At 63.3% G+C, this 55,927-nt stretch carries 53 protein-coding genes and 1 riboswitch (2 of these 54 running past the window's edge); of the genes, 19 read left to right on the top strand and 34 right to left on the bottom strand.

Annotation, left to right across the window (positions count from 1 at the left end; translation table 11 throughout):
- A protein-coding gene (locus AAG793_RS02385; RefSeq protein ID WP_341903525.1) for an alpha/beta hydrolase crosses the window boundary here: on the bottom strand, positions 1-810 show its 5' portion. 108 nt of this gene lie to the left of the window's left edge; the window shows 810 of its 918 coding nt (coding positions 1-810); its start codon is at positions 808-810; its stop codon lies beyond the left edge, outside the window.
- 127 nt (positions 811-937) lie between these two features.
- Between AAG793_RS02385 and AAG793_RS02380 the strand changes: the two genes are divergently transcribed.
- Positions 938-1,720 carry a 3-hydroxybutyrate dehydrogenase gene (locus AAG793_RS02380; protein WP_341903521.1) on the top strand — a complete coding sequence of 261 codons (783 nt, stop codon included), beginning with the start codon at positions 938-940 and terminating at the stop codon, positions 1,718-1,720.
- Between the two features lie 15 nt (positions 1,721-1,735).
- Here the strand turns inward: AAG793_RS02380 and AAG793_RS02375 are convergent, their stop codons facing one another.
- The 3 genes from AAG793_RS02375 to AAG793_RS02365 form a co-directional block, all read right to left on the bottom strand.
- Complete coding sequence (locus AAG793_RS02375; RefSeq protein WP_341903519.1) at positions 1,736-2,839, bottom strand: NAD(P)/FAD-dependent oxidoreductase; 1,104 nt, start codon at positions 2,837-2,839, stop codon at positions 1,736-1,738.
- Positions 2,839-3,885, bottom strand: a complete 1,047-nt coding sequence (locus AAG793_RS02370; protein WP_341903516.1) for a histone deacetylase family protein — start codon at positions 3,883-3,885, stop codon at positions 2,839-2,841. The genes AAG793_RS02375 and AAG793_RS02370 overlap by 1 nt, the downstream gene beginning before the upstream one ends.
- Before the next feature lie 83 nt (positions 3,886-3,968).
- The gene (locus tag AAG793_RS02365; protein ID WP_341903513.1) at positions 3,969-4,817 is read right to left on the bottom strand and encodes an N-formylglutamate amidohydrolase; all 849 of its coding nucleotides are present in this window, start codon (positions 4,815-4,817) and stop codon (positions 3,969-3,971) included.
- A gap of 258 nt (positions 4,818-5,075) precedes the next feature.
- Here AAG793_RS02365 and AAG793_RS02360 point away from each other — a divergent pair, with 258 nt between their 5' ends.
- Positions 5,076-5,702: an outer membrane beta-barrel protein gene (locus AAG793_RS02360; protein WP_341903510.1), complete on the top strand. Its 627-nt coding sequence runs from the start codon at positions 5,076-5,078 to the stop codon at positions 5,700-5,702.
- 184 nt (positions 5,703-5,886) lie between these two features.
- Complete coding sequence (locus AAG793_RS02355; protein ID WP_341903507.1) at positions 5,887-6,327, top strand: multidrug/biocide efflux PACE transporter; 441 nt, start codon at positions 5,887-5,889, stop codon at positions 6,325-6,327.
- Between the two features lie 42 nt (positions 6,328-6,369).
- Here the strand turns inward: AAG793_RS02355 and AAG793_RS02350 are convergent, their stop codons facing one another.
- The gene (locus tag AAG793_RS02350) at positions 6,370-7,083 is read right to left on the bottom strand and encodes an SIMPL domain-containing protein (protein WP_341903504.1); all 714 of its coding nucleotides are present in this window, start codon (positions 7,081-7,083) and stop codon (positions 6,370-6,372) included.
- Positions 7,084-7,481: 398 nt separating this feature from the next.
- Between AAG793_RS02350 and ompR the strand changes: the two genes are divergently transcribed.
- Both ompR and AAG793_RS02340 read left to right on the top strand, forming a co-directional pair.
- Positions 7,482-8,219 (top strand): two-component system response regulator OmpR, encoded by a 738-nt coding sequence (gene ompR, locus AAG793_RS02345; protein ID WP_341903501.1) that lies wholly within the window; start codon positions 7,482-7,484, stop codon positions 8,217-8,219.
- A gap of 133 nt (positions 8,220-8,352) precedes the next feature.
- Positions 8,353-9,729 (top strand): ATP-binding protein, encoded by a 1,377-nt coding sequence (locus tag AAG793_RS02340; RefSeq protein WP_341903498.1) that lies wholly within the window; start codon positions 8,353-8,355, stop codon positions 9,727-9,729.
- 44 nt (positions 9,730-9,773) lie between these two features.
- On the opposite strand, the gene ispF is transcribed toward AAG793_RS02340, so the two are convergent.
- On the bottom strand, positions 9,774-10,274 hold the full coding sequence (ispF, locus tag AAG793_RS02335; protein WP_341903496.1) for a 2-C-methyl-D-erythritol 2,4-cyclodiphosphate synthase: 501 nt from the start codon (positions 10,272-10,274) through the stop codon (positions 9,774-9,776).
- Positions 10,274-11,029 carry a 2-C-methyl-D-erythritol 4-phosphate cytidylyltransferase gene (gene ispD / locus AAG793_RS02330; protein ID WP_341903492.1) on the bottom strand — a complete coding sequence of 252 codons (756 nt, stop codon included), beginning with the start codon at positions 11,027-11,029 and terminating at the stop codon, positions 10,274-10,276. Before ispD ends, ispF begins: the two co-directional genes overlap by 1 nt.
- 146 nt (positions 11,030-11,175) lie before the next feature.
- Here ispD and mfd point away from each other — a divergent pair, with 146 nt between their 5' ends.
- Genes mfd through AAG793_RS02315 form a run of 3 tightly spaced genes read left to right on the top strand, consistent with a single transcriptional unit; the run spans position 11,176 to position 17,263 of the window.
- Entirely contained in the window at positions 11,176-14,664 is a 3,489-nt protein-coding gene (mfd, locus tag AAG793_RS02325; RefSeq protein WP_341903488.1) for a transcription-repair coupling factor, read from the top strand.
- Positions 14,661-15,377 (top strand): phosphoserine phosphatase SerB, encoded by a 717-nt coding sequence (serB, locus tag AAG793_RS02320; RefSeq protein ID WP_341903486.1) that lies wholly within the window; start codon positions 14,661-14,663, stop codon positions 15,375-15,377. The genes mfd and serB overlap by 4 nt, the downstream gene beginning before the upstream one ends.
- A gap of 29 nt (positions 15,378-15,406) precedes the next feature.
- The gene (locus AAG793_RS02315) at positions 15,407-17,263 is read left to right on the top strand and encodes an ABC transporter ATP-binding protein (RefSeq protein WP_341903484.1); all 1,857 of its coding nucleotides are present in this window, start codon (positions 15,407-15,409) and stop codon (positions 17,261-17,263) included.
- Between the two features lie 6 nt (positions 17,264-17,269).
- On the opposite strand, the gene AAG793_RS02310 is transcribed toward AAG793_RS02315, so the two are convergent.
- Genes AAG793_RS02310 through AAG793_RS02300 form a run of 3 tightly spaced genes read right to left on the bottom strand, consistent with a single transcriptional unit; the run spans position 17,270 to position 21,159 of the window.
- A complete protein-coding gene (locus AAG793_RS02310; RefSeq protein WP_341903481.1) occupies positions 17,270-20,041 on the bottom strand; it encodes a 7TM diverse intracellular signaling domain-containing protein in 2,772 nt (923 codons plus the stop codon).
- Positions 20,041-20,328 (bottom strand): HNH endonuclease signature motif containing protein, encoded by a 288-nt coding sequence (locus AAG793_RS02305; RefSeq protein ID WP_341903478.1) that lies wholly within the window; start codon positions 20,326-20,328, stop codon positions 20,041-20,043. Before AAG793_RS02305 ends, AAG793_RS02310 begins: the two co-directional genes overlap by 1 nt.
- 30 nt (positions 20,329-20,358) lie before the next feature.
- Positions 20,359-21,159, bottom strand: coding sequence for a DUF2726 domain-containing protein (locus AAG793_RS02300; RefSeq protein WP_341903475.1), 801 nt, complete (start codon positions 21,157-21,159; stop codon positions 20,359-20,361).
- Between the two features lie 315 nt (positions 21,160-21,474).
- On the opposite strand from AAG793_RS02300, the gene AAG793_RS02295 reads away from it, so the two are divergent.
- From AAG793_RS02295 to AAG793_RS02275, 5 genes are all read left to right on the top strand, one after another.
- Positions 21,475-22,368, top strand: a complete 894-nt coding sequence (locus AAG793_RS02295; RefSeq protein ID WP_341903470.1) for a dienelactone hydrolase family protein — start codon at positions 21,475-21,477, stop codon at positions 22,366-22,368.
- Between the two features lie 189 nt (positions 22,369-22,557).
- On the top strand, positions 22,558-23,325 hold the full coding sequence (locus AAG793_RS02290) for an amino acid ABC transporter permease (RefSeq protein ID WP_341903466.1): 768 nt from the start codon (positions 22,558-22,560) through the stop codon (positions 23,323-23,325).
- Positions 23,312-24,034 carry an amino acid ABC transporter ATP-binding protein gene (locus AAG793_RS02285; protein WP_341905369.1) on the top strand — a complete coding sequence of 241 codons (723 nt, stop codon included), beginning with the start codon at positions 23,312-23,314 and terminating at the stop codon, positions 24,032-24,034. Before AAG793_RS02290 ends, AAG793_RS02285 begins: the two co-directional genes overlap by 14 nt.
- A gap of 216 nt (positions 24,035-24,250) precedes the next feature.
- A complete protein-coding gene (locus AAG793_RS02280; RefSeq protein ID WP_341903462.1) occupies positions 24,251-24,466 on the top strand; it encodes a pentapeptide MXKDX repeat protein in 216 nt (71 codons plus the stop codon).
- Positions 24,467-24,633: 167 nt separating this feature from the next.
- Positions 24,634-25,107, top strand: coding sequence for a hypothetical protein (locus AAG793_RS02275; protein WP_341903459.1), 474 nt, complete (start codon positions 24,634-24,636; stop codon positions 25,105-25,107).
- Between the two features lie 22 nt (positions 25,108-25,129).
- On the opposite strand, the gene AAG793_RS02270 is transcribed toward AAG793_RS02275, so the two are convergent.
- From AAG793_RS02270 to AAG793_RS02200, 15 genes are read right to left on the bottom strand one after another with little or no spacing between them, the layout of a single operon-like run.
- Positions 25,130-26,584, bottom strand: coding sequence for a cobyric acid synthase (locus tag AAG793_RS02270; RefSeq protein ID WP_341903456.1), 1,455 nt, complete (start codon positions 26,582-26,584; stop codon positions 25,130-25,132).
- Positions 26,581-27,579, bottom strand: a complete 999-nt coding sequence (locus tag AAG793_RS02265; protein WP_341903453.1) for an aminotransferase class I/II-fold pyridoxal phosphate-dependent enzyme — start codon at positions 27,577-27,579, stop codon at positions 26,581-26,583. Before AAG793_RS02265 ends, AAG793_RS02270 begins: the two co-directional genes overlap by 4 nt.
- Positions 27,576-28,634, bottom strand: a complete 1,059-nt coding sequence (cbiB, locus tag AAG793_RS02260) for an adenosylcobinamide-phosphate synthase CbiB (RefSeq protein WP_341903451.1) — start codon at positions 28,632-28,634, stop codon at positions 27,576-27,578. Before cbiB ends, AAG793_RS02265 begins: the two co-directional genes overlap by 4 nt.
- A gap of 7 nt (positions 28,635-28,641) precedes the next feature.
- Positions 28,642-32,853 carry a cobaltochelatase subunit CobN gene (cobN, locus tag AAG793_RS02255; protein ID WP_341903448.1) on the bottom strand — a complete coding sequence of 1,404 codons (4,212 nt, stop codon included), beginning with the start codon at positions 32,851-32,853 and terminating at the stop codon, positions 28,642-28,644.
- On the bottom strand, positions 32,850-33,206 hold the full coding sequence (locus AAG793_RS02250) for a DUF2149 domain-containing protein (protein ID WP_341903445.1): 357 nt from the start codon (positions 33,204-33,206) through the stop codon (positions 32,850-32,852). The genes cobN and AAG793_RS02250 overlap by 4 nt, the downstream gene beginning before the upstream one ends.
- A complete protein-coding gene (locus AAG793_RS02245) occupies positions 33,203-33,667 on the bottom strand; it encodes a MotA/TolQ/ExbB proton channel family protein (protein WP_341903441.1) in 465 nt (154 codons plus the stop codon). Before AAG793_RS02245 ends, AAG793_RS02250 begins: the two co-directional genes overlap by 4 nt.
- A 20-nt stretch (positions 33,668-33,687) precedes the next feature.
- Complete coding sequence (gene bluB / locus AAG793_RS02240; protein ID WP_341903438.1) at positions 33,688-34,398, bottom strand: 5,6-dimethylbenzimidazole synthase; 711 nt, start codon at positions 34,396-34,398, stop codon at positions 33,688-33,690.
- Between the two features lie 8 nt (positions 34,399-34,406).
- Positions 34,407-34,988, bottom strand: a complete 582-nt coding sequence (gene cobO, locus AAG793_RS02235; RefSeq protein WP_341903435.1) for a cob(I)yrinic acid a,c-diamide adenosyltransferase — start codon at positions 34,986-34,988, stop codon at positions 34,407-34,409.
- Between the two features lie 41 nt (positions 34,989-35,029).
- Positions 35,030-35,821 carry an ABC transporter ATP-binding protein gene (locus AAG793_RS02230; RefSeq protein ID WP_341903432.1) on the bottom strand — a complete coding sequence of 264 codons (792 nt, stop codon included), beginning with the start codon at positions 35,819-35,821 and terminating at the stop codon, positions 35,030-35,032.
- The gene (locus AAG793_RS02225; RefSeq protein ID WP_341903429.1) at positions 35,818-36,864 is read right to left on the bottom strand and encodes an iron ABC transporter permease; all 1,047 of its coding nucleotides are present in this window, start codon (positions 36,862-36,864) and stop codon (positions 35,818-35,820) included. The genes AAG793_RS02230 and AAG793_RS02225 overlap by 4 nt, the downstream gene beginning before the upstream one ends.
- Positions 36,865-36,869: 5 nt before the next feature.
- On the bottom strand, positions 36,870-37,757 hold the full coding sequence (locus tag AAG793_RS02220; RefSeq protein ID WP_341905366.1) for a helical backbone metal receptor: 888 nt from the start codon (positions 37,755-37,757) through the stop codon (positions 36,870-36,872).
- A gap of 14 nt (positions 37,758-37,771) precedes the next feature.
- On the bottom strand, positions 37,772-38,353 hold the full coding sequence (gene cobU, locus AAG793_RS02215; RefSeq protein WP_341903425.1) for a bifunctional adenosylcobinamide kinase/adenosylcobinamide-phosphate guanylyltransferase: 582 nt from the start codon (positions 38,351-38,353) through the stop codon (positions 37,772-37,774).
- Positions 38,346-39,206: an ABC transporter substrate-binding protein gene (locus AAG793_RS02210; protein ID WP_341903422.1), complete on the bottom strand. Its 861-nt coding sequence runs from the start codon at positions 39,204-39,206 to the stop codon at positions 38,346-38,348. Before AAG793_RS02210 ends, cobU begins: the two co-directional genes overlap by 8 nt.
- Positions 39,203-40,552, bottom strand: coding sequence for a cobyrinate a,c-diamide synthase (locus AAG793_RS02205; protein WP_341903418.1), 1,350 nt, complete (start codon positions 40,550-40,552; stop codon positions 39,203-39,205). The genes AAG793_RS02210 and AAG793_RS02205 overlap by 4 nt, the downstream gene beginning before the upstream one ends.
- Positions 40,553-40,578: 26 nt before the next feature.
- Positions 40,579-42,483, bottom strand: a complete 1,905-nt coding sequence (locus tag AAG793_RS02200; protein WP_341903415.1) for a TonB-dependent receptor — start codon at positions 42,481-42,483, stop codon at positions 40,579-40,581.
- 79 nt (positions 42,484-42,562) lie between these two features.
- Positions 42,563-42,853, bottom strand: a riboswitch (cobalamin riboswitch).
- 35 nt (positions 42,854-42,888) lie between these two features.
- Between AAG793_RS02200 and AAG793_RS02195 the strand changes: the two genes are divergently transcribed.
- Both AAG793_RS02195 and AAG793_RS02190 read left to right on the top strand, forming a co-directional pair.
- Complete coding sequence (locus AAG793_RS02195; RefSeq protein WP_341903411.1) at positions 42,889-43,125, top strand: DUF904 domain-containing protein; 237 nt, start codon at positions 42,889-42,891, stop codon at positions 43,123-43,125.
- Positions 43,125-43,472 (top strand): cell division protein ZapA, encoded by a 348-nt coding sequence (locus AAG793_RS02190; protein ID WP_341903409.1) that lies wholly within the window; start codon positions 43,125-43,127, stop codon positions 43,470-43,472. Before AAG793_RS02195 ends, AAG793_RS02190 begins: the two co-directional genes overlap by 1 nt.
- Before the next feature lie 258 nt (positions 43,473-43,730).
- Here the strand turns inward: AAG793_RS02190 and AAG793_RS02185 are convergent, their stop codons facing one another.
- The 3 genes from AAG793_RS02185 to AAG793_RS02175 form a co-directional block, all read right to left on the bottom strand.
- Complete coding sequence (locus AAG793_RS02185) at positions 43,731-45,263, bottom strand: acyl--CoA ligase (RefSeq protein WP_341903407.1); 1,533 nt, start codon at positions 45,261-45,263, stop codon at positions 43,731-43,733.
- Positions 45,264-45,340: 77 nt separating this feature from the next.
- Positions 45,341-46,342 (bottom strand): 2-dehydropantoate 2-reductase, encoded by a 1,002-nt coding sequence (locus AAG793_RS02180; protein ID WP_341903404.1) that lies wholly within the window; start codon positions 46,340-46,342, stop codon positions 45,341-45,343.
- A 25-nt stretch (positions 46,343-46,367) separates the two neighbouring features.
- Positions 46,368-47,192, bottom strand: a complete 825-nt coding sequence (locus tag AAG793_RS02175; protein WP_341903400.1) for a fumarylacetoacetate hydrolase family protein — start codon at positions 47,190-47,192, stop codon at positions 46,368-46,370.
- Between the two features lie 400 nt (positions 47,193-47,592).
- Here AAG793_RS02175 and AAG793_RS02170 point away from each other — a divergent pair, with 400 nt between their 5' ends.
- On the top strand, positions 47,593-48,408 hold the full coding sequence (locus tag AAG793_RS02170) for a sulfite exporter TauE/SafE family protein (protein ID WP_341903398.1): 816 nt from the start codon (positions 47,593-47,595) through the stop codon (positions 48,406-48,408).
- A 96-nt stretch (positions 48,409-48,504) separates the two neighbouring features.
- Here AAG793_RS02170 and rraA read toward each other — a convergent pair whose 3' ends face one another.
- Together rraA and AAG793_RS02160 are read right to left on the bottom strand one after the other, a co-directional pair.
- A complete protein-coding gene (rraA, locus tag AAG793_RS02165) occupies positions 48,505-49,002 on the bottom strand; it encodes a ribonuclease E activity regulator RraA (protein ID WP_341903397.1) in 498 nt (165 codons plus the stop codon).
- Entirely contained in the window at positions 48,999-49,490 is a 492-nt protein-coding gene (locus AAG793_RS02160) for an Lrp/AsnC family transcriptional regulator (protein ID WP_341903394.1), read from the bottom strand. Before AAG793_RS02160 ends, rraA begins: the two co-directional genes overlap by 4 nt.
- Positions 49,491-49,582: 92 nt before the next feature.
- Between AAG793_RS02160 and yedA the strand changes: the two genes are divergently transcribed.
- The 3 genes from yedA (at position 49,583) to AAG793_RS02145 (ending at position 51,439) form a co-directional block, all read left to right on the top strand.
- Positions 49,583-50,515 carry a drug/metabolite exporter YedA gene (gene yedA, locus AAG793_RS02155; protein WP_341903391.1) on the top strand — a complete coding sequence of 311 codons (933 nt, stop codon included), beginning with the start codon at positions 49,583-49,585 and terminating at the stop codon, positions 50,513-50,515.
- 108 nt (positions 50,516-50,623) lie between these two features.
- Positions 50,624-51,076 carry an SWIB/MDM2 domain-containing protein gene (locus tag AAG793_RS02150; RefSeq protein ID WP_341903388.1) on the top strand — a complete coding sequence of 151 codons (453 nt, stop codon included), beginning with the start codon at positions 50,624-50,626 and terminating at the stop codon, positions 51,074-51,076.
- A 225-nt stretch (positions 51,077-51,301) separates the two neighbouring features.
- Positions 51,302-51,439 carry a hypothetical protein gene (locus AAG793_RS02145; protein ID WP_341903386.1) on the top strand — a complete coding sequence of 46 codons (138 nt, stop codon included), beginning with the start codon at positions 51,302-51,304 and terminating at the stop codon, positions 51,437-51,439.
- Between the two features lie 185 nt (positions 51,440-51,624).
- On the opposite strand, the gene AAG793_RS02140 is transcribed toward AAG793_RS02145, so the two are convergent.
- The 4 genes from AAG793_RS02140 to AAG793_RS02125 form a co-directional block, all read right to left on the bottom strand.
- Complete coding sequence (locus AAG793_RS02140; RefSeq protein WP_341903382.1) at positions 51,625-52,179, bottom strand: hypothetical protein; 555 nt, start codon at positions 52,177-52,179, stop codon at positions 51,625-51,627.
- A gap of 617 nt (positions 52,180-52,796) precedes the next feature.
- Positions 52,797-54,494 carry a thiamine pyrophosphate-binding protein gene (locus AAG793_RS02135; RefSeq protein ID WP_341903379.1) on the bottom strand — a complete coding sequence of 566 codons (1,698 nt, stop codon included), beginning with the start codon at positions 54,492-54,494 and terminating at the stop codon, positions 52,797-52,799.
- A gap of 135 nt (positions 54,495-54,629) precedes the next feature.
- Positions 54,630-54,938, bottom strand: a complete 309-nt coding sequence (locus AAG793_RS02130; protein ID WP_341903376.1) for a hypothetical protein — start codon at positions 54,936-54,938, stop codon at positions 54,630-54,632.
- 106 nt (positions 54,939-55,044) lie between these two features.
- On the bottom strand, positions 55,045-55,927 hold the 3' portion of the coding sequence (locus AAG793_RS02125) for an MFS transporter (RefSeq protein WP_341903372.1). 362 nt of this gene lie beyond the right edge of the window; 883 of the gene's 1,245 nt are visible here — the last part of the coding sequence; its start codon lies beyond the right edge, outside the window — the gene reads right to left on this strand; the stop codon is at positions 55,045-55,047.

The following is a 55,927-nucleotide window of genomic DNA, read 5'->3' as shown; positions in this document are numbered from 1 at the left end:
GGTCATGGCCTGGGCCGTCTCATGGCTGAGCAGGTCAGAGAGCTGTCCGCGCACCAGCAGGGTCTGTGCCGTGACGTTGTCATAGAGCTGCCAGAGGCTGGCTTCCCCTTTGGCGGCCGAGGCCTCATTGGCCTGCGCAAACGGCACGGCAATGGCAGGGTCGTAATGCAGGCGCCACTGGCCCGGCGCCCCCTCGACCGACCTAACCATCGGTTGCGACAGCGCCAACCATTGCTCAGGCGTATGGGGGCCGAACCCGGTCGAGATGGCCCACATCGCGTCAGCTGCCTGCTGCACCGACCCAAAGTGCCCGGCCTTGCCCAGGTAGGTGCCAATGCGCACCAGCGCCTGCCACTGGATCACTGGACCCACGTCGTTGAGCACCAGGCGTCGCACAGGCACGGGCAGCGGCAAACCGGGGTGTCCGCAAACGGCCAGACCAATCAAACCACCCATGCTGGTACCGACCCAATCCAGTTCGCCGATGGGCGCAGCCTGGTTCAGCTGGGCGAGCAAGGCCACCATGTCGCCGGCGTAGGTCGGTATCTGGTAGCCCATCGGGTCCTTGAGCCAGTCGCTCTCGCCGCGTCCCACCACATCGGGGCAGACCACGCGAATGCCGCCGGGGCGTGATGCCGCCTGGTCGCACAAAGCCCGGGCGAGTACGTCGAAGTCGCGGCCCTGTCGCGACAGACCGTGCACACACACCACCACATGCACAGACTGCGGGTTGCCCCATTGCCAATAGGCCATGCAGTGGCCGCCGTTCGCATCAGGGCAGCTTACGTAGTTCAGCGTAGGTTCGGTCATCGTCAGGTGGGCCGCCGGTGCGGGCGGGATAATGAAAAAAGAAAATATCAGGGTATGGGTGGCGCGGCTTTGTCAGCCTCGCCGCCGGTGCCCGGTTCGTCCATCGTAAATCATACGGAGACTCATCATGCTCAAAGGCAAAACAGCACTCGTCACAGGTTCCACCAGCGGTATCGGCCTGGGCATTGCCAAGGCGCTCGCGGCGCAGGGCGCAAACATTGTGCTCAACGGTTTTGGCGACGTGGAAGGCCCCAAGGCCGAAATCACGGCGATGGGCGTGAAGGTGGCCTACCACGGCGCTGACATGAGCAAGCCCGGTGAGATTGAGGACATGATGAAATTCGCCGCCGCCCAGTTCGGGCGCGTGGACATTCTGGTCAACAACGCCGGCATCCAGCACGTGGCCCGTATTGAGAATTTTCCGGTCGAAAAGTGGGACGCGGTGATTGCCATCAACCTGAGCAGCGCCTTCCACGCCACGCGCCTCGCATTGCCGGCCATGCTTGCGGCGGACGGCGGCAAGGGCTGGGGCCGCATCATCAACATTGCCTCGGCCCATGGCCTGGTCGGTTCGCCGGAAAAGTCAGCTTATGTGGCGGCCAAACACGGCATCGTGGGCCTGACCAAGGTCACTGCACTGGAAAACGCCACCACCGGCGTCACCTGCAATGCGATTTGCCCCGGCTGGGTGCTGACACCACTGGTGCAAAAGCAGGTGGATGCACGTGCTGCGGCAGGCGGTATTTCCAACGAAGCGGCCAAGCAGCAACTGCTGGGAGAGAAAGAGCCCTCGATGCAGTTCACCACGCCGGAAGAGCTGGGCGCACTGGCCGTTTTCTTCTGCTCGGAGGCCGGCAACAACGTGCGCGGCGTGGCGTGGAACATGGACGGCGGCTGGGTCGCCCAGTAAGTCCCCGCCCAACTTTCAAGTTGACGCCAGCATCCGGCTGACGTACTGCCCGATGGCCAGTGAACTGGTGAGGCCGGGCGACTCCACGCCAAACAGGTTGACAAGGCCAGGCACGCCATGCATCGCAGGGCCCTGGATCAGAAAGTCGCAGGCCGGCTCGCCGGGCGCCTGCAGCTTGGGCCGGATGCCTGCGTATCCTGGCAGCAGTGCGCCGTCGGGCAAACCGGGCCAGTACTTGCGCACCTCGGCATAAAACGCGTCGCCGCGCGCGGGGTTCACCACCAGATCGTCCGGTGACGCCACCCATTCCACATCCGGGCCAAACTTGGCCTGACCACCCAGATCAATCGTCAGGTGAACGCCCAGCCCTGCAGCCTCGGGCACTGGATAGATCAGCCGGCTGAAAGGCGAGCGGCCCGCCAGTGCGAAGTAGTTCCCTTTGGCAAAGTAGCTGGGCGGCACATGCGCCGCGTCCAGCCCGACAAAGCGTTGCGCCAATGCCTGCGCCCTCAGCCCTGCCGCGTTGACAACGGTGCGGGCGGCGAGTTCGGTGCCGTCTTCGGCGATCAGCGTGATGGTGTCCGCGCCGCACACGGCTTGCCGCAAAGGCGAGTTCAGCACCACCATGCCGCCTGCATTTTCCAGATCGCCCTGAAGCGCCAGCATCAGCGCATGGCTGTCCACAATGCCGGTGCTTGGGGAATGAACCGCGGCCACACAAGCAAGGTTCGGCTCCATCGCCCGCGCCTGCTCCGCTGAGAGCAGCACCAGATCAGGCACGCCATTGGCTGCGGCCTTGACCACGATGCCCTGCAACTGCGCCACCTGCGCTTCGCTGGTGGCCACAATCAGTTTGCCGCAGCGCCGGTAGCCCACGCCGCGTGCTTCGCAGTAGTCGTAGAGCAGGGCCTTGCCTTCGACGCATAACGTGGCCTTCAGCGAACCCTGCGGGTAGTAGATGCCGGCGTGGATGACTTCGCTGTTGCGCGAACTGGTACCGGTACCAATCGCGTCTGCCGCCTCCAGCACCATCACCTCGCGGCCCTGCAGCGCCAGCGCCCGTGCCACCGCGAGCCCCACCACACCCGCACCCACCACCACGCAATCGATCTGGTCCATCAGCAGCCCTCGAAGCCTTCAATCACATTCACGGCGTTGGTGCCCAGCTCGGCAGCGGCATAACCCCCCTCGAGCACGAACACCGTCGGCAAACCCAGTTGACCGATACGCTCACCCAGACGACTGAAGTCACTGGCCAGCAGGGCAAATTTCGAGATCGGGTCTTCGGCAAAGGTATCCAGCCCCAGCGACACCACCAGGGCATCGCCGCCGTAGCCCGCGATGCGTTGGCAAGCCACTTCCAGCGCCTCAAACCACTGGGCAGCCGTGCAGCCCGCCGCCAGCGGCAGGTTCAGGTTGAAGCCTGCCCCCTCCCCTTCACCGGTCTCGTCGGCGTGGCCGAGATAGAACGGGTACTCGGTCAGCGGGTCGCCGTGAAGGCTCACAAACAGCACATCGGCGCGGTCGTAAAAAATGCTCTGCGTGCCGTTGCCGTGGTGGTAGTCCACGTCCAGCACCGCCACCCGCTTCGCGCCGGCGTTACGCAAGGTTTGGGCCGCCACTGCGGCGTTGTTCAGAAAGCAGTAGCCGCCCATGAAGTCGGCCCCCGCATGGTGCCCCGGCGGGCGGGTGCAACTGAAGACGCCTCGCACGCCAGCGGTGCCGGCAGACAACACCGCTGCAGCACTTGCCGCCGCATCCGCACCGGCCTTGGCCACAGCCCAGCTGCCAGCAGACATCGGCGTGCCGTTATCCATCGAATACAGGCCGAGCTGCGCGATGAAGTTGACTGGCTCCACATCGCTGCGCAGCGTGCGCACCGGCCAGACCGAGGGGAAAGGCTGGCGCGACTCATTGCCGGCCTCCAGCGCCAACCAGCGGGGCCAGGCATGCTCCAGAAAGTGCAGGTAACGGGCTGAATGAATCTGCCCCAGCAAGGCGCGACTGTCGACATCCGGTGCACGCAAGGCATGGCCACGGGCCAACAGGCTGGCCTTCACGTGTTCGGCGCGGGCCGGTGTTTCGAAACAAGGCACACGCTCGCCGCGGTAGAACTCGTGTTGCGGTGCGTGTGCCGGATGTTGGTCGTTGAAGAAAGTGATCATGGGCAGCCAGACAGGACAGGGTTACAGAATTATCTCCATGCGCCGGCACCCGCAAGGAGCGCCGCGCGTGCCCGGGCGCAGGCTTACAACTGACGTGGATCGGTCGCCAGCAACAGCTCCACCAGCGACCGAAGCGCGGCTTTGAGCGCGGGCGCCTCAGGCGTCATCTCCAGCGTACGCTCGTTCATGTAAAGCTTGCGGTTGATCTCCAGCTGGATGCTGTGCCGATGGCGGGTTGGGTCACCGTAGCGGCGTACCAGTTCTACCCCTTTGTAGGGATGGTTGTATGACACGCTGTAACCCTGTGCCGTCAGATGCGCACACACCAGCTGCGACAGCGCCGGGCTGGCCGTGGTGCCCTCTCGGTCGCCGACAACAAAATCGGCGTGCGCCTCCCCCGGGAATTCGGTGGCGTGGCTGGACGCCACGGCAGGCATCGAATGGCAATTGATGTGGATGTTGTAGCCGCGCAGCGCATGCGCCGCCTCAATGGCCTGCGACACCGCAAGATGGTAGGGCTGCCAGCACCGCGCAATGCGTGCCTCGACCTCTGTCACGCTGAGCTGGCGCGTGTAGATGGGAATGCCGTCGTCGGTGGTGCGCCAGATCAGCCCCTTGCCCAGACGCACCTTGGAGAGCACCTTTGGGTCGGTTTCCACAGGCCCTGTCCAGGGCCCGTCGAGCAGGGACACATCGACCTCGGTGACGTTCCGGTTGGCATCCAGATAGCTGCGCGGAAACAGCGCCTCCACCCAGTGCACGCCAAGGGCTGGTGCAAAGTCATACAACTTCTCGACATGGGTGTCTTCTGCGGTGCGGAGCGCCGCGAGATCGCAGGCATAGGCAAAGTCTGCCGGATAGACCGTGCCGCTGTGCGGCGAATCGAGTACCACCGCAGTGGAGCCAGGCAAATGACGTAAAGGCAGATTCATGGGGTGATTGTCGCCCGCGAAGTCGCCCTCGAAAAGTGGCACACCGCACGGCACTCAGGCACGCAATCTACTCCCTTCGCGCAGGCATCGCCCCAGAGTAAGGTCTCATTCTTTAGCAAAGCTTTACAGGCTTAAGGGATGTCCTACAAAAATGCGTCGGCGGTGACTACAGCGAGTGGACGGAGTGCCACCTACAGTCCATTCATCTGTAAACACGTGCAGCGCCCGCCGTACGCACGATCCAATGAAAGACTCCACATGACACAGCCATCCCGCAAGTTTTCAAAGCGCCTGATCGGCATGACTGCCGCAGCAGCACTGATGGCTTTGGGCGCAGCCACTGCCGTACAGGCACAGACGACCACCCGCCTCGGCTCTGACTACAGCCTCTATGGACCAGGCTCCAGCTATGTCGGCCTCAATGCCGGCCAGTCCAACTTCTCGGTAGGCGGCGGCACAGGCGTGTTCTCGTCGGAGAAAAAAGACCGTGCCATCGGCGTGACCGCCGGCAGCTATTTCAACAACAACTTTGGCGCCGAGCTGGGCTACACCGATTTCGGCAGCATCTCGCGCGGCGGTGGCAACACCAAGGCACAGGGCATCAACTTCAGCCTGATCGGTCGCCTGCCAGTGGCGACTTCATTCAATCTGCTGGGCAAGGTCGGCGCCACCTATGGCCGTACCAGCGTGTCGTCGGCACCAGGTTCCGGCATCACGGCGGGCAATGAAAGCGGCTTCGGGCTGTCTTACGGCATCGGCGCTGAATACCTGTTCACGCCTGCCTTGTCGGCCGTGCTCCAGTACGACAACCACGACCTGAAGTTCGCAGGCGGTGGCCGTGACCGCGTCAGCGCCACCACACTGGGTCTGCGCTACCGCTTCTGATCGGGCTGACGCCTGACCTTCCGGGCGCGGGCAAAGCGCACGGGAGTCCAGGTGATTGACCGGGCTGGGCCCGCCATGAATCAACGCATGGCGGGCCCAGCGCGTTTCTGGGGGCCTGAACGGCTGAAGGTACGATAAGGGTGACGTCGCCTGACGTTGCAATGCCCCGATGCCTTGATTCGCCATGACTGCCGCCACAACCGCTCCCAAGACCACCTCCGAACGCTTCCTGCACGCGCTGGCCTTTGAAGTGCTGGCGATTGCAATTTGCGCGCCACTCGGCGCCTTGCTGATCGACCGCCCCGTCGTGGACATGGGCCTGCTCACGCTGGCGATCTCGCTGATCGCCATGGGCTGGAACATGGTGTTCAACATTCTTTTCGACCGTGCCGAACGGGCCTGGCACTTCAGGCGAAACTTCGGCGCGCGCGTTGCTCATGCCGGGCTGTTCGAGCTGGGCCTGGTGCTGCTGACGGTGCCGCTGATTGCCTGGTGGCTGGACATGGGCCTGTGGCAAGCCCTGCTGCTGGACCTGGGGCTGGTGCTGTTCTTCGTGCCCTACACCATGGCTTTCAACTGGGTGTACGACTGGCTGCGGCCCCGGTTTTTGCAACTACGGGCCTGAGCCGCTCTGGAGCTGCTCAGCACTCAAGAAGCCCGCCCACGGCTACTTCATCTGGACCGATCCGGACACGGTGACCAACACCGTGCTTTTGCCCGCTTCGACCGGCGGCGCCATGTCCGACATTTCTGACTTGGCCTGCATCGCCATCACCCGCAGCCGTGGCGTGTAGCCCTGGTCATTGGCAGCCACCGACACCTCGCGCAGCGTGTAGCCGCCAAAGCCGAAGCCGCGGGCAATCTCGGTGGCTTTGAGCTTGAAGCGTTCGATGGCCTGTGCTTGCGCATCGGCCTCGACCCGGGCGCGCTGCTCTCGGCTGAGAGCGAAACCCACATTGGCAATCGAGAGCGTCTGGATTTTTCCTGCCGTGCCGGTGATGCGCGGAAAGTCCTTGCCCTCCAGCACCAGTTCGGCACTACCCTGCCAGCCATTGATCTTGCCGTCCTTGCCATAGCGCGGGTACAGGCTGAAATTGCCGGTGCGCACATCCATCTGGCCCGGCGATGCGGCCTGTCTGGCCAGTTGCAATGCGGCGTCCAGCGCCTGCTTGAGCTGCAGTTGCACAGCAGCAGCATCCGCTCCGTCGCGGGTGGTGCTCATCGACAAAGTGAGCAGGTCCTGCTGGACTTCGACCGAGCCCGTCGCCGACAGCTGGGCCACATTACGCAGCGGCTCTGCACTCGCGGTCTGCGCGCGAGCCGACATGGAAAAGGCCGCCAGGCACACAGCCCCTGCAGCCATCATTTGTTGAACAGTCATGGAATGCAACCCTTGAAAAAATATGGAAACGGCCATTGTCCGCATGCCGGTCATGGCCTGAAGAGATCACAGTGCACCAGCCGTCAAAGACCGATGCCATCCGCCATCCGTAGTCCGATGAGCTCGCCCTGAAGCAGGGGGCGCAACTCTGCATCACACTCCGCCCGTCTCATCAATAGCGCTAACGCCAAACGGCTGCCGATGCGACGCACTGACGCGCGCACAAAAACACACTTTGATCGCCATTTTTTCACGGCATTGCAAAGCTCTCATGTGCGCTTTCGCACAGGACAGCGCATCGCGGCAAGTTATGTAACAGTATGTCAAAGTGACTGAAAAATGAGACATTTCGCGTTTTCCGCCCTCAAAATGGCTCTGTTACAAATTACCAGATCACCATGACCCAAGCCCAACCCAACGCCCGTGCCGACAAAATCCTGATCCTCGACGACGACGCGCGCATCCGCGACTTGCTGCGCCGCTATCTGTCTCAGGAAGGTTTTGAAGTCATCCTTGCCGAAGACAGCAAGGCGCTGAACCGCATCATGCTGCGCGATGCCGTGGACCTGATCGTGCTGGACCTGATGATGCCCGGTGAAGACGGCCTGTCCATCTGCCGGCGTCTGCGTGCTGCGAACGACCGCACCCCCATCATCATGCTCACCGCCAAGGGCGAAGATGTGGACCGCATCGTGGGTCTGGAAGTCGGCGCTGACGACTACCTCGCCAAGCCCTTCAATCCCCGAGAGTTGCTGGCCCGCATCCATGCGGTGCTGCGTCGCCGCCCCGCAGCCGAGGTGCCGGGTGCACCATCGAGCGATCAGGAAGTGATTACCTTCGGGCCTTTCTCGTTCGACATGGGCCTGCGTACCCTTCACAAGAACGGCGAAGAGCTGCCATTGACCACCGGTGAATTCGCCATGCTCAAGACCCTGGTTCGCCATCCGCGCCAGCCGCTGTCGCGCGAGAAGCTGGCGCAGCTGGCGCGCGGACGCGAGTTCGAGCCTTTTGACCGCAGCCTCGACGTGCAGGTCTCACGCCTGCGCAAGCTGATCGAGGTGGACGCGGCCGTGCCGCGCTACATCCAGACGGTGTGGGGCATTGGCTATGTGTTTGTGCCGGACGGCACCAACTGACACCGGACGCGTTTGACATCCTGCCAACAGCCGTCCTGCGCTGGCAGTTTCAACGGATGTCATCAGGCCGCACACGCGGCCTTCTTCTTCGATTGCATCTTCGAGTGCATCTTCGGGTACAAACCTAGGTTCCATGGACGCCACCGGCCCAGCCAATCTTGAAACCGCTCCCGCCCCGCTGGAGATGCGCCCGCGGCGCGGCATCAGCCTGTTCTGGCGGACGTTTTTCTTCCTCTCCCTGCTGTTGTTTGGCTCCATCGTCGCCTGGCTGCAGACCTTCCGTGCGCTGGAATCCGAGCCACGCGCCATCCAGAACGCCCAGCAACTGGCGTCGCTCGTCAACCTGAGTCGTGCGGCGCTGCGCTACTCCGACTCGATTGCACGGGTGTCGCTGATCAAGACGCTTGCTGAGGAAGAACGGGTGCGCATCACGCCGCGCGAACCCAAAGACCAGTTCGACCCCAACATCAACGATGCGTTTGATGAACGCACAGCCGAAGAACTCAAGATACGCCTTGGACCGGGCACGGTGGTGGCCAGTGCGGTCAACGGGCAAAAAGGCCTGTGGGTCGGCTTTTCCATCGAAGGCGACTCCTACTGGCTGTTGACCGATCCTTCAAAAATTGGCCCTGCCAGAGGCAGCACCTGGATCATCTGGCTGATCATTGCCGCCGCACTTTCTCTGGCAGGCGCGGCCTTCATTGCGCGGCTGATCAACCGGCCGCTCAAGCAACTGTCGTTTGCGGCGAGCCGCATGCGCGATGGTGATTTCGATGCCAGCCTGCTGGACGAACGGGTTGCCACCAGCGAGATTCGCGAGGTCAACATCGGCTTCAACCGGATGGCCGAGCAGCTGTCGAAAATCGAGCAGGACCGCGTCATCATGCTGGCCGGCATCTCGCACGACCTGCGCACACCGCTGGCACGACTGCGTCTCGAAACCGAAATGAGCGTGGCCGATGCCGACGCACGCGAGCACATGGCGGCCGACATTTCACAGCTCGACGCCATCATCGACAAGTTCCTCGACTACGCCCGTCCCGAGCCCCCTCTGCTGGAGCGCGTGTCACTCAACGCCGTTGTGGAAGCCGCGGTGTATGCGGTGGCCGACTACGAAGACATGCGGGTCAATGTGAGTATTCCGCCCGACATGGGTGTGCTGGCAGACGAGGTGGAGCTGTCCCGGGTGATCTCCAACCTGTTGGAAAACGCCCGTCGCTACGGCAAAACACCCGAGACCGGCATTGCGCTGGTGGACATCGCTGCCAAGGGACGCGATCAGTGGGTGTTGATCAAGGTACGCGACCACGGCATGGGCGTGGCGCCCGAAACGCTGGCCAAGCTGACGCGCCCTTTCTTCCGGGGCGATGCCGCGCGTACCGCCGCCACGGGTGCCGGCCTGGGCTTGGCGATTGTGGAGAAAACCATCCAGCGCATGGGTGGCGTGTTCGGTTTGGCGAACACCGGATCGGGCGGGTTGGCAGCGCATATCAAGCTGCGCCGCAGCTGAGGCAGCCCGGCCTCTCGACGGCCCTGCGGGTGCTCGCTGTCAGCTCAGTACAACAACACCACCGCCCGGGCCTCCATGCTGAGCCCCTCGCCGACAGGACCCATCTTCTCGGCAGTTTTGGCCTTCACGTTCACCCGATTCACTTCCAGCCCCAGCGCTTGCGCAATCCGCGTGCACATCGCCGGAATGTGCGGCGCCAGCTTGGGGGCCTGGGCGATCACGGTGCTGTCGATGTTGCCGATGCGCAGCCCCTGAGCCGCCACTAGGCGCGCAGCTTCCTGCAGCAACACCACCGAATCTGCGCCCTTGAAGCGCGGGTCGGTGTCGGGGAAATGGGTGCCGATATCGCCCAGCCCCGCCCCGCCGAGCAAGGCATCGGTGATGGCGTGCAGCAGCAGGTCAGCGTCGGAATGGCCCAGCAAGCCGGTGGTGTGCGGAATCTCCACGCCACCGATGATGAGCTTGCGCCCGGGCACCAAGGCATGGGTATCCCAGCCTTCGCCAATGCGCCAGGTGGGGGGTGAAAAATTCGTTTCTGCGGTCATCAGGACACTTTCTTGGCAGCCTTGGTAGCCAGCGCGCTCAGGTAGGCACGGTGCAGGAGGATGGCTTCGGCCAGCGCGAAGTCTTCCGGGTAGGTGAGCTTGAAGTTCTGCGCATTGCCGGGTACCAGCCGGGGCGCCAGACCCATGGCCTCCATCGCGCTCGACTCGTCGGTCACAGCGACACCGCCCTGCTCCACGGCCTGAACCAGCAGGCCGATACGGAACATCTGCGGCGTCTGGGCCAGCCACTTGTCGCTGCGGTCAATCGTCTGGCGCACACGGCCTGCGGTTTCGCTTTTCAGTGTGTCGGGCAGCTTGTGCGCCAGCAGGCCGCCCACCTCGTCGTCAGAACAGGCGTCCATCAGCTGGTCGATCTGCTCCGGGGTAATCAGGCAGCGCGCGGCGTCGTGCACCAGCACCCAGTCACCGGGCTGCGCACCATCGCTGAGCAGCTGGCGCAGCCCGCCCAGCACACTGGCCGCACGGGTGGCGCCGCCGCAATCGGCCACCTCAAAACCTGCCGATGGCTGGTCTTTGAAAAACACATCGCCGGGTGCCACCACCACCAGGGTGCGGGCCAGCCGACGTACGCCGGCAAAGGCTGCCAGCGTGTGCAGCACCACGGCACGCCCTGCCACCGGCTGGTATTGCTTGGGAACCGGCGAACCGGCACGGCTGCCTTGTCCGGCACACGGAATCAGCGCAAAAAAGCGGGGAGGCCCTGAATTGCGGGAATTTGCGCTGCTTGTCGTCATGAGTTCATCATAGATTCTAAAATCGGTGCTTAGGCATTGCAGACACCCCATTCCAGCCGGTTTGGGGTGTCTGTCTTTTGCCGTTTCGTTTCTGTAATCGTTTTTGTCATTCTTTTTTCATCGTTTTCGCTCCCTCGCCCCTGTTCATGCCACTTCCCCTCCTCACCACCGGCAAACGCTACACGGTGCCGCAACCTGCGGGTTCTGCAGACGCCCTGCTGCTGGCCCAGCTGGGACAGCGCGAGAAGGCAGCAGGCAAGCTCACGGCCATCGTCACCTCCGATGCGACGACGGCCCAGCGGCTGATGGACGAACTGGCCTTCTTTGCGCCCGATCTGCGCTGCGCGCTGTTCCCCGACTGGGAAACATTGCCCTACGACACCTTCTCGCCGCACCAGGACCTGATCAGCGAGCGGCTGGCCACGCTGTGGCGCATCCAGCAGCGCGACAAGGACACCGGCGCGGATCTGGTCATCGTGCCGGCCACCACCGCGCTGTACCGGCTGGCGCCGCCGGCCTTCCTGGCGGGTTACACCTTCCAGTTCAAGGTCAAGCAGAAGCTCGACGAGGCGCGGCTGAAGGCGCAGTTGACACTGGCAGGCTACAGCCACGTCACGCAAGTGGTGAGTCCCGGCGAGTACGCAGTGCGTGGCGGGCTGATTGACCTGTTCCCGATGGGCTCGCTGGTGCCCTACCGTGTGGACCTGTTTGACGACGAGATCGACAGCATCCGCACCTTCGACCCGGACAGCCAGCGCAGCCTCTACCCGGTGCCCGAAGTGCGCCTGCTGCCCGGCCGCGAATTTCCGATGGACGACGACGCGCGTACGCGCTTTCGCAGCCGCTGGCGCGAACTGCTCGACGGCGACCCGACCCGCAGCCGCATTTACAAGGACATGGGTAACGGCGTGGCCACCGCCGGTATCGAGTACTACCTGCCGCTGTTTTTTGACGAAACGGCCACGGTGTTTGATTACCTCGGCGACAGCGCCACCGTGGTCCTGCATGGTGACCTGGAGCCCGCCTTCCAGCGCTTCTGGCAGGACACCAAAGACCGTTACCGCCTGGTACGCGACGCACCTGACCGCCCGGCCTTGCCGCCCGAGTCGCTGTTCCTGACCGCAGAGCAGTTCTATTCACGCGCCAACGACTACGCCCAGCTGGCGATTCGCGCCGGCGTGGAAGACGTTGCCGACAACGCCCAGTTCCACAAGCTGGACGAGATGGCCGTGGTGCGCGGCGCCGAAGATCCGCTGGCCCGCTTCAAAAGCCATGCCCGCAACACCGCCCACCGCGTGCTGGTGCTGGCCGAAAGCGATGGCCGGCGCGAGAGCCTGCTGGACTTCCTGCGCGCCAGCAATGTCAACCCACCGGCCTTTGAGTCGCTGCAGGAGTTCGTTGCCAGCGATGAAAAGCTGGGCATTGCCACCGCGGCGCTGAACACCGGCTTCAGCTGGCTGGAGCCTGGGATTGACTTCGTCACCGAGACCGAGCTGTTCGCGGCTGGCATCACCACCCGCCGCCGCAACAAGAAGCAGGAACAGGTCAGCGATGTTGAAGCGCTGATCAAGGATCTTTCCGAGCTCAACGTCGGCGACCCGGTGGTGCACAGCGCCCACGGCATTGGCCGCTACCGGGGCCTGATCAACATGGACCTCGGTCAGGGCGTCAACGAAGACGGCACCCCCCTGCTGCAGGAGTTTTTGCACCTCGAATACGCCGACAAGGCGACGCTGTATGTGCCGGTCAGCCAGCTGCACCTGATCAGCCGCTACACCGGCGTCAGCGCCGACGAGGCCCCCCTGCACAAGCTGGGCAGCGGCCAGTGGGAAAAGGCCAAGCGCAAGGCGGCCGAACAGATTCGCGACTCGGCGGCCGAGCTGCTCAATATCTATGCACGCCGCGCCGCGCGCGAAGGCCATGCATTCCGTTACTCGCCGGGCGACTATGAAACCTTTGCCAACGACTTTGGCTTTGAAGAAACCGCCGACCAGCGCGCCGCCATCCACGCAGTGATCCAGGACATGATCAGCCCGCGACCGATGGATCGGCTGGTCTGCGGCGACGTCGGCTTTGGCAAGACCGAAGTCGCCCTGCGCGCGGCCTTCATTGCCGTCACCGGCGGCAGGCAGGTGGCCCTTCTCGCACCCACCACGCTGCTGGCCGAGCAGCACTACCAGACGCTGGTGGACCGCTTTGCCAAGTGGCCGGTGAAAGTGGCCGAGATGAGCCGCTTTCGCTCCGGCAAGGAAATCACCGCTGCGATCAAGGGGCTGGCCAATGGCACGGTGGACATCGTCGTCGGCACCCACAAGCTGCTGAGCCAGGATGTGAAGTTCCAGCGCCTGGGCCTGCTCATCATCGACGAGGAGCACCGCTTTGGCGTGCGCCACAAGGAGGCCATGAAAGCCATGCGCGCCGAAGTCGATGTGCTCACGCTGACCGCCACGCCGATTCCCCGCACGCTGGGCATGGCACTGGAAGGCCTGCGCGACCTGAGCGTGATTGCCACCGCCCCGCAGCGTCGCCTCGCCATCAAGACCTTTGTGCGCAGCGAAAGCAATGGCGTGATCCGCGAAGCGGTGCTGCGCGAACTCAAGCGTGGCGGGCAGGTGTACTTCCTGCACAACGAGGTCGAGACCATCGAGAACCGCCGCCAGAAGCTGGAAGAAATCCTGCCCGAAGCGCGCATCGCCGTGGCGCACGGCCAGATGCCCGAACGCGAGCTGGAAAAGGTCATGAAGGACTTCGTGGCCCAGCGCTACAACCTGCTGCTGTGTTCGACCATCATTGAGACCGGCATCGACGTGGCCAGCGCCAACACCATCGTCATGAGCCGTGCCGACAAGTTCGGCCTGGCCCAGTTGCACCAGTTGCGTGGCCGTGTGGGCCGCAGCCACCACCAAGCCTACGCCTACCTGATGGTGCCGGACATTGAGGGCCTGACCAAGCAGGCCAGCCAGCGGCTTGAAGCGATTCAGCAGATGGAGGAACTCGGCTCCGGCTTTTACCTGGCCATGCACGATCTGGAAATCCGCGGCACCGGCGAGGTGCTGGGCGAGAACCAGAGCGGCAACATGCTGGAGGTGGGCTTTCAGCTTTACAACGAAATGCTCAGCGAAGCCGTGGCCTCGCTCAAGGCGGGCCGCGAGCCCGATCTGCTGTCGCCGCTGAGCGTGACCACCGAGATCAACCTGCACGCCCCGGCCCTGCTGCCCAACGACTACTGCGGCGATGTGCACCTGCGCCTGTCGTTCTACAAAAAGCTGGCCACCGCGAAAAACACCGACCAGATCGACGCGCTGCTGGAAGAAATTGTGGACCGCTTTGGCAAGCTGCCGCCGCAGGCCCAGACGCTGATCGACGTGCACCGCCTGCGCGTCATCGCGCGGCCTTACGGCGTGGTCAAGGTCGATGCCGCCCCGGGCATGATCAACATCACCTTCAGGAAAGACCCGCCCATCGACTCGATGGCGATCATGCACCTGATCCAGAAAAACCGGCACATCAAACTGGCCGGCAACGACAAGCTGCGCATCGAGCGCGAACTGCCAGAACCCAAGGACCGCGCCCAGATGGTGCGCGACGTCCTGCGCTCACTCGGACAACCCACCACGGAAGCCACCCCTGCATGACTGCTGCTGAAATCTCCCCCGGTCTTGTCGTCAACACCGCTGTGCCTGCGCGCGCGCTCAGCGACTTCAAGCTGATCGCCTTCGACATGGATTCCACCCTCATCAACATCGAATGTGTGGACGAAATTGCCGACGCTGCGGGCCGCAAGGCGGAAGTCGCTGCGATCACCGAGGCCGCGATGCGCGGCGAGATCACCGACTACAAGGAAAGCCTGCGCCAGCGCGTCGCCCTGCTCAAGGGCGTCAGCGTGAAAAGCATGGAGCAGGTGTACCGCGAGCGCCTGAAACTCAACCCCGGCGCGGCCGAGCTGGTACGCGCCTGCAAGAAGGCCGGCATGAAGGTACTGCTGGTCAGCGGCGGCTTCACGTTTTTCACCGACCGCATCCGTGACGAACTGGGCATCGACTACACCCGCTCCAACGTGCTGGAAGTCGCCCATGGCGAGCTGACGGGCCGCATGGTCGACCAGCCCTGGGGCGACATCTGCGACGGTGAGGAAAAGCGCCGCATGCTACTGGAAACCTGCACCCTGCTGGGCATTGAGCCACGTCAGGCGATTGCCATGGGCGATGGCGCCAACGATCTGCCGATGATGGGTGTGGCCGGTCTGTCGGTGGCCTACCACGCCAAGCCGCGGGTGCGTGAGCAGGCCATGGTGGCGATCAACAGCGGTGGTCTGGACCGCCTGCTGGAAGTCGTCCGGGTCGCCTGAGCGCCAAGTCCGACCACCGATCTGTTCGCATGCCCGTTTTCAGCAAGTTTGAGAAGCTGCTGCACGCCTATCCTGAGGCGGAGCCGACGCTGCCCCCGAAGCACTTTGTCGCCTTTCTATGGGCTTGCAGCCAGGGCGCGCGCGGCTACATCCTAGCGCTGGCACTGCTGTCGGGCCTCATCGCCGCGTTTGAAGCGCTGCTGTTCGCCATGCTGGGCCGCATCGTTGACTGGCTGGCCAAGGCCGAACCTGCCCGGCTGTGGCTGGACCACGGCCACACGCTGCAGTGGCTGGCGGCGCTGGTGGTCGGCAGCGTGGCCGTGGTCGCGCTGCAGACCATCGTCAAGCACCAGACGATTGCCATCAATTTCCCGATGCGCCTGCGCTGGAACTTTCACCGGCTGATGCTGGGCCAGAGCATGGCTTTCTACCAGGACGAGTTTGCCGGCCGGCTGACCACTAAGGTCATGCAGACGGCCCTGGCTGTGCGTGACACGCTGTTTGTGCTGGCCGATGTGATGGTGGCCATGGTGGTGTACGTGGCCACCATGACGGTGCTGGCAGCCGCATTTGATTTGAAACTGGTGGCGCCCTTCCTGATATGGCTGGCGCTCTACATCGCGTCGCTGTGGTTTTTCGTGCCGCGCCTGGGCCGCATCAGCAAGCAGCAGGCCGATGCCCGTTCGCTGATGACCGGGCGCATCACCGACGCCTACACCAACATCACCACCGTCAAGCTGTTCTCCCACACCCACCGCGAAGCCGCTTTTGCCCGCTCGGCGATGCAGGAGTTCATGAAAACAGGCCACCGCCAGATGCGGCTGGTGAGCAGCTTCGAAATCGTCAACCATGCGCTCAGCATGGGCCTGATCCTCGGCATGGCCGGCACCTCGCTCTGGCTCTGGAGCGACGGCCAGGTGGGCGCCGGTGCAGTGGCAGCGGCCACCGCGATGGCGCTGCGCCTGCAAGGCATGTCGCACTGGATCATGTGGGAGGCGACCAGCCTGTTCGAAAGCGTGGGCACGGTGCAGGACGGCATCAACACCCTGTCGCGGTCGCGCGTGATTGAAGACAAACCCGATGCCTCGCTGCTACAGGTGCCCCACGGCGAAGTGCGCTTTGAAAACATCGGCTTCAGCTACGGCAAGGGTCAACGGGTTATTGACGGCCTCACGCTTACCGTGAAGCCGGGTGAAAAGATCGGCCTTATTGGCCGCTCCGGCGCTGGCAAGTCCACGCTGGTGAACCTGCTACTGCGCTTTCACGAACTCGATGCCGGGCGCATCCTGATTGACGGGCAGGATATCTCGCAAGTCACGCAGGACAGCCTGCGCAGCCACATCGGCATGGTGACGCAGGACACCTCTTTGCTGCACCGCTCGGTGCGCGACAACATCACCTACAGCCGGCCAGCAGCGACCGAGGCCGAGATGCAGACCGCCGCAGAGCGGGCCGAGGCCGATGGCTTCATCGCGCACCTGACCGATCCGCACGGGCGCAGTGGCTATGACGCCCATGTCGGTGAGCGTGGCGTGAAGCTCTCAGGCGGCCAGCGCCAGCGCATTGCGATTGCCCGGGTGATGCTCAAGGACGCCCCCATCCTGCTGCTGGACGAGGCCACCAGCGCACTCGATTCAGAGGTCGAAGTCGCCATCCAGAGCAGCCTCAACACTTTGATGCACGGAAAGACCGTGATCGCCATTGCCCACCGCCTCTCGACCATCGCGGCCATGGACCGGCTGATCGTGCTGGATCAGGGCCGCATTGTTGAAGAAGGTGACCACCGCAGCCTGCTCGCCAGCGGCGGCCTGTACGCCCGGCTGTGGGCCCACCAGAGCGGTGGCTTCCTCACCGAAGAAGAGGAAGAGCCCGGCAACGGCGATTGACACGCCTTACCGGCGCGGCAGGCGAACTGAAAAGGTACTGCCCTCCCCGGCGGCACTGCGCACGGCGATCCGACCGCCGTGACACTCCACCGCGTTCTTCACAATCGCCAGCCCAAGGCCTGTGCCTTGAATCCCGCCCACATTGCTGGCGCGGTGGAAGGACTCGAAGAGATGGGGAATCTCTTCCTCCGGGATGCCGATGCCCTGATCGGACACCTCCATCACCACCTCGCTTCCCTCATCAAAGACGCTCAGGCGCACGGTTCCGCCGAGCGGCGAATACTTCACCGCGTTAGACAGCAAATTGCCAAAAATATGCCTTAGCAGGCGGTCGTCAAACAGGCCTGACTGCACACTGCTGGTGTAGTCCAGTTCCAGCTCGCAGAGGCTGTCTGGTTGCTGCATGCGCGCCTCTTCCAGCCACTCCTGGCAGAGGCCCCGCAGCTCGACCTGGCGCGGCTCGAACTCGAGCAGTTGCGCGTCGGCCTTGCCCAGCAGCAGCACGCGGTCGAGCATCCGCGTCATGCGCTGCACACCCCCGGCAATGCTGTCCAGAATCTCCAGTTTCTCGGGCTCCGGCAAGCGGTTGCCGTAGTGCCTGAGCAACTCCTCAGCCGACAGAATGCCGGCCAGCGGCGTACGGAACTCATGGCTGGTCATCGCCACGAAGCGGGTGCGCAATTCATTCAGCGCGCGCTGCTGCTCCAGCGCCTCGCGGGTGTCTTCTTCGGATTGCTTGCGCTCGGTGATGTCGAGAAAGGTCCAGATCACGCCGGAGTCCGGGTCGTTCGGGTGAATGCAGCTGCCGGCCATCTGCGCCCAGAAGACCTGTCCATTGGCACGCTTGAGCTGCCGCTCGCTGATGTAGCTGCCCGACTCGATCAGAGTGGCCCGGGCCTCGCGGCCAAATTCTTCCCAGGTGGCGGTGTCGGGGTGGATGTAGCTGGATTTCTGACCGATCAGCGCCTCGCGTGTGGTGCCCATGATCTGCGCGAACTTCTCGTTGACCCACTCATGACGCCGTGCCACCGACAGCACAATCCCCACCAGCGCCGTGTTGAGAATGGCCTCCCGCTCTGACGAGGTGCGGCGCAGCTGCGCCTCCAGCTCCTTGCGCGGTGTGATGTTCATGATCACCCAGACGGTGCCCTGGCTCAGGTCGTGGCCACTGACCGCCTTGCCGGACAGCGACACCCAGATCAGCGTACCGTTGTACTGGCGCACCTGGATTTCGGCTTCGTAGTTCTCGCCGCGGCTGGCACAGGCGGCCACCTCGCCACCGACCCGGATGTATTCCTCCCGCGAGAGGTAAAACGGCTCCATCGAGGTCAGGTTCTCGCTGCCGGTGCCAAAGACCTGCAGCATCGCCTGGTTGGCCCAGCGGAAGCGACCTTCCGGCGTGAGGAAGGCAATGCCCACGATGGAGTTCTCGAGAATCATCTCGCGCTCCTTGAGCTGGGTGCGGAACTTCTCCTGCGAGGCACTCAGCGCGTCGACCATGGCCCGCTCGGCCACAATCCGCGCCTGGGCCTGCTCCTTCTCCTGCCGCGTCACATTGATGCGGTCTGCCAGCGCGAACGACAGCACCACCATCTCCAGGGCCGAGCCGATCAGCAGTGCGTTCGACGTCAGCAGATTGGACGGCAGCACACCGGTGTTGTGCAGCGACAGCGTGACCACCCCCACCAGCAGCAGGGCCCAGGCCGCCAGAAAGTACTTGGCCCCCGGATGGCCCCGGCGCAGGCTGAGCACGCCCACCGACACCACTGCCGTCACCGACAACACCGCCAGCACCGTGACCATCCACGACGACACCACGTAGGGCAACAACAGAGCTGCCAGCAAACTGAGCAGCCACCCGACGCCCAGCAGACGCAACAAGCCATCGAGCCGCGGCATGGTCTGCCGACTCGAAAGAAAGGTACAAGCGAAAAGAATGCCGAACACCGCGGCGGTGGACATGCCTGCAGGCGGCGACACACTGTTCCACCACAGCCAGTTGGGCCACAGGAACTGCGCTCCAAACCCGGTCAGTGCAGCCTGCGCCACCGCCATGCTGGCAACAAAGGCCACGTAAACCAGATAGGCCCGGTCACGCACAGAAAAATACAGCAGCAGGTTGTAGAGAAACAGCCCGATCAGCAGCCCGAAGTACAAACTGAGCAGCGCGTACTCGTACTGATCGTGCGCCCACAGCGCTGCTGGCTGCCACAGCCGTACCGGCGCCGACACCGTGCCTTCAGACTGGATGCGCAGGTACAGCGTGCTGGCTGTGCCGGGTGCAAGCCGCACCGGAAACACATGGTTGCGGTGTGCCACAGGCCGGTCGGCAAATGGCAGCAGGTCACCGCCCGCCTGACGGGCGTAGCCGCCCTGCCCGTCGGGCGCATAAAGCACCACGCTGTCCAGCGGCGGATAGGCCAGCTCCAGCATCCAGTCGGCTTTGGAATCGGGCGCTGTCTGCAGGTTCACCCGCAGCCAGATGGCCGATGTGGTGAGGCCGAAATTGGCACCCGACGCACTTTGCTGCACGGTCTGAAAGCGCGCGCCGGTTTCGGGCTGCAGCACATCCTGCAGGGTGAGCTGCCCGCCGGAGTCCTGCAAATAACTGAAGTGGGGGGCCAGCAGGTAGCGCCCCTCTTGCGTAATCGACAGCGGGGTGGTCTGCGCCAAAGTGGGAAGGCTGCAAGTCGCCACGGCCAGCCACGCAGCAGCAGCGAGCAGGCGGCACAGGAAGCGGTCCAGCCATCTGACGGCCCACGCGGCACCAGAGCTCATCAATCGCCCGCTCTGGTTGGGGCAACGCCACGCCGGGCGACGCGACCCGGCAGATCCGCCGATGCAGGAACCGGCCCACGGGCATGGCGCTGGCCGTTGCAGACTTCGTGGCTGATGGCGAGGTTGTCCTGGTGGCTGTTGCCACCCTCGCTCAGGGGCTGGATGTGCTCCAGCGTAGCCGCTTCAGGCAACACGTGCTCGCCGCACACCCAGCACGGCACCACACCGTGCAGCTGCCGTGCCACCGTCCGGTAAATCTTCTCGCGGGTATGTCCAAGTCGGCTCACAGACGGATTCTGGCGCAAGATGCTGCGGAACTACTCCAGCTTGGCAGGCCGGGTCTCGGGGGGCTGGATGAAGGAATCATCCCACTGCACGGCAAAGCGGTCGTCGCTGTCGCGGTCTGCCGACTTGATGCTGCCTGTGCCGTGGCTGTTGAAACCGATGTTCTGCTGTGCCGGTGCCGATGCCGCGCGTTGCGCGTCCTTGTTGAGCTCCTTGAGGGCAGCCTCTTTGGTGTCCCTCATCTTCTGCTTGGTGAAGGCATCGAGTTCGGCGCGGAAGACGCTGTCGCCGCCGCGGGTTTCCTGGGCTTCCTGTGTCATTTCGACCGGCATCTCGCCGAGGAAGGCGGCGCGCATGGCGGCGCCCGTGGGCAGACGGCTGCTGCGCACCGTGGTGTAGGCAATGCCGCAATCGGACAGCAGGTTCTCCTTGAGCTCCCGGCTGGCCTTGCTCTGGCCGCGCTTGCCGATGACATCGACGCAGCCGACCACCTTGCCGTCAGACGTGCAGACCGTGAAGGTGGTGTAGACGCCATTGAGCATTTCGAGCCAGCGGGCGCTTTCGGTGCGGCCCTTGTCGCGCTCCAGCGGAATCGTGAAGCGAAGCACCGGAATCTTGACCATCACCAGGTGGTCGTGAAAGACGCCGCGCAGCCATTTCAGCGCTTCGTGTTCGTCGGTGGTCACCACGCCCCGGGCGCCCAGCGGCCACTTGCGCGGCAGACGCAAACGCGCATTGGAGGCACTTCGCAGCCACAGCGCATAAGCCACTGCGCCTGCCACGGCACCCACCAGCAATCCGCCCAAAGCCATCAGCCATGTCAAGAGATTCAAGATCGCTGTCTCCTTTGGTGTGTCAGCCCGCTCATCCCGCGTATCCCGCGCTGCTCCCCGTGTCTCATTAAAGCAGGATTTGCACGGTTTGGCGCTGACAGCGCCTCGCCGGACGCTGCGGCATCGCCGCAAAAGCAACATCCCCAGCTATGTTTTTCGTAGCAAATTGCAAATCCGTGGCCTGTGGGTGCCCGGTACCGGTGCCAGACGGCCATGGTGTTCGGTCATGGCGCTCGGGCACAGCATCCGTCTAATGGCCCCAGCTTTGCCTGTCTGGTGCAGGGTTGCTATCCTGCACCTTTGCAAGGAGTTCACATGACCCGCAAGACCGCCCAGGATTTTGACCAGGAACTGCTGATTCTTTTTGACGCCTACGTGCACGGCACCATCGACCGGCGCGGCTTTCTGGAGCGCGCCCAGAAATTTGCCACTGCCACCATGAGCGCCGGCGCCCTGCTGGCGGCCTTGAGCCCCAACTTCGCGGCAGGCCAGCAGGTCCCGAAGGACGACAAGCGCCTGTCGACCGAAATGCTCTCTTACCCTTCCTCAGCCGGGAACGGCACCGTGAAGGGCTATCTCGCCAAACCGGCCAACGCCACCGGCAAGCTGCCCGGCGTTCTGGTGATTCACGAAAACCGGGGCCTGAACCCGCACATTGAAGACATCACCCGCCGTCTGGCACTGGACAATTTCGTGGCCTTCGCACCCGATGCCCTGACCCCGGTCGGCGGCTACCCCGGCAATGAAGACAAGGCACGCGAGCTGTTCGCCACGCTCGACCAGAGCAAGGCCAGGCAGGACTTTCTGGCGGCGGCAGCCTTCCTGCAGGGCCGCAGCGACTGCACCGGCAAGATCGGCGTGGTCGGCTTCTGCTACGGCGGCGGCATGGCCCATACGCTGGCCACACAGCTGCCCGGACTGGGCGCCGCCGTGCCTTTTTACGGCAACCAGCCGGCGCCCGAGGAAGCCGCGAAGGTCAAGGCGCCGCTGCTGATCCACTTTGCCGCCGTGGATGAGCGCATCAACGCTTCATGGCCCGCCTACGAGGCGGCGCTCAAAGCCGCTGGCGCACGCTACACCGCGCACCAGTACCCGGGCACGCAGCACGGCTTCAACAACGACACCACGCCGCGCTACGACGCAGCCGCTGCCAAGCTCGCCTGGGAACGCACCGTCGCCTTCTTCAACACCCACCTGCGCACCGGCTAAATAACGGCTGAGTACCGGCTGGGCGCCCTGCCAGGGCACAAGGACTTTCCCGACCCCGAGAGGCCGGCGGCACACGGTACCATCGGGGCCCGGGTCTTGCTTGGGTGCATGGGCAGCGGCTCGCATCACGCGACCCGCGCCCTCCCGGGCCGCTCATTCCCCAGAAACTTCAGCTCCTGACATCTCCTCATGGAACAAATCCTCTGGTTCGGCTGGTTCCGCGCCGACATCATTGCGCAATACGCCTCGCTGTTCTGGCAAGGCCTGCAGATGACTGTGGCCATCACGGCGATCTGCATCGTCCAGGGCACGGCGCTGGGGCTGGCGGTGGGTCTGGCCGGGCTGGCGGAATCGCGCCGCGCACCGGCCAAACACCTGTGCCGCTTCCTGTTGCGCTGGCCGGCCGGCATTTTTGTCAGCTTCTTCCGCGGCACACCGCTTTTTGTACAGATCCTGCTGATTCACTTTGCGGTGATGCCGCTGTTCATCAACCAGTCGGACGGCCTGTTGATCTCTGGCGAAACCGCCCGCCACATCAAACAGAACTACGGCGCCTTCCTGTCGGGCGTGGTTGCGTTGACGCTGAACGCCGGTGCCTACATCTCGGAAATCTTCCGGGCCGGCATCCAGTCCATCGACAAGGGGCAGGTTGAGGCGTCGCGCTCGCTGGGCCTCTCCTTCCCGCGCACCATGTACCACGTGGTGCTGCCGCAGGCCTTCCGCCGCATGCTGCCGCCGCTGGGCAACAACGCGATTGCGCTGCTGAAAGATTCGTCACTGGTGTCGGCCATCGGCCTCGCCGAACTGGCCTATGCCGCCCGCACCGTGGCTGGCGCCTATTCCCGCTACTGGGAGCCCTACCTCACCATTTCCCTCATGTACTGGGTGTTGACCATGGGGCTCGCCTATCTTGTCAAACAACTGGAGACTCGTTATGGACGAGGTGATTCGCGTTAACCGGCTGACCAAGCAGTTCGGCCAGGTGTCGGTGCTGCGCGGCATCGACTGCGCCATCAACGCCTCGGAAGTGGTCTGCATCATTGGCCCGTCGGGTTGCGGCAAAAGCACTTTTCTGCGCTGCCTGAACGGGCTGGAGGAAGCCAGCGGCGGCGAGGTGCTTGTCAACGGCATCTCGGTCCACGACCCGAAAACCGATGTGGATGCGCTGCGTTCCGAAATCGGCATGGTGTTCCAGCGCTTCAACCTGTTTCCGCACAAGACCGTGCTCGAAAACATCGCCCTGGCCCCCACCAAGGTGCGGGGCCTGACCGCCGCCCAGGCGCAGGCACGCGCCGAAGAGCTGTTGGCCAAGGTGGGCTTGAGCGAAAAAATCAACGCCTACCCGAACCAGCTTTCGGGCGGCCAGCAGCAGCGCGTGGCGATTGCCCGGGCATTGGCGATGCAGCCGCGCATCATGCTGTTTGACGAACCCACCTCGGCGCTTGACCCCGAAATGGTCGGTGAGGTGCTGAACGTCATGCAGGCGCTGGCCGAGGAAGGCATGACCATGGTGGTGGTGACCCACGAGATGGGCTTCGCCCGGCAGGTAGCCAACCGGGTGCTGTTCATTGACGAAGGCCAGATCATCGAAGACGGCTCGCCCGCCGAGGTGCTGGAGCAGCCCCGAGAGGAGCGCACCCGGCGCTTCCTCAGCAAGGTGCTTTAGGCCGCCTTCTGGCGTTATTTTTTAAGGGTATTCCCGTATCACGGAATCCACCCTCGCAGTTGCCACGTATCAATGGGGTCGGCTTGGCTTTGTCTGGCAATCCCTGACCTGGTCAGGGTTGTAAGAACCCGGGTCAGGTTGCGACAAACCCAATGGCGGTGCCTGTCATCGTCTTTTTCGCGATTGATCAATCCAACTTCTTAACCCAGGAAAACCATGAAAAACTTGAAAGCACTCCTCGTCATCTCCGCTCTGCTCAGCGCTGGTGTGGCCCAGGCCGCAGGCCACGCAGGTGCCCCCATGACCAAAGACGCCGCCGGTAAGGACACCATGAAAAAGGATGAGATGAAAAAAGACGACATGAAGAAAGATGCCATGGCCAAAGACGGCATGAAAAAGGACGCCATGAAAAAAGACGAGATGAAGAAGTAATCTTCCCGCCTGCTGGCACCAAGGGAGACGACCTCAGGGCGTCTCCCTTTTTTCATGGGCTCGCAGCTTTATCGACTGATGGGCTGATGGCCTTGTCGCTGACATCCTGCCCTGACTCTTCATAATCAGGCCTTCGGGACACCGTGCCCTTGATGTGAGAACTCCCCGTGCTGAAAAACCCCCTCCGCCTGCCGACGCTGGCCGGCCTGTGCTGGCTGCTCGCGATGCCTGCCGGTCAGGCCATCGCGCAGACACCAAGCACCCCGCGCGCGGCGCCGGCGCCAGCATCCGCCGCTGCAGCGCACCCCCTCACCGGCACCTGGAACTGGACCCTGCCCGGCAAGCCCTGCAGCGAAACCCTGCAGTACCGGCCCAATGGCAGCCGTCTGGCGACCAGCGGGGAGCAAGTCACCAACGGTGACTACGAGGTCACCCGCTCGCCCAGCGCGGCCGGCTTTTACCGACTGACGGAAACCGTCACCCAGACCAATGGCAAGCGCGACTGCTACGGCGACCTGCAGGGCAGCAATGAAGAGTCGGTGACGCGCTTCATCCAGTTCAGCCCGGCGCAGGACCAGTTCATTGTGTGCAAGGCAGAATCGCTGCAGGCCTGCTTTGGTCCTTTGCGGCGGGTACCTTAAGCGGACGCCCTGACCTGATCGATCAGTCGGGCTGAATCAGAGACTGCAACACGCCCGGCTCAAAGTGGCGTTCGATGTAATCGGCAAGGCCGTCAAACACCGCATCCATCGTAGGCACACGGGCACCAAAGAGGGCCTGCAGCACGCGCGCATCTTCAAACATGCCGTGCAAATAGAGGCCCAGCACGTTACCCGCCGCGTTCTGCCACGCCAGGCCATCAGGCAACACGGCAGAAGCGATGTCCCCTGCGGCAGCCATCGCCGGATGGGCGCGGGTCTGGCCATGGTGAATTTCATAGCCCTCGACCTGCACGCCTGACAGCGCCGACCACGCGCCACCCACGGCACCAAAGGTGGCGGCCTTGTGCTGCACGGTTTTGGACTCTTCAAACACCGTGACCACCGGCAGCAGGCCAAGGCCGGGTGCATTGCCGTCGATACCGTGCGGGTCGATCAGGGCCTCGCCCAGCATCTGCAGGCCGCCACAGACCCCCAGCACCGCACCGCCGCGGCCTGCATGGGCAGCAATCGCCTGGTCCAGCCCCTGCGCGCGCAGCCAGGCGAGGTCACCGCTGGTGTGCTTGGAGCCGGGCAGGATCACCCAGTCGGCATCCATCAGATCCGTCGGGCTGCGCACCCACTTCAAACGCACGCCGGGCACGTTCTTCAGTGGCTGGAACTCGTCGAGGTTGCTGATGCGGGGGTAGGCGATCACGGCAACGGTGCGCGTCACTGCGCCCGAGGCCACGCTGCTGTCATCGAACACGCCGTCTTCTTCCGGGAGCCCATGCTGCCACCACATGGGCAGCGTTGCCACAGTGGGCACACCCGTCATGTCCTGCAGCATCTGCGGGCCTGGTGCCAGCAGGCGGGCGTCTCCGCGGAACTTGTTGAGTACAAAACCCTTGATCAGCTTGCGCTCGGCTTCATCGAGCATGGCCCAGGTGCCGTAGAGGTGGGCAAACGCGCCGCCACGGTCAATGTCACTGACCAGCAGGCAGGCCGCCTGCGCGTGCTTTGCCACCCGCATGTTGACGACATCGCTCGATTTCAGGTTGATCTCGGCCGGCGAGCCCGCACCTTCGATCACCACCACATCGTTTTCGGCCATCAGCTCATCCAGCGCCTGCGCCATCACCGGCCAGACCGCGCTACTGCGCTCACGCCACGCCATGCGAGAGAGTTCGGCATGTACCTGCCCCATCAGCACCACCTGGCTTTGCGTGTCTTTTTCGGGCTTGAGCAGCAGTGGGTTCATGCGCACATCGGGCTCAGCGTTTGCCGCCAGCGCCTGAAAATACTGTGCGCTTCCGATCTCACCTTGGGCCACCACCCGGGCGTTATTGCTCATGTTCTGAGACTTGTAGGGCGCCACTTTCAAACCTTGGCGGGCGTAATGGCGGCAAAGCGCTGTGGTCAGCCAGCTCTTGCCGGCGCCGCTGGTGGTGCCAAGCACCATGACGGTTTTTGCAGTCATTGCCTTGACGTGAGGAGTTGTTGCCATGCATTGTGCAGCGCGTCCTGCACGGCGGGTTGCTGCACGCTGACCCGCACATGGCCGGGCAAGCCAAATGAGGTGGTGTCGCGCAGCTTGATGCCTTGCGCACGCAGCACTGCCAGCGCCTGCGGCAAGTCTATACCTGCCGGAAGCGATGGCCGCGCGCAAAAGAAATTCGTTTCGCTGGGCAGCACATGCCAGCCCCACGATTCGCACAGACCGATCTGCCGGGCTTTCCATGTGCGCAGGGTGTCCAGACTGTTTTGCAACCAGTCCTGCGTTTCGCCACTCACCCAGGCCTGCAACATGGCCACGCCGTGCGCGCCAATGGGCCACGAGGGACTGAGTTCCTCCAGCGCTGCAACGGCTGCGCACTGCCCCGGCGGCGCAATCACGTAGGCGGCGCGTACCCCGGTCAGCCCGAGTGCCTTGTTGGGTGTCCAGAGTTGCCACGCTGTTTCTGGCGTGGGGCTCGGTGTTCCACTTAATCGCAGGGGCTCATAGGCCCGGTCCAGCACCACCATGGCGTGCGCGTCGATACCGTCGGCCAGTTGCGCCAGCCCGGCATGGGCACAGCCCATGGGGCTTGACGGCTCGCAGGCCCAGAGCAGCTGCGCATCGCGAGGCTGCGCCGTCACCGTCAGACGGTTGGCGTGCGCGGCCTGTACGTAGTCGCAATAGCTGTGCGGAGGCAACCAGACGGCCCGCCCGCCCCGCCCTGCGACCAGCGCGGTGACGCGGAAAATGAACTCGCTGGCACTGGCGGCCAGCAGCACACGTGCGCTGTCGACCCCATGAAAGGCGGCCAGCTGTGCACGCAGCGCCGTATAGCCCGCATCAGGGTAGCGTGTGGCATCGGCTCGCTGGACGGCTGCCAGGGCCGCCGGACACGGACCGCAGGCATTGCTGTTGGTAGAAAAGTCGTGCAAAGGCACGCCTTGATGGTCCGGGCCACCATGCAGTCGCGTGGTCATGCGCGACTCCCGGGCCATGAGCCGCCCATCGCTGCAGCAAGAAAAATCGCAGTCACCGCTCCAATCAGCAAAAGCACCACCGCCTTGCCGGCATCCGCCTGCGCTGCCGCTACGTCATCCGGCCCCGGTGGACGGCCCGAAGGGTTGAGGGTGTACACACCGGGCTTGCCGAGCGAGATGCCCAGCGCCAGCGCCATCGCCGCCATGGGCCAGCCGCTGTTGGGCGACGGCGTTTTTTGGGCCTCAGCAAGCACTGCGGACAGACGCACACCCCGCGTCACCGCCATCAGCAGCAAGGCCGTCACACGCGCCGGTACCCACGACAACACATCGTCGGCACGCGCCGCCCACTTGCCCGCCCATTCCCAGTGCTGCCCGCGGTAAGTGCCCCGGTAGCCCCACATCGCGTCGGCCGTGTTGGCAAAGCGGTACACCGCCGCACCCGGCAGACCGAGCAACACAAACCAGAAAATCGGTGCCACCACCGAGTCGTTCAGGTTTTCTGCCAGCGACTCGATGGCACTCTCGCGCACCTGGCTGTCGGTGAGCTGCGCCGTGTCGCGGCTGACCAGCCATGACAGGCGTTCACGCCCGGCGGCCAGCGACTGCTGCAGGGCCGTCTCGACCGCACCGGCCTCGTCATGCAGCATGCGCCATGACAGCATGCATTTCAGCGCCCAGCCCGCGAGCAACACCAACAGGGCAGCCAACGCCGCCAGCAGCATGTCTGCGGCAGCCAGCGCCTGACCGACCTGCCACAGCACCAGACCCTGCAGGCCCCAGGCCACCGTCGCCACTGCTACAGCGCCCACGCACCACGCCAAGGCACCCAGCACAAAAGCCGGCGCGGGCGAGCACCGCACCACCCCATCGCCACACACTTTGAGAAACCGGCCCATCCACACCACCGGGTGAATGGCCGTGAGTGGTTCACCGAACTGTCGATCAATCCACCAGGCCAGCAACAGGACAGCTGCAGACACCCCTGCAGCGCCTCCCGCCACGCTGAGGGGAAGCACAGCATCCAGCCATGGCACCGTCGTTATTTCAGTCATCCGCTTATCACGCAGCACCGGCGCCTGAGGGATTCACTGGACGCCAGCGGCGCTGCTGCCGCCACGCACCCAGTGCCAGCAGCAGCGCCACCGCCCAGAGTGTTGCCAGGCTGTTCACCACCGCAGTCGGTGGCTTGGCTTGTTCGGGCTGTAACTCCAGCTTGAGACCGCGCACGATGGTGGGTGCCGCGATCTCTGGGGCCGGCTCGCGGGCGGCGGGCAGGTCAGATGGCCGCGCCAGTGGCCGACCGGTGCCGGCGTCGGCCACTGGCCTGGCGCGAGATTCGCCAGGTGCCAGCGCCGCATCGGCTGCAAAGCGCTGCACAGCCGGATTGCTCTCGCGCAGGCCTGACGCCTCGCGGGCCTCGTTGTAGGCCACCACCAGCGACTGCCGGGTGGCCATGTCGGGCTGCCAGTAGTTCAGGCGTATGGCGTCCAGCATGCGCTCCAGCGTCTGCGCGAAGGCGGCCCGGCTGACACCGTCCTTGCCTTCCAGCCACTCCCGTGTGCCCAGGCCGTACTGGTCACGCAGGTAAACATCGTGCAGCGACTGCCAGTGGTCCTGCCTCACGGTCTGCGGCGCCGTGACCTGCCAGCCCCAGAGAAACTGCGCGGTCTTGAGCACCTGCAGGGTGCCGCTGTAGCCTTCTGCCTTTTGCGCACTGATCCACTGCGGGTGCAAATAGCGCGTCTGCATTTCCTTGGCGATGGCGCTGCTGGCACTTTCGGTGATCACTTCGGACGCATCGCGCAGGTTCTGCACATACAGGGCCGGTGGCTTGCCGGTGAGTTGGCGTACCGCCTGGGAAAGTCCCCCCAGATACTGGAACGGGTCATCGCTGGTGAGCATGCCGTAGGTGCTGGAGGTGCGTGAAAGCAGGGCCGCATCGACCTGCGCCAGATTGCGGGCAAACGCCTTGTGGCGTGCCGCGCCTTCAATGCCCTGTCCGTAGGCGTGTCCCATGCGGTCCATGTAGAGCTGTGCCATCCCGGCGTCGCCGCCGCCCTTGCCGTCCTTTTCCCAGATGTCGGTGGCCTGCACCGCATCGCTCAGACCGGTGCCATAGCTGCCCTGCTCGTTGGAGAACACCCGCGCAGTGGACCAGCGCCGGACATCGGCTGCACTCGCGCCCTGGCCAGCGAATTCCCTGGCCAGTTTTTGCGTGTTGCGGGCGACGTGGTTATCCGCCTCCTTCAACTGGGCCACCTGCCGCACACCTTCGTCGATCCAGCGCATCACCACCGGAAACTGGTCGCGGTAGGAACCGGTCACGCTGACCAGTACATCCAGCCGCGGCCGCTTGAGTTCGCCCGCAGGCAGTACGGCGAGCCCGGCCACACGGCCAGCGTCGTCCCAGCGTGGTTTCACACCCAGGGCATACAGGACCTGCGATTCCATCACGCCCTGGTGCCGCATGGTCTCCCCGGCCCAGAGGGTGAACGCGACTTTTTCGGGCCACTGACCGTTGTGGGCCGCGCGGTGCTGCTTCATCCAGGCCTCGAAAGCCGCAACACCGGTGTCCCAGGCCTGCCGTGTTGGCACCCGGCTGGGGTCGAACCCGTAGAGGTTGCGACCGGTGGGCAGGCTTTCAGGGTTGCGCACCGGATCGCCGCCATAGCTGGTGCGGATGTGCTGGCCATCCAGTGCGGCAAGAAAACCGGTGATCTCTTCGTTGTCGGCCAGTGCCTTGTCCAGCTGCTGGGCGCGCAGCGCCAGTGCCAGCAGTACCGCCGGGTCCAGCACCTTGGCCTCGGCGCGGTTGGGCACCGTGCTGTGAATGCCGGATTTCGCGGCTTCGGCGGCATCCTGCACACGCAGGTCCAGCGTGCTGGCCGCTTGCGGGTCTTTCAGCGCCACCTGCAGCCAGCGCGCCGGCCGGGAGTGGATGATTTTTTTCGAGTCCAGCAGGAACACCTCGTCAATGTCCTCGCCCAGCGCCTCGATCAGCGGCTTGCGCAGCGTCTGCATCACGGTGCCGAAGCGGCGCTGCGCATCAGGCACTTCACCAAAAGTGGCCAGGCCCTGGGGCTGCGCCGTCTGCGCGATGTCGTCGAGGTAGGGATGCAGCAGCTCCATGAAGCCGGCAAAGTCGGCAGCGATTTTCTGTGCGCTCCAGCCGATGTCGCGGTGTAACTGGTGCTCGACGAACTTCGCGACCAGCTGCGCCTCCAGCGCCTTCTTCACCGGGCCGGGGGCCACGGTTTCCCAGTCGTGCATCAGGTCGTGCATGTCATGCACACCGGGCCGGAAGCCGGCGGGCGAGAACATCGGCGTCGAATGGCTCACCAGCACCGCGCGGCCACGGCGCTTGGCAGTCAACGCCTCGCCCAGGTTGTCCATGATGTAGGGGTAGAGGTTGGGCAGGTCGCCCAGCGCCAGCAAGGGGTCGTCCTGCGCCGAGAGGCCGCGCTCCTTGCCGGGCGCCCATTCAAGCGTGCCATGCGTCCCCAGATGGACCACGGCACTGGCGGCGAACTGCTCGCGCAGCCACAGGTAGGTCGCCAGATAGTTGTGGCTCAGCGGCACGCTGGCCCGGTGGCCAATGCGCTTTTTGCGCATCTCCGCCGGTGTACCCGCCGTGACCTCATGGCGCAGCGGTTGCGGCATCACCACCACGTTGCCCAACTGCACACGCGGAATGATGAACCCCGGCATGGCCGGCCCGCCCGGCTGGCCTGACTGGGATCGCATCATCAGGGCCTTTTCAGGCGCACCCCAGTAGCCCTCGATGCGGCTTTGCGTGGATGGCGGCAGCGCGCGGAACCAGGCCAGGTAGCGGTCCAGCGGCAGCACATCGGCCAGCCCTTGCGCCGGCAGCAGCGTCAGGGTTTCAGGCCGGTAGAAGGCGCCGAGCGTGGCCTGCACCTGCCGCGTGATCTGTTCAGCGCCGGGCGTTTCGGTCTGGTATCCGGCTGCCTTCATGGCGGCCAGCATGTTCTCCAGGCTTCTGGGCACATTGAGAAAAGAAGCGCCGAAGTTGCCTTCCCCCTGCGGGTAGTTGTAGACCATCATGGCCACGCGACGCCGGGCCGGGGGTGTCTGCTGCAGGCGAACGAGGGCTGCAGCCTTGTCGGCCACCGCATCAATTTGCGCCGGAAGGGGCTGCAGCGCACCGGTTCTGGCGTCGCGCGCAGTGATCAGCATGGCATCGACCATCCCCGCCAGCTCGCTGGGCGTGTAGTAGTACGCCACATCGGACAGGGCCAGCCCATCCTTGCTTTGCGCCCATTGGCCGGTATCCATGGCCAATGCGGGCAGCGTCTGCAGCACCGGAACGCCGATGCGCTCCAGTTCAGCCTTTCGCTCGGTCGGGTTGAACACCAGCGCCGAGTTGATGATGATGTCGGCGACGCGACGCGCCCCGCCAGGCGTTGGCACCTGCGTCATCTGGACGAACAGGTCTTTTTGCTGGCGCGGCCCATAAAACGCATAAGCGCGCAGCCCGCGCCGTTCCAGCGCCGCCATCAGCGCATCAAGCCAGGGCGTGTCATCCGAAGTGAAGACCGCGTTGTTGACCGCGATGGCCACCGTCGGCGCCTTTGCATCGACACCCGGGAAGGCATCGAACGCCGGCAGCTGGCTTTCGATGTGCGGCCACGCCGGGTGGTAGAAGCCGGCCAGCGGAAGCCGTACTGCAGGCGGCAGTTCATCCAGCGCCCCGGCGCCCCGCCCGCTGCGGGAAGCGCCATCTTTCAGTGCAGCCATGGCCAGGCGCATGTTCTGCGCGCCGCCAAAACGCCAGTACTCCCGCAGACGCTGCGCCCAGCCAGCGCTGACACCGCGGTCGGCCTGCAGTGGTGCGGCAGCGACTGGCTGCCGGTTGGCCACCGCGCCAAATTCGCCGACCACCACATAAGGCGTGCCGCTGGTGCCGATCACATCGCCAAACCGCACGGCCACGTTTTGCGCCACGCTGCTGTGCGGTGCATCGATCACCAGCAGGCGAGCGCCGCGCAGTGCCTGCCGCAAGGCGTCGGGCGTGTCGTCCTCTGCCGACAGGGTTTGCAGCGGCACACCGGCCTGTGCGGCGGCCGCGACCAGCTTGGCCAGACGGGCCGGCGACACCACATACGTGCTCAGCAGCACCATGCGCGGCTCTGCAGCCGGGGTTTGCGCCCACGACGGCGCCAGCCCTGTCAGTACGAACACGGTCAGACCGATCAGGCGAGCCAGCCACCTGCGGTCGCGCCACACACCCGGACCTCGGTACGCCTTCATCTTTCAGCAGGCACATAAACCATGGTGCCGTCTTTCATGCGGTAGGCGGTACCAGCCTTTTCACCCTCACCCTCGCCCGAGGCGCCACTGGCCTTGAAGCGGGTGACCTTGGCACCTTCCTTGGTAATGATCTCCATGTCGGGCTGGCCCGAGTTGCGGATGATGGTCAGCTTGTCGTCTGCAAACGGGTTCATCGGGTTGTTGATCACCGCAATCAGCAACATGCCAATGACCACCAGGAACACATCAATCAGGTTAATGGTGGACAGCACCGGGTCGTCATCGTCTTCATCCAGAATGCGCAGGCGTGGCCGGGTGACGCCTTGTGATGCCGGGTTGGAAGGCGAATTCATGCGGCATTCCCCTCCAGCACAGCCAGCATTTCCGCCAGCAGCCAGCGCCGACGCACGCTGTACACCACAAAGGTGATCGAGGCGGCGACCAGCGCCACAATGACAGCCGCAAATGCCGGCGCCAGGCTCTGCGCAACGCCCTGCGACTGCCCGGACGCCACCGCCACCAGCGCCGGACCCATGGGAATCATGGTGGCCACCAGTCCCAACATGGGTGCGACGCGGCTGCACAGCCGCAGGCCTTCGAGTTCCTTGAGCACGGCAAGCTCCAGCATTTCCGGCGAGCCGCTGCCGACGCGGCCCAGCACCAGCACGTGGCCCGGTTGTCTGCGACGGCGCGCCCACTCGACGGCAAAGGCGCCCAGGCTCATCAGCGAATAAGCGAATGCAGCAAGCACCAGCGCGTTCACCGGCCATAGGAAAGTCTGGGCAAGCTGGAACAGGGTGTTTTCAAATAGCATGGAAACTCTCTTTCGGTTGGCTATTCAATCGGATGGAGCGGGGGCGGGTTTTCACCCGCAATCGAGGAACTGGATGGGGATTGCCCCCAGTGGTCTTCAAACACCATGTCAGCCAGCGCTGCGCGACGCGCCCACTTTTCAGCCTGCAACATCGGCTGCTCGTAAAACGCTTCGACAGGGCCGAGGCACAACACGGCAATCGGTTGGCTGCCCTCGGGCATCTGCAACAGTGCGGCAAGCTGCAAGGGATCAAAAATCGACACCCAGCCCATGCCCAGGCCTTCGGCGCGTGCGGCCAGCCAGAGGTTCTGGATCGCGCAGGCGGCCGAGGCCAAGTCCATCTCGGGCAAGGTGCGCCGGCCAAACACATGCTGCTCGCGCCCGGGTGGCAGCGCCACCACCAGCACCTCGGCAGCGTCCAGCACGCCCTGCACCTTGAGCTTCATGAACTCGTCTTCCCGCTCGCCCAGCGCCTGCGCGGTCAGCACCCGCTCGTGCTCGACGAGCGCGTGAATGCCCTCGCGCAGCGAACGATCACGCACCCGGATGAAACGCCAGGGCTGCATGAAACCGACGCTGGGCGCATGGTGCGCCGCACCGAGCAGGCGCTGCAACACCGCATCCGGCACCACGCCGCCGCTGAAGTGGCGCATGTCGCGCCGCTCGTGGATGACGCGGTACACCGCCTCCCGTTCGGCAGTGCTGAAAGCTTGGGATGCGGCGGTGCTCATCTGCACGCCTAGTCTTCGATGCCGCGCTGAGCCGGGATGCCAGCGTTGAAGGCATGCTTGACCTTGGTCATTTCAGTCACCGTGTCGGCCAGCTCAATGATCTCGGGCGGGCAGCGGCGGCCGGTGATGACCACATGGACATCCTTCGGACGGTCACGCAGCGTCTGCAGCACGTCGTCCAGCGGCAGCCAGCCGTAAATGAGGGGGTAAGTCAGCTCGTCGAGCACCACCATGAAATGCTCGCCGCTGAGGATGGCTGTGCTGGCTTTCTGCCAGCCATCGCGTGCCAGTTGGGCCGAGCGCTCCAGATCCAGGCTTTTCCAGCTGAAGCCGTCGCCCAGACCTTCCACCGACAGGCCGATCTGCTCGAACATGCGGTGCTCGCCAAAGCGGGCGGTGGGCACCTTCATGAACTGGAAAATCTTCACCGTCTTGCCATGCACATGGTGGCGGCCATGGGCCCGCAGCGCAAGACCAAACGCCGCTGTGCTCTTGCCCTTGCCATCGCCGGTGTGAACGATCACCAGACCACGGCGCTCGCCTTCCGGCTTCTCATAGGGTTTGACTGAAGGGGGTGTTTCAACTTGCATGGTGCGGACTTTCGTGATTCAGCAATCGGGTGATTCAAGGTTCAAATCCGGGGCAGAGCCACCCATTGGCCAGCCAGCGGGTGCACGGCGATGCGGTGGTCAAACACCTGCTCCAGCGCGCGGTGCGTAGCCGCGTCGATGCAGGCGCCCTGGTGGGCGATACGCCCCTCGGCCATCACCACCAGTTCATCGGCCTGCAGCGCGAGGGAAATTTCATGCAGCACGCTGATGACCGTTTTGCCACTGGCCACCAGCTCGCGCGCGAGCAACAGCCAGTCGGCCTGATGCGGTGGGTCGAGATTGGCCAGCGGTTCGTCCATCAGCAGCACGTCGGCCTCGACCGCGAGCGCGCGGGCCAGCAGCACCCGCTGGCGCTCGCCACCCGAGAGCTGACCCAGCGCCCTGCACCGCCAATCCCACGCATGGGTGGCACGCAAGGCGCGCTCCACGGCTGCATGGTCGGCTGCGCTGGGCGGTGCCAGCCAGGGCTGGTGCGGCAAGCGGCCCAGCATGGCGACGTCGTAAGCCATCAGGTCATCGGCCGAGCTTTCGTTCTGGCCCAGCCACGACAGCAGGCGGGCACGCTGGCGGGCTGCTGGTGCACCCGGGTTGTGGCCGAGCAGACTGACCTCGCCCTGGTAAGGCATCAGCCCTGCCAGCACCTTGAGCAAGGTCGATTTGCCCGCGCCGTTGGGGCCGACCACACTGGTCCAACGCCCGGCTGGCAGGGTCAGTGAAATGTCGTGCAGCACCTCGGCATGACCCAGCGTGGCACGGATGGACCGGGCCTGAAGCGCAGGACCTGCCGGGGCCGAGCGAAGGTCGCCGCTCACAGCATCGCCCCCCGCGTTGCAGCGGGGCCGGTGCCGCGGTGCATCAGCCACAGCAGGTAGCCGCCACCGAGCACTGCGGTGAGCACACCCACTGGCAATTCCTGCGGCGCCACCAGCCAGCGCGCCAGCACATCGGCAGCGGTGAGCAATACCGCGCCCATCAGGCTGGAAAGCAAAATCAGGCGGCCATGCGTGGCCTTCACCACCGAGCGCACCAAGTGCGGCGCGGCCAGCCCGACAAAGGCAATCAGGCCGGTCTGCGCTACCGCGGTGCCTGTGGCCAGCGCCAGCACGGCGACCAGCGCGGCACGCATTTGCGGCAGCTTCAGGCCCAGGCTTTGCGCGGTGGATTCGCCCAGCGCCAGCCCGTCGAGCACATGGCTCATCATCCACGCCGCCGTGAGACACAGGCCGAAGATACCAGCCATCACAGCGCATGACGAGAAGCCCACAAACGCGGTGCTGCCCAGCATGAAGGACTGCATCGATTGCATGATTTCTGGCGTGAGCAGCAGCACCAGCGAGCTGAGCGCGCCCAGCACCACGCCCACAATCACACCCGCCAGCAGCAGCCGCAGCGTGTGCTGCACGCCCTTGGCCAGCAGCAGCGTGAGCAGCACTGCCAGCACCGCGCCCACAAACGCGGCGCCCGTGATACCGAGGCGCGCCACCCACTGCGTGGCCATGGGCGACACACCGAACAGCGCCATCGCCAGCGCCACGCCCAGCGACGCACCGGATGCACTGCCCAGCAAATACGGATCAGCCAATGGGTTGCGAAAGAGGCCCTGCGCCACAGCACCCGCCAGCCCCAGCAGCGCACCGGCCAGCCAGGCGCCCACGGTGCGCGGCAGGCGAATCTCACACACGATCTGCAGCGCCTGCGGGTCGCTGTGCATGTTCAGCACGCTGTCAAAACCGGTGCTGCCCACACTCACGCCCAGCAACAACAAGCCTGCGGTGGCCAGCAACAGCCCGGTGGCCAACCAGCCCGCCTTGCGCGGCTGCGGTTCAGCGGCCTTACCTGCTCTGTGGTGGCTCACGTTGCTCATCGCGCTTTGCCTGCCCCACCCGGTGTGGCGTACTTTTCAAGGCAGGCGGCCATCAGGCGCGCAGCCTCGGCCATGCGCGGGCCGGGGCGAACCACCACATCGGAATCGCCCACACCGAACACGCAGATGCGCTGCTCCTTCACCGCCTTGATGCTGCCCCAGCCCGGATACGGCACCATGGCCTGCATGCTGCGGTTGCCGATCAGGATCACATCGGGATTGGCTCGCACCACAAATTCAGGATTCAACCGTGGGAAGGGCCCGAGCGATGCAGGCACCACGTTCTTCACGCCCAGCCGCGTCAGCGTCTCGCCGATGAAGGACGACTCACTGGCACCATACGGCCCACGGCTGACCTCGAAGTACACCCGCAGCGCGCGCGCCTGGGGCGACAGCGACTGCGCCGCCGCCGATACGCTGGTGTCGATCAGGCGCCACAGGCGCGCAGCGCCCATCTCGTCGGGAATCTCCAGCAAGGCACCAATCTTGCCGAGCACGCGGCGCACATCGGCATGGCTTTTCGGCTCCAGCGCCACGACCTTGATGCCCAGCGACTCCAGCCGTGCGCTGGCACGCGACGAGGTGGCGAGCAACACCACATCGGGTTTGAGCGCCACAATGCCTTCAATGTTCGGGTCCAGCCCGCCGCCCATCACCGGCAGGCTGCGCACTGAAGCCGGGTGGTTGGAATACCGGTCCACGCCCACCAGCCGGTGGCATTGCTCCATCGCACAGACGCTCTCGGTCAGCGAGGGCAGCAGGCTCACGATGCGCTGCGGCGCCTGTGCGAACTGCACCGTCACCCCACGGTCGTCAGTGAGTTGCAGCGCGTGTACCGGCAACGCGGCCGCCAGTGCAAAACAGGTAATTGCGAACCAGGCCATGGCGAACCAGCGTTTCACGGCGTCCCTTTCAGAAACAGAGGAAGCCCGGCCACCATCAGCGTGACGCGCTCGCAGCCCGCTGCCACCTGCTGATTCAGCCGACCCAGCGCATCAACGAAGGCGCGCGTCTCGCGACCCAGCGGAATCACACCAAGACCGATCTCGTTGCCGACCAGCACGACGGGGCCGGGCGCTTCGCGGATGGCCCGCAGCAAGGCGTCAATCTGTGGCGTCGCATCGGTCACAGGGTCTGCCGCGCCCGGCGCCGGCATCAGCAGGTTCGTCAGCCACAGCGTCAGGCAATCCACCACCACGAGGGTGTCGCTGCGGCTGGACTGCGCCACCGCATGCGCGAGTTGCAGTGGCTCTTCAACGGTCGTCATGCCCGGCACCCGCTCGGCCCGGTCCTGCTGGTGGCGCACGATGCGTTGCTGCATCTCGTCGTCCCACGCTTGAGCGGTGGCCACCAGCACCGCGCGATGCAGCGGCGATTGCGCAAGCCATTGCTGGGCAATCATTTCGGCTCGGCGCGACTTGCCGCTTTTCTGGCCACCGAGGATGAGCTCGCTGCGGGCAATCACCTGAGGTTCAGCCATGCTCGTGGCTCCATTGCATGATGAGGCGGTGAATCTGCTCGACACCTTCAGTGAGCGCTGCTGGCCCGGGCTGCAGAATTTCGGCCGACTTGATCTCGAACAGCTGTTGAGTCTTGACGGCGTTGACCTCTCCCCAGCCGGGGCGCGCCAGCACATGGGCGGGCCGGAACTTGCGTCCGCACCAGGAGCCAAAAATGATGTCGGGGTTGCGCCGCACGATCTCGCTGCCGTCGGCAATGATGCGCTGCTTGCCCATGGGTTCGCGCGCCAGCTCCGGAAAGCAGTCGTCGCCGCCCGCGATGCCGATCAGCTCAGACACCCACGCAATCGCGCTGATGTGCGGGTCGTACCACTCTTCAAAAAACACCCGGGGCCTGCGCCTGAGGGATTTGGCCGCCTGTTCGATAGCGAGCAGGCGCGTCTGCATCTGCCGAATCAAGTCCAGCCCGCGTGCCTCTTGCCCGACCATGGCGGCCAGCTGGTACATCATCGAAAAAATCTCCGCCACGCTGCGCTGGTTGAAGATGGTGACCTGAATACCGTGCCGGATCAGCTGCGAAGCGATGTCGGCCTGCAGGTCTGAAAAGCCGATCACGCAGTCTGGCTGCAACGCCACAATCTTTTCGATTTTGGCGCTCAGAAATGCACTCACCTTGGGCTTTTCTTCCCGCGCCCGCGGTGGCCGCACCGTGTAGCCTGAAATACCGACGATGCGCCGCTCCTCGCCCAGCAGGTAGAGCCACTCGGTCGGCTCTTCGGTGAGGCAGACGATGCGTTGCGGGCCCACGCCGCTGCGCTGCGCCGCTGCATCAGCGCCGGTTGCCAGCAAACGCCAGTCAGTGGCAATCGTCATGCAGGCTCCTTCAGAAAAAGCCGCGCAGTGGCTTCAGGGCTGGAAGCAAACCAGGCGTGGAAATAACTCGCCTTGACGGACCCCTGCACATACAGCGCCTCGCCCTGCCCCCGCAGCGTGCGCCCGGGCGCGGCCTCGGTGCGGGCGGCTGCAGGCAGCGCCGTTTCTGCGGTCGAATAATGGAAGGTGTGCCCGCGCAGGGTGCCATAGGGCAGCGGCAATTGCTGCGGGCCGAGGGCCGCCAGGCGCTTGTTCACCGTCACTTCACCCGGCAGCACGCCCCAGGCGGCATAACGCTCGCCTTCGGTGGTGGTGATGCCATCAAACAGCGCCATCATGCCGCCACATTCGGCCCACACTGGCTTGCTGGACTGCACATGCTGGTGCAGGCTGGCCTTCATCGCCACGTTACCCGCCAGCGCAGGGCCATACAGCTCCGGGTAACCGCCGGGCAGCCACAGCGCATCACATGCCGGCAAGGCGGCGTCTGCCAGTGGCGAGAAAAACACCAGCTGCGCACCCAGTTCCTGCAGGCACTGCAAATTGGCGGCATAGATGAAGCAGAAGGCCGCATCACGGGCCACGGCAATCGTTTTGCCCCGCAGCAGCGGTGCCACAGATGCCGCGGGGGGCGCAGCCGCGCCTTCAAAAGCCATGGCCCAAGCGTCCAGGTCCTGCAAGCTCATGCGCCCCAGCGGCGTGGCCGCCAACGCATCGGCTGCTGCATCCAGCCGCTGCAGGGCCTCGCCCTGGTCACCGAGTTCATGGTCCATCACCAGGCCGAGATGCCGCTCAGGCAGCGTGAAAGCGGCGTCGCGCATCAGCGCACCCATCCACTGCGCGGGCTCTCGCAGGCTGCGCTGCAGCATGTCGGCATGGCCGGGCGACGCCACGCGATTGGCCAGCACGCCGGCAAACCGCAGGCCCTGGCGGTAGCTTTGCAGCCCCCAGGCCAGTGCGCCGAAGGTGCCCGCCATGGAGCCGGCATCAATCACCGCCAGCACCGGCAGGCCAAAGCGCTGCGCCAGATCGGCAGCACTTGGCTCGCCGTCGAACAGGCCCATCACGCCTTCAACGATCAGCAGGTCGGCGTCCTGCGCTGCGGCGTGAAGGCGCTGGCGACAGTCGGCCTCGCCGGTCATCCACAGGTCCAGCTGATGAACGGGCTGGCCGCTGGCCAGTGCGAGCCAGTACGGATCGAGAAAATCCGGCCCGCACTTGAACACCCGCACCCGCCGCCCCTGCCGCGCGTGCAGGCGCGCCAGCGCACAGGTCACCGTGGTCTTGCCCTGGCCGGAAGCAGGTGCGGCGACAAGAATGGCGGGGCAGGTGGCGGTGAGCGTCATGAAGCAGTGGTCCAAAAGCGGGCAGCTTACTGCGGCGCCCAGGTCAGGCCGACGTACAGGGCACGCCTCGCTGAAGCATAGCCGTTGATGGTTTGATAAGTTTTGTCAGTCAGGTTGTCTACCCGTACCAGCGCTTTCCAGTCTTTCGACAAGGGCGTGCTGGCACTCAGGTTGACCAAGGTGTAGCCGGGCAACACGGGCGACGTTGCAGTGGTATTTTCGTAGCGCAGGGCAGACATCAGCACATCACCGGCCAGCGTCCAGGCCCCGATGCGCGTGTCCACGCCAAAAGTGGCGTGTCGTTTCGCGCGGCGCGCGAGTTGTTTGTTCAACGTTAGGTCTTTAGGGTTCTGTACGTCTAGCGACCCATAAAGGTTGAAGTTTCCTATCGATTCGCTGGCTGTAAAAGTCAAGCCCGTGTACGAGGCCTGCGCCGTATTGGCATAGCAGCCGACACGAGTTGCTGCTGGTAAGAGGCCGCTGGGGCATGGACCGGCACCGCTAACAAATGTCAGCAGATTGGTCAGTTTGTTACGGTATGCCACCACACCATATCTACGAGTACCCTCAACATACTTCAAGCCCAGTTCTACGTTACGGCCTGACTCTGGCAGCAGTGGTGTGGGTGGCGAAAACACGGTGAAGCGCTGGTACAACGTGGGCACTCGAAACGACGTACCGACGCTACCTGAAATTTTCCAGCGGGGCGTAATTGCCAGGGCATAGGCAGCCGATCCAGTTGATTTGCCTCCGAACTCACTGTCACGATCATGGCGCACATTGAACTGAACGGTATGTACACCAGCAGCCCACCCATATCCCAGAGCCAAACTGTTTTGTGATTTTTCACGCGTCAGCGAGGTCACGTTGGTTGGCAGACCCGTTGTACCCATCAATAAAAATTGATCTTTTTTATTTTCCAGCGTGGCGCTTAGCGCATGCGCGCCAGTCTGGTAATTGTTTTGCCAAATAAAGCCGCTGGTTTTGGTCTGGTCAAAAGGCGGCCTGAGCGTCGAACCATTGAGCGCATCTTCGCCACGGTCTGTACCGTAAGTCACGCCCAGCCGTGTGTTGTACGCCTGAGACCACTTTGCCTGCCACTGTATGCCGACTGTTTCAACCTGATTAGCCCGGATAAAGTCGCGCGTCAAACCTTGGTCATATTGGGCAGCAATTTTGTTATTCAGAAAGTTGGCTTCCAGACGATGCTCTGCGTTGATCTGAAAACCCAGCCTGCCGTTGACATTCATGCTTTTGTAGCCGTCGCTATCAGGGTTTTGTGTCGCAATGGGTCGCGAGTTGAACCCATCACTGGTGGTTTGTGCCACACCCAATGCGTAGTCAAAAGAATTGACTGAACCGCTGGCACTCAAGTCGATTTTTTGTGTGTTGTAAGTGCCATAGCCAAACGAGATGATCGGAGAAAAAGCACCCTCACCTTTTTTAGTGAAAATTTGAATCACGCCCGCAGCAGCGTCTGAACCATACACCGCACTGGTTGGGCCACGAACAATTTCAATCCGGTCAATTTGTGCCAGAGGAATAGCTTGCCAATTGGCTCCCCCGCTGGTACTTTGGCTGTCCATACGCACGCCATCAATCAACACCAAGGTGTGGCGACTTTCACCGCCACGGGTAAAAACAGTTGTCGAATTACCAGCGCCGCCGAGTCGCACGATTTCAATGCCCGGCACACGGGCTAGCACATCGGCCAGGGCAGCCGCGCCACTGCGCTCTATCACCTCTCGGTCAATGATGGTGACGTCGGCCACCACGTCGCCGATGGGTTGGGCACTGCGCGTGGCCGTCACAAATATCTCTTTAAGTTGCGGCGTCACGCCAGTCTGGGCGCGGGCAGACAAGGAAAGGCCAGCTGCAAACGCAGCGGTAGCAAGCGCACTAAAGCGCACGCGATCAACACAAGGTTTCATGGATTAACTCAAGTTCAAAGGCCCTCACCGGCTTCCCCGCCAGTGCATGAGCGTCACAAACGCAGCGCCGGATACGGACGCACACGTTCACCTTGTTGGCCGGTATCCGGGCTGACGGAACTGCTTTCATCGCCTTCCCAAGCGCTTGTTCAGGGCGCTCAGTGGCGAGTGATGAAAACTGAATGGATTCCCGATGTGGGTCAGGAATGCAGCATTCGTCCGTTTTACCGTTGCGGGGGCAGCGCAGGCTGGAGGTCTCGGCGCTTCCAGCGGGCACTGGCCCGGCGTGGATGGCGTTGACTTCCTCCTGCTTCCCGTTGAACTGCGGCGTGTGAACCACACCGCGAGCACCAACAGCGCAGATTCTACGCGCCACCCTGCCGCAAACCCTACAATGCTTTTTCCATGTCGAATCCAACCCCCATCGACCAGATCACCGAGCGCGTGGAGCGCCTGCTGGTGCGCTACGAGGAATTGCAGCGGACCAATGCCCTGCTCAATGACCAGGTCACGGTGCTCACGCACGAACGGGATTCGCTTCGGTCGCGGCTGAGTGCGGCACGTGCCCGGGTGGATGCACTGCTTGAACGCCTGCCCGAAGCCAATGGCCAGGGCCAGCGCAGCACGGTAGGAACCGAGTGATGAAGCAACTTGAAGTGCAGATCATGGGCCAGAGCTACCTGCTGGGCTGCCCCGAAAACGGCGACGCGCGCATGCTCGACGCCGTCAACCGTGTCGACATGGCCATGTGCAAGATTCGCGATGCCGGCAAGATCAAGGCACGCGACCGCATTGCGGTGCTGGCGGCACTGAACCTGGCCTTTGAACTGCCTGAGCGCACAGCAACTGCCCCGCAGGCAGCTGCTGCACCACAGAGCACGGGCAATACCCAGAACGCCCCCCAGATCGATACCCAGCTCAACACCCAACTCCAGGCACTGCTGCAGCGCCTGGACGCCGCGCTCGGAACCGACGGCCAGTTGCTCTGAACCGGCCCGGTATGACCGGTCAACGCATGCGCTGCGACCTGTCATCAACGCCCACACGCCCTCACGAAAGCCTACAATCGCACTGTCTGCGATGCGCGCCGGGCTTTATATTTCCTTGAACCAATGCTCTTTGAGCCCGGGCTTGGTAAATTGTCAGGCAGGTGTGATCGTCTCGCGTCAGACGAACCCGAAACCTGACTGCCCTTGCCCACCTGAACCCCGGTTCAGGATGCCGGTCCGGTGGCACTCGCAGACACCTTATTTTTCGGCCAGACCCAGCTTCTGCGCCAGCCCGATGCGCTGCAGCTTGCCTGTGGCGCCCTTGGGAATCTCGGCCATGATCAGGATCTTGCGTGGCACCTTGAAGTCAGCCAGCTTGGTCGCGGCAAAGTCGCGAATCTCCCGGTCTGTCGCGGTCTTGCCTTCACGCAGCACCACCGCCGCACCGACCTCTTCGCCCAGCTTGTCATGCGGAATGCCAAAGGTGACCACCTGCGCAACGGCCGGATGATCCATCAGCACTTCGTCCACCTCGCGGGGTGAGACTTTTTCGCCACCGCGGTTGATGATTTCTTTGAGCCGGCCCGTCAGCGTCACATAACCGTCAGCAGTCATGGTGCCTTGGTCACCGGTGCGGAACCAGCCGTGCGTAAACGCTTCCGCGTTGGCCTTCTCGTTGTTCTCATAGCCCAGTGTGACGTTCTCGCCCCGGATGACGATCTCGCCGATCTCACCCGGCGCCAGCAGCTTGCCTTCCGTGTCCATGATGGCCACCTCGGGCCCTGCTGCAACCCCCACCGAGCCAGGAATGCGCTTGGCGGGCGGCAAGGGATTGCTGGCCATTTGATGCGCGGCTTCGGTCATGCCGTAAGACTCGATCAGCGGTGACTTGAACACTTTTTCCAGCTCGGCAATCACCTGCGGCGGCATCGACGACGACGACGAGCGGATGAAGCGCAGCGGATTGGCCTCAATCACATCCATGTTGCCCGCAGCGCGCGACAGAATGGTCTGGTGCATGGTGGGCACGGCGGTGTACCAGGTGGGCTTGCACTCTTTCATCCACGCAAAAAACTTCAGCGCATTGAAGCCGGGTGTGCAGAAGATCTGGCTTCCCGCTGCCATGGGCGCCAGCACGCCGGCAATCAGGCCGTGAATGTGAAACAGCGGCATGACGTGCAGTTCGCGGTCGGCTGGCGTGAGCTGCAGGGTCTCTTTGATATTGCGGGCCGAAGCGCACACGTTGCGATGCGACAGCGGCACGATCTTGGGCCGCGATGTGGTGCCCGAAGTGTGCAGGATGAGCGCCACGTCGTCGGCGTGTGCCGCGCCCGGCTGGCCTGCCGCGCCTGCGATCACCGAATCGGCTTGCAGTTCGAAGTTACCGGCGCCCTGCTCCGGCAATGCCTTGAGGTAGATCACCGCCACACCCAGTTTGGCCGCCACCGCCAGCGCGGGCGTCTCGCTGCCCACGGCCACGATGAGTGCCCTGGCTTTAAGGTCACTCAGGTAAAACTCAAACTCATCAGCGCGGTAAGCCATGTTCAACGGCGCTGCTGTGCACGCACTGGCCACCGCCACGAACGCCGTGGCCATTTCGGGACAGTTGGGCAGCACGATGCCGACACGGTCGCCACGACCAACACCCAGCGAATTGAGTTTGTCGGTGGTGCGGCTGATGAGCTGCCCCAGCGCGCCATAGCTCAAGGGCACGCCAGAAGGCGCCATCATGGCCGTAGCGGCGGGCGCCTGCAGCGCGATCATTTCGTGGAGCGTCGTGAAATAGGTCATGGGACAAACTCTCAAAGGTTGGGGATCAGGCGGTTAACTAAGGCGGTTGAATCAGGCGGCCGAATCAGAAGACCGAATCAGGCAATCTTCAGCGTGGCGTTGTGCTTCTGCAGGTTGCTGGCCAAAAGACTGGCCAGTGCGTAAACGGCATTGATAGTGGGCGTTGGCGTCTGCGTGATCTGGCCCAGCTCCATCACCGAAGCCACCAAGGCCTGCAGCTCCAGCGCCCGGCCCTGCTCCACGTCCTGCAGCATCGATGTCTTGTGCTGGCCAACTGCCTGCGCGCCTGCGATGCGCTTTTCCAGACTGACCTTGAACTGCACACCGAGTTTTTCACCGATGGACTGCGCCTCGGTCATCATGGCCGCAGCCAGTTCCCGCGTTGGCGGGTAAAGGCAGATATCTTCCAGCGTCGCGTGCGTCAGTGCGCTGATCGGGTTGAAGCTCAAGTTGCCCCACACCTTGAGCCAGATTTCCGAGCGGATGTCGCTGGACACCGGCGCCTTGAACCCTGCCGCCTTGAAGGCATCGCTGATGGCGCGAATGCTGGGGGTGTCGGAGCCGTCAATCTCACCCAGCGTGAAGCGGTTACCCTCGATCACCTTGATGACGCCCGGCTGGATCACCTCACTCGCCGGGTACACCACGCTGCCAATCACGCTGTCGATGGGGATGTGTTGCGCGATGACGCCATCCGGGTCCACCGCACGCACTGGCGAGCCAGCATAGGCGCCCGGCAGCTTGTGGAAGTACCACCACGGAATGCCGTTCTGCATGGTCACGATGCGCGTGCCCGCATGCATCAGTTGCGGCAGATCTGCCGCCACCGCCGCAACCTGGTGCGCCTTCATGCCAAGAATCACCACATCCTGAACGCCTGCCGCCGCAATGCTGGACGTTGCCAGCACTGGTCGGGCCAGCAGCTCGTTGCCGTTTTCTTCAATCAGGCGCAAGCCGTCCCGGTTGACCGCCTCCAGATTGGCGCCACGCAAAATCAGGGTGACCTCATGCCCGCTGAGGGCCAGCTTGACGCCCAGCATGCCGCCGATGGCGCCTGCTCCAACTACACAAATTTTCATGGGAGAACTTCTTTAGTGACTTGTTTTATTGAACGACTGATGGATTGTTCGGGGACGACCGGTCAGGCGCAAAGGTATTGCGCAGTACACCAATACCGTCAATCGACACCTCGACCACCGTGCCCGGCTTGAGTGGCAGCACACCGAGCGAAGTGCCGCAGGCAATGACGTCGCCCGTAAAGAGCGTCATCTCCCGTGACAGCATCGAGACGATTTGCGCCGGCGAAAAAATCATGTCGCTGCAGGTGTAGTTCTGCCGCTCGCGTCCGTTCACGAGGGTTCGCACTTCCAGCGTGGAAAGGTCCAGCCCGGTGGCAATCACCGGCCCGAAGATGCCAAACGTGTCAAAGCTTTTGGCACGCGTCCATTGGGCAAACGAGGCATCGCGTGTGATCAGGTCCAGAGCCGTCACGTCGTTCACGCAGGTCACGCCAAAAATCGCCCGGGCGGCTTCGTCTAGATCGGCGTTCCTGCAGGTTTTGCCGATGACGAGCCCAAGCTCACCCTCGTAGACCACACGGCCGTCATAGCTGGCAGGCACATCAAACGCTTGATCGTGCGCGCAGTAGCTGCTGGATGCCTTGATGAAATACAGCGGCTCGGCAGGAATGGCCAGCCCCTGCTTGGCAGCCTGCGCGTGGTAGTTGTTCCAGAGTCCGATGAACTTGCCCGGCGTGCAGGGGATGTCGACGGTCACGCGGTCCAGTGGCAGCAACTGCCCGGTGCGTTCAAAGTCGCCAAACATGTCGCCCGTGCAGACGGCAATCGACTGCCCCTCGAGCAACCCGAAACCGGCGAGACCGGGCTGGTCTGGTGCTGCACTGACCCGATAACGAATCCAGACTGACATGACTTGAGCCTTTACCGTCTTGGGCGAGCGCCACGTCATGGCGAACCATCCCCACGCACATTCCATTTGCCCTGTCGGCCCCTCGGAGGGGCAGCTGGCCTTGGTCAATGCAGGATACCAAAATAATCCTTTGGGCCAGGGTCACGCCGGGCGCCGGTGCAGCCCTGCCAGCGCAAGAGATGCGAGAGATGGAGGCTCCACCCCCGCAAGGCAGCCACGGCAGCACAACCGGCACGGTGAACCCGGCGCAGGGCTTTCTCACAGGGAAGAGATCTGGCACGGATAGAAAGCACCTGATATCTGCGTGACGGTAATCCGCCCATGAATCAGGGGTAAATTACTGCCTTTCAAACACAAGTCTTTTGCGTCTGGTGAAAACCCCGAGCAAAGTTTTTACCGAATGCCTCTAGAGCCCGTCCTCATCGCTCAACTTGCAGTCCTCGGGATTGCCACTGGTTTTCTCGCCGGCCTGCTGGGCATCGGCGGTGGCATGGTGATGGTGCCGTTCATCAGCATCATCCTGTCGAACCGGGGTGTCGCCTCTGATCTGGCCGTGAAAATGGCAATCGCCACCTCGATGGCGACGATCATCTTCACCTCCATCTCCAGCGTGCGCGCGCATCACAAGCGCGGCGCCGTCCGCTGGGACATCGTCAAGCGCCTGGCGCCCGGGATTGTGGTGGGCAGCTTCATCGGCAGCCTGGGCGTGTTCGCTCTGCTCAAGGGCTCTTACCTTGCGATTTTCTTTGGCCTCTTCGTGAGCTTCTCGGCCACGCAGATGTTTCTCGATAAGAAACCCAAACCCACACGTCAGATGCCCGGCACGGCTGGTCAGTTTGCTGCGGGCAGCTTCATCGGCTTCCTGTCCGGTCTGGTCGGCGCCGGTGGCGGCTTCATCAGCGTGCCTTTCATGGCGTGGTGCAATGTCGCCATCCACAGTGCTGTCGCCACGTCAGCCGCCCTGGGCTTCCCGATTGCCCTGACCAACGTCATCGGCTACGTGTTCAGCGGCTGGAACGTGCAGGGTCTGCCAGCGGCTTCGTTTGGCTATATCTGGCTGCCCGCCCTGCTGGTGATCGCGCTGGCCAGCTTCTTCATGGCGCCCGCGGGCGCCAGGGCGGCGCACAGCCTGCCTGTGGGCAAGCTCAAGCGCATATTCGCGAGCATCCTGTATGTGCTCGCCGCCTACATGCTCTACAAGGGTCTGACGGGCTGAAGAGGTTTGCGGGTGCTCCCCGGGCCTGACTTTCGACAGACTCAGGGCGAGCAGGAAACCAATGACAGGCCCATGGGGGCCTGACTCCCAAGGGGGCTACGGTTTCATGACGACAATCCCGTCGTCATCGGCGCACACCCAATCCCCCGGCCGCACCCACACCCCTTGAATTTGCACATCAATGCCCTGCAAGCCCTGCTGCTTGCGGTCTGTCGGCAGTGGCATGCTGGCCAGCGCCTTGATGCCGACATCGCACTGCACCAGTTCGGCCACATCACGCACGCAGCCGTCAATCACCAGACCCGCCCAGCCGTTGGCTGCGGCCGCCGCGCCCAGCTTGCCGCCCAGCAGCGCGCGGCGCAGGGAACCCCCGCCGTCCACCACCAGCACCCGCCCCTCGCCGGGCGACTCCACAGCCGCCTTGACCAACGAGTTGTCGTCCAGACACTGGATGGTGACCGCCAGTCCGCTGAAGGCCGTGCGGCCACCAAAGCTGCGGAACACCGGCGGCAGCACGCGAAAGTCGCCTGAGGTGTCGTTCTTGTGCTGGTCACAGAGATCGCAGGTCACGAGAGAGCGGGTGGACGTGTTCATTTTCCGGTGACTTTCCTGATGGTGGGCTTGATGTTCTCACGGCGCGCCGGCAACACCACCGCGTTTTCACGCGGCGCGTTGAGCACGATGGCGGTCGAGGTTTCGGTGAGGATGCAGAACTTGGTGACCACCGCATCCAGATGGGCCACATCGATCACGGCGATCTCCAGCACCCAGCTGTCTTCGCCAGTGACGTTGTAGGCATTGATGACCTCAGGCGTCTGCTCGATCAGCTTGACCACCCGCGCGTACTCGGCCCGCGCCACCCGGATGATGGCGCGAATGCCATAGCCCAGCCGGGACAGGTCGACCTCAGCGCGGTACCCCTTGATGACGCCATTGAGCTCCAGCTTGCGAACCCGCTCGGTCACCGCCGGCTGGCTCAGGTGCACACGCCGGCCCAGCTCGGCCATGGTGATGCGGGCGTCCTGCTGCAGCTCGGCCAGAATGCGGCTGTCGTAGTGGTCACATTCGGTGGTTTCGGTCATAAGGCTTTTCAACTTTGAATTTCAAAGGCAAGGGTCTCAACTGCCTTTAATTCTGCATGGCCAGCGGTCATATGGCAACCTAACATGCCAGCATGACATCTGCACTCACCACCTCCTCCAGTGCCAGCAACGCCAACAAGGTACCGTCGCTGCTGATGCCCGCGCTTCTCGCCTGCTACCTCGTCTGGGGCTCCACCTACCTCGCCATTCGCCTGGCACTTGTGAGCTTTCCGCCCTTTTTCCAGATGGGCACTCGCTTCCTCGCCGCGGGCGTGTTGCTGATGGTCTGGGTGGTTTTCCGCAAGTACCCCATGCCCACCCTCCAGCAGTGGTGGCACGCCACCGTGGTCGGCACGCTCATGCTGGGCGGCGGCATGGGCCTGACGGCCAGCGCCGAACAGTACATCGGCTCCGGGTTGATTGCGGCGTTCATCGCCATCGTTCCGATGCTGGTTTGCGCCTGGGGCCTGCTGATGGGCCAGCGGCCCAGCCGGCTGGAGCTGGCCGGCATGCTGGTGGGCCTGGCCGGTGTGTTGATGCTGGTGCGCGGCAGCAGTTTCTCGGCTGCGCCGGTCGGCTTGGCCTGCATTGCAGGGGCCACACTGGCCTGGTCACTGGGCTCGGTGCTGTCAACCACCCGCATGTCGCTGGCCGCCGGGCCGGTGGGCTTTGCGAGCGAAATGTTGTGTGGTGGCGCCGTGTTGATGGTGATTTCTCTCGCACTGGGTGAGCAGTTTCCCTCGGGAAACACGGGCACGGTGGACCCAACGGCACTGCTTGCCTGGGTGTATCTGGTGGTGTTCCGCTCGCTGATCGCCTTCAGTGCCTACCTCTATCTGCTGGCCCACGCGAGCCCGGCCATGGCCACCAGCTACGCCTTCGTGAACCCGCTGATCGCGATTTTTCTGGGGGCTTTTTTCGCTTCGGAGCAGGTCACCGGGGGTGAGTGGGCTGCGTGCGGCGTGATTTTGCTGGGCGTTTTTCTGATTTTCAGAGGTAAATCCGCAACATCAACGCGCAAATAAAGTGCTTTTTCGCTAGGAAACTGCGTTTTTCTCCAGTAGCATCCGATCTGCCACAGGGAAGTAGTTATCCGGGTGGTGATTTATCAACTTCTAGAAGGAAAATCAATCATGGCAACTGCAAAAAAAGCACCGGCAAAAAAAGCAGCCGCAAAGAAGGCTGCACCGGCAAAGAAAGTAGCTGCGAAGAAAGCAGCCCCAGCGAAAAAGGCGCCTGCCAAAAAGGCTCCTGCCAAGAAAGTAGCCGTCAAGAAAGCTCCTGCGAAAAAAGTCGCAGCGAAAAAGCCAGCAGCGAAAAAAGCGCCTGCCAAAAAGCGCACCCCCAACGCCGCGTTCATGAAAGCCCTGACGCTGAGCCCCGCGCTGTCGGCTGTGGTGGGCGACAAGCCTCTGCCACGCACCGAGATCGTCAGCAAGCTGTGGACGTACATCAAGTCCAAAGGCCTGCAGGACAAGGTCAACAAGCGCATGATCAACGCCGACGAAAAGCTGCGTGCCGTTTTCGGCAAGGCCCAAGTGTCGATGTTCGAGATGGCTGGCCTGATCGGCAAGCACGTCAAGTAATCAGTCCCCGACTGATTCTCCAAAGGCCGGTTTTTACCGGCCTTTTTTCTTTTCTGCAGCGCACGCGACGGCAGGACGCAGGGCACTGCGTTGGGTCTACTGACTGGACTTCCAATGTTTACCGGGTATCCAGAATGATGCATCCCGCGCGCAACCACCCTTTCAAGCTCAACACAACTCAGTCACTACCCCGCAGAGCTCAATAAGCTATACCAGCAAGCCCAGGTGATTTTCAAGGAACAAGCCACCTGGTTCACCATCGCCCACGCTGCGCAACAGAAGCCGGTCAGCAAGCGTGTGATCGACTTAAAGAACAGCCTGCTTGGTCGCTACAACTTCAATGGTGTGGACATCAAAGAGTAATTTCATTGGATCTCGCGGCCTTCAATCGGTCACCACGTAAAAAACCGGGCAGTGCCCGGCTTTTTACGCGTATTCAAAGATCGTCAACGCACAGCATTTAGATGGTTCCAAATCGGACGATCCGAGTGAAACTAACTACCTGCACGAAAAGACCGCAGACCGTAAAAACGAGTAAAGCGGCAAGGCTAAAAATCTTTAGTCCCCACCGCTTGAATAAGTTTCAGCGTCGCTTCGATCAACCGTCTATCGCGCGGAATGCCAATGCTGCCGCTCGGTACAGCCGCCAAGTGGGCAACAAACTCTGCCGCGTCGTAGATGATGTCTCGAACCTCGTTCCACGTGATATTCAACGGCTCAAACACATCCTTCTCGGTCAATTGAGAATCTACGTGGGCCACGGTCTTGTGACGCGCCACCACGAGCGGCTTTGCCCGTAAAGAGAGTGCAGCGAATTCCGACTCAAGTGCAGCCAGAACTGCCGGATCCGTGCTGGGACGAATCGCGGTGAAATACGTAGGTATTGAAGAGGAGTCGGGCCGTTTATCGAACAGGTGCGCCACATTTACGAAGAAAGCCGTGTAATGCGCGTCGTAGGAAGCATGAAAGAAGTCGCTGTGTTCGTTCATCACTCCCACTAACTTCGGTCTCGCCTCACTGGCTTGAGCCCACCAAACCTCGTAGTGTGTCTTCGCAGCTATTGCCGAGTCAATGATGTCGCTAAGTATCTTGGAGGACGCCATGTAAAGGCTTAACTTTCAAAGTGACTTGAGACTTTCAAACGAGGGAGCGAAGCGACCGGACGCTGCATGGCATCCTCATCAACCTCAATACGAGGCAGCGCGGACTCAAGCTGAATTGATCCGTCCGCCTGCACATATAGCCAATGAATACCTAACGTCATAGCTACCCAAGAAGGTAACGCATGGACCTGCCTCCGAAACTGGGGGATATCTGGTACGGCCAGACCGTAGTGGGCGCTTGGCACATGCATACCTTGGAGTAATTGACCCAGACCAGTGCGAAAGTCGAGCCCTACGGCAGTCGTAAGACCCTTTGCCTCAACTATCCACTTTTCGCCTGTAGTCGGATGCGAGCACACAAGATCAATTGTCTTGTGCTCCTCTATTTTGAAGCCACAAGAACGAAAGAATGACTCGATTGCCACCTGAACGAAACCTTCATTCGGCCACTCGATTCCACGCTTGAATACTTGCATAACTTTCCTCGCGATCTACTGTAAGTAGCGGAGCAAAACCTTCTCACCAAACTGACCCATGCGCAATATTTTCTGCACGTGAACCCCGTGAAAGCGGCTTACATATTGAGCGGCAGAGAACTATGCCATTCGCTCATACCTTTAAACCCCTTTCAACGCGTTCTGCGTAATCGCCGACAACGTCCCCCGCGTGGTGATGACCTCAGGATCCAGCATCACCTCGATCACTGTGCCCTCTGGCCGCTCCAGCGCTGCCAGCAGCTCCGTCTCGAACTCACCCGTGCGCGTGATGCGCACACCGGCGTAGCCGTAAGCGCGCGCGAGGGCTGCGAAGTCGGGGTTCTGCAGGCGTGAGCCGCTCACGTGCTGCGGGTACTCGCGCTCCTGGTGCATGCGGATGGTGCCGTACATGCCGTTGTTGAGCAGCACGATGATGCTTTTCGCACCGTGCTGAACAGCGGTGGCCAGCTCCTGGCCGTTCATCAAGAAATCCCCGTCGCCCGCAATCGTGAAAGCCACGCGCCCGGTGGTGATGGCTGCTGCAATGCCTGCAGGCACGCCGTAGCCCATGGCACCCACGGTGGGCGCGAGCTGCGTCTTGTGCCCCTTCACCAGGCCATGGTGTTTGAAGAAGCGGTGCACCCAGCTGGCAAAGTTGCCGGCACCGTTGGTCAGCACCGCATCGGCGGGCAAGTGCTTTTGCAGCAGGCCGACGATGGTGGGCATGTCGATCTCGCCGGGCAGGTTGGCACCTGCTGTGGGCTGCAGGTTGTCGAGGTAGTCCTGATTGGCTGAGGCAGTCCACGCCTCCCACGGCAGGTCTTTGGGTGCGGTGAGCACTTCGAGTGAACGCGCCGCGGCATTCATGGTGGAGTTGATGGCCAGATCGGCGTGGTACACGCGGTTGAGCTCTTCGGCACTGGCGTGGATGTGCACCAACTTCTGCGCCGACTTGGGCGCTTTCAGCAGCGTATAGCCGCCAGTGGTCATCTCGCCCAGCCGCGGGCCGATGGCGATGACGAGGTCGCTCGCCTTCACGCGCGCGGCGAGCTTGGGGTTCAGACCAATGCCCACGTCACCGGCGTACAGCGGGTGGTGATTGTCAAAGGTGTCCTGGTAGCGGAAGGCGTTGCCCACCGGCAGCTTCCAGTTCTCGGCAAAGCGCTGCAGGGCCTGCGCGGCCTGGGGTGTCCAGCCGCCACCGCCAGCAATCACCAGCGGCTGGCGCGCGGCCAGCAGCATTTCACGCAAGGTGCGCAGCGAGCCGGGGTCGCTCCAGGCCTGAACCGCTTCCACACGCGGCAGCGGCTGGGCGTCGGTCTGTTGGGTCAGCATGTCTTCCGGCAGCACCAGCACCACCGGGCCGGGTCGGCCGTTCATCGCGGTGGCGAAGGCGCGGGCTACGTATTCGGGCACGCGGTCGGCAGAGTCGATGCGCTCCACACGCTTGGCAAAGGCCTTGGTGCTGGGGCCGAAGAAGTTGAAGTAATCGACTTCCTGAAAGGCCTCGCGGTCGCGGCAGTCGCTCGCCACGTCGCCGACCAGCAGCACCATGGGCGTGGAGTCCTGAAACGCGGTGTGCACGCCAATCGACGCATTGGTGGCACCCGGCCCGCGGGTGACCATGCACACGCCGGGCCGGCCGGTGAGCTTGCCATGCGCTTCAGCCATGAAGGCGGCACCGCCCTCTTGGCGGCAGGTGATGAACTGGATTTTGTCTTGCCGGGCGTGCAGGCCGTCAAGCACCGCAAGGTAGCTTTCGCCGGGCACTCCGAACGCATGTGTCACGCCCTGGGCCAGAAGGCAATCGACGAGAAGGTGGCCGGCTATTTGAGTCATCCGCTTATTGTGCCGCTGAATAAACAGCGGCCACTTCCGCTCGGGCTGAGCTCGGCGAACTGCCCTTCGACAGGCTCAGGGCGAACGGAAGGGGCCCATCACCTGTCGGCCCTGTCACGCGGTACTGGCTACACGCTATTCAGGTGTTGAAGCGTCACCGTCACCACCGCCGGCTTCCAACGCCTGGCGGGCGAGCTCTTCGTCGCTCAGGGGTGGCGCGTCACCGAGTGCGGCAAGTTCTTCCAGAAACTCTGCCGTGGGCTCTTCGTGTTCGAGCAGCACTTCTTCAAGCTTCTGCTTGCCGGTCTCGACATGGACCGATGGCGAATGCAGCACGGTGGGCGGGACGGGAAACTTCTCGCCCAGCTCGAACTTCAGGGCTTCGGATTTCTCCTCGACCCAGTGCGCGAAATCACCGTCTTTGGGAGCTTGGGGAATGTTCATGGTCGTCTCCTTCGCATGCACGCGACCCCGACGCGAATGGCCGGAGCCTGAACCATTATGGGCTCAGGCCACCCGTCTGGGTAGTGCCCCCTCCGCTCTACTCCAATCAGGCGGGCACAAGCGCCGTGCGCCGCACCCGCCGCACATTGAAAGCGCTGACGATCAGCACGCCTTGCAGCAGCACCAGACCCAGCCACACCGCCTGGTACTGGCCGTGGTCCATCAGCAGGCCAAAGATCAGCGGGGCTACCGCCTGCCCGATGTCGAGGCCGGAATACACCACGCCATACACGCGGCCAGTGGCGTTCTCTGGTGTGGAGCGCTTGACCAGCATGTCGCGCGACGGCCCGGCCATGCCGGTGACAAAACCCATGGCGCCAAACAGCACTGGCACCAGCGCACCCGGCACACTGGCAAAACCCACCAGCAACGCGATGCAGGCCGCCACGCCAAAGCCGGTGCCAACCACACGCTCGCAGCGCGCCGGGTTGCTGGCCAGAAAGCCGCCCAGCACCATGCCGGTGGCGCTGCAGACCATGTACACCGTGATGCACAGGGCCACCAGTGCAATCGGTACCGCGTGCAACTGCCGCGCCGCCTCTGGCGCGAAGGCCTGCACCACGCTGAGCGACATGGCGTAGATGAAGAAGAAGGCAAAGCACATCCACACCGCCGGAATCTTCAGGAAGTTCATGTTGTCGGCGTCTGCGGCGGCGCCCTGCCCGCTGGCAGGTAACACCGGCAAGGCCAGTCGGGCGTGGTTGAACAACAGCACCGCCAGCACCGCAAAGATGAATACACCCGCGCTGGCCAGCGCCGCCTGCCACGAGAAGGCCAGCGCAATCGGCACCAGCATGGCGGGCGCCAGCGCCCAGCCCAGACTGCCGGTGATGCCGTGCACGCTGTAGGCATGGCCGAGGCGCGGCGCGCTGACCTTGCGATTGAGCAAGGTGTAGTCGACCGGATGAAACACGCCGTTGCCCACACCA

It is taken from the genome of Polaromonas sp. YR568 (assembly GCF_943372955.1).
Lineage (GTDB): Bacteria > Pseudomonadota > Gammaproteobacteria > Burkholderiales > Burkholderiaceae_C > Polaromonas.
This window is presented reverse-complemented; position numbering and strand designations above follow the sequence as displayed.

Coding starts and splice junctions, on each gene's coding strand:
- AAG793_RS02380 (WP_341903521.1), top strand. CDS start 938: ATGCTCAAAGGCAAAACAGCACTCGTCACAGGTTCCACCAGCGGTATC.
- AAG793_RS02375 (WP_341903519.1), bottom strand. CDS start 2,839: ATGGACCAGATCGATTGCGTGGTGGTGGGTGCGGGTGTGGTGGGGCTC.
- AAG793_RS02370 (WP_341903516.1), bottom strand. CDS start 3,885: ATGATCACTTTCTTCAACGACCAACATCCGGCACACGCACCGCAACAC.
- AAG793_RS02365 (WP_341903513.1), bottom strand. CDS start 4,817: ATGAATCTGCCTTTACGTCATTTGCCTGGCTCCACTGCGGTGGTACTC.
- AAG793_RS02360 (WP_341903510.1), top strand. CDS start 5,076: ATGACACAGCCATCCCGCAAGTTTTCAAAGCGCCTGATCGGCATGACT.
- AAG793_RS02355 (WP_341903507.1), top strand. CDS start 5,887: ATGACTGCCGCCACAACCGCTCCCAAGACCACCTCCGAACGCTTCCTG.
- AAG793_RS02350 (WP_341903504.1), bottom strand. CDS start 7,083: ATGACTGTTCAACAAATGATGGCTGCAGGGGCTGTGTGCCTGGCGGCC.
- ompR (WP_341903501.1), top strand. CDS start 7,482: ATGACCCAAGCCCAACCCAACGCCCGTGCCGACAAAATCCTGATCCTC.
- AAG793_RS02340 (WP_341903498.1), top strand. CDS start 8,353: ATGGACGCCACCGGCCCAGCCAATCTTGAAACCGCTCCCGCCCCGCTG.
- ispF (WP_341903496.1), bottom strand. CDS start 10,274: ATGACCGCAGAAACGAATTTTTCACCCCCCACCTGGCGCATTGGCGAA.
- ispD (WP_341903492.1), bottom strand. CDS start 11,029: ATGACGACAAGCAGCGCAAATTCCCGCAATTCAGGGCCTCCCCGCTTT.
- mfd (WP_341903488.1), top strand. CDS start 11,176: ATGCCACTTCCCCTCCTCACCACCGGCAAACGCTACACGGTGCCGCAA.
- serB (WP_341903486.1), top strand. CDS start 14,661: ATGACTGCTGCTGAAATCTCCCCCGGTCTTGTCGTCAACACCGCTGTG.
- AAG793_RS02315 (WP_341903484.1), top strand. CDS start 15,407: ATGCCCGTTTTCAGCAAGTTTGAGAAGCTGCTGCACGCCTATCCTGAG.
- AAG793_RS02310 (WP_341903481.1), bottom strand. CDS start 20,041: ATGAGCTCTGGTGCCGCGTGGGCCGTCAGATGGCTGGACCGCTTCCTG.
- AAG793_RS02295 (WP_341903470.1), top strand. CDS start 21,475: ATGACCCGCAAGACCGCCCAGGATTTTGACCAGGAACTGCTGATTCTT.
- AAG793_RS02290 (WP_341903466.1), top strand. CDS start 22,558: ATGGAACAAATCCTCTGGTTCGGCTGGTTCCGCGCCGACATCATTGCG.
- AAG793_RS02280 (WP_341903462.1), top strand. CDS start 24,251: ATGAAAAACTTGAAAGCACTCCTCGTCATCTCCGCTCTGCTCAGCGCT.
- AAG793_RS02270 (WP_341903456.1), bottom strand. CDS start 26,584: ATGACTGCAAAAACCGTCATGGTGCTTGGCACCACCAGCGGCGCCGGC.
- AAG793_RS02265 (WP_341903453.1), bottom strand. CDS start 27,579: ATGACCACGCGACTGCATGGTGGCCCGGACCATCAAGGCGTGCCTTTG.
- cbiB (WP_341903451.1), bottom strand. CDS start 28,634: ATGACTGAAATAACGACGGTGCCATGGCTGGATGCTGTGCTTCCCCTC.
- cobN (WP_341903448.1), bottom strand. CDS start 32,853: ATGAAGGCGTACCGAGGTCCGGGTGTGTGGCGCGACCGCAGGTGGCTG.
- AAG793_RS02250 (WP_341903445.1), bottom strand. CDS start 33,206: ATGAATTCGCCTTCCAACCCGGCATCACAAGGCGTCACCCGGCCACGC.
- AAG793_RS02245 (WP_341903441.1), bottom strand. CDS start 33,667: ATGCTATTTGAAAACACCCTGTTCCAGCTTGCCCAGACTTTCCTATGG.
- bluB (WP_341903438.1), bottom strand. CDS start 34,398: ATGAGCACCGCCGCATCCCAAGCTTTCAGCACTGCCGAACGGGAGGCG.
- cobO (WP_341903435.1), bottom strand. CDS start 34,988: ATGCAAGTTGAAACACCCCCTTCAGTCAAACCCTATGAGAAGCCGGAA.
- AAG793_RS02220 (WP_341905366.1), bottom strand. CDS start 37,757: ATGGCCTGGTTCGCAATTACCTGTTTTGCACTGGCGGCCGCGTTGCCG.
- cobU (WP_341903425.1), bottom strand. CDS start 38,353: ATGGCTGAACCTCAGGTGATTGCCCGCAGCGAGCTCATCCTCGGTGGC.
- AAG793_RS02210 (WP_341903422.1), bottom strand. CDS start 39,206: ATGACGATTGCCACTGACTGGCGTTTGCTGGCAACCGGCGCTGATGCA.
- AAG793_RS02205 (WP_341903418.1), bottom strand. CDS start 40,552: ATGACGCTCACCGCCACCTGCCCCGCCATTCTTGTCGCCGCACCTGCT.
- AAG793_RS02200 (WP_341903415.1), bottom strand. CDS start 42,483: ATGAAACCTTGTGTTGATCGCGTGCGCTTTAGTGCGCTTGCTACCGCT.
- AAG793_RS02195 (WP_341903411.1), top strand. CDS start 42,889: ATGTCGAATCCAACCCCCATCGACCAGATCACCGAGCGCGTGGAGCGC.
- AAG793_RS02190 (WP_341903409.1), top strand. CDS start 43,125: ATGAAGCAACTTGAAGTGCAGATCATGGGCCAGAGCTACCTGCTGGGC.
- AAG793_RS02185 (WP_341903407.1), bottom strand. CDS start 45,263: ATGACCTATTTCACGACGCTCCACGAAATGATCGCGCTGCAGGCGCCC.
- AAG793_RS02180 (WP_341903404.1), bottom strand. CDS start 46,342: ATGAAAATTTGTGTAGTTGGAGCAGGCGCCATCGGCGGCATGCTGGGC.
- AAG793_RS02175 (WP_341903400.1), bottom strand. CDS start 47,192: ATGTCAGTCTGGATTCGTTATCGGGTCAGTGCAGCACCAGACCAGCCC.
- AAG793_RS02170 (WP_341903398.1), top strand. CDS start 47,593: ATGCCTCTAGAGCCCGTCCTCATCGCTCAACTTGCAGTCCTCGGGATT.
- rraA (WP_341903397.1), bottom strand. CDS start 49,002: ATGAACACGTCCACCCGCTCTCTCGTGACCTGCGATCTCTGTGACCAG.
- AAG793_RS02160 (WP_341903394.1), bottom strand. CDS start 49,490: ATGACCGAAACCACCGAATGTGACCACTACGACAGCCGCATTCTGGCC.
- yedA (WP_341903391.1), top strand. CDS start 49,583: ATGACATCTGCACTCACCACCTCCTCCAGTGCCAGCAACGCCAACAAG.
- AAG793_RS02150 (WP_341903388.1), top strand. CDS start 50,624: ATGGCAACTGCAAAAAAAGCACCGGCAAAAAAAGCAGCCGCAAAGAAG.
- AAG793_RS02140 (WP_341903382.1), bottom strand. CDS start 52,179: ATGGCGTCCTCCAAGATACTTAGCGACATCATTGACTCGGCAATAGCT.
- AAG793_RS02135 (WP_341903379.1), bottom strand. CDS start 54,494: ATGACTCAAATAGCCGGCCACCTTCTCGTCGATTGCCTTCTGGCCCAG.
- AAG793_RS02130 (WP_341903376.1), bottom strand. CDS start 54,938: ATGAACATTCCCCAAGCTCCCAAAGACGGTGATTTCGCGCACTGGGTC.